The following is a 57,671-nucleotide window of genomic DNA, read 5'->3' as shown; positions in this document are numbered from 1 at the left end:
GCAGTAGCGCTTGGAGAAAAGCGCCGTCTACGGCTCTACAATGCGACGAATGCGCGATTCCTGCTGCTCAAGTTCGACAATGCCAGCATGACCGTCATCGGAACGGATGGCGGCCTGATCGAAGCGCCCGTCGCCGTCGACCAGCTGCTGCTCACGCCGGCCGAACGGGTTGAGTTGATTGTTTCCTTCGACAAGCCGGGACCGGCCAAGCTCACTATGCTCGAATATGAGCGCGGTTGGATGGGGCCGGGCAAACCGAACGAGGCCGGCATGATCCTGCTAACGGCAAACGTATCAGAAGAGGCGGTAGCTGCGATGCCACGCCTGCCGGCAAAGCTACGCTCCATCGAATCTCTTGGGAATCCGGTTGTCACGCGCCGGTTCGTACTGACGGAATCGATGGGCGGTATAGACCATGGCAGCACGTCGATGCAGGGCATGGATCACTCCAACATGTCCATGTCTTCCGATAGCATGGAGATGAAGTTCCTGATCAACGGTGCCAGCTTCGACATGAACCGCATAGACGAAGTCTCGAAAGTCGGACAAGTCGAGCTTTGGGAAGTCGTCAACGCGGCGGATATGGATCATCCGTTCCATGTGCATGGGACGCAGTTTCAGGTCGTGGAACACGAGAAGGACGGGAAGGTTACCATGCCATCCTATCGCGCGTGGAAGGATACTGTGAACATCGTGGCAGGCGAGACGGTCCGGATAATGCTGCGCCAGGATCTGCCGGGGCCGCGCATGTATCATTGCCACATCCTCGAGCACGAACAGCTCGGTATGATGGGTACGGTTGACGTTCAAGCCTAGTGTGGTCCAGCGGATGAAACAAAGGCCCGCCGCGAAGACAATCGCGGCAGACCTTTATCACTGGGGCGCGAGCGACGGCGATTTCATCGCCATCGGCGGCATCATTCGACCGTAACCGGCACCCGCAACGTTTCCGGGGTAAAGAACACGTCGGCGTGCATGTTTTCTTTGCGCAATCCGCGCGCAAAAATCACCTCCATTGCGGCTTCCACCATTGGCGCGGGTGGCAACATGGGTCTTCCAGCCGCCGCGCTCGGAAAGATCCTCCGCTACGGCCTGCGTCGCGAAATCGCGCGGATACTGTCCGCACGGTGCTTGGGACAGTACGGATGCAAAGGTGAAATTGAGATGCCGTTTTTCGACGGCGTGAAAATGCTCGACGAGATAGAAATCGCGCTCTTGGCAGTCAGCAAAATCACCACGCGCGCTTCTGCGATCTGACTGTCACTCGAGTCACATCCTTCAAAGTTATCTGTAATCGTCTGCCCTATTGTCTTGGTAGCACGAATTCCACTCGCCTGTTCAGTGCGCGCCCTTCGGGATTATCCATGCCGTTTTCAAGAGTGTTGGACGCAACCGGCTGGCTGTCACCAAAGGCTTTGACCGACAGTCTTGTCTTGTCGGCACCATGTGTCACCAGCCATTCGGCGACGGCTTGTGCACGCCGAAGGGACAGATTCTTGTTGTAACGGGCAGAGCCCTTGCCGTCGGTATGCCCCTCGATGACGACGGTACCGGCAGAAACCGATCTGACCAAACGCGCGATATCATCAAGCGTCGGTTCAGCAGCTGGCTGGATGCTGGTCTTGTCGAAATCGAACAGGATATCGCCGGTCATCGACACTCTGACGGTCTGTTTATCCTGCCATACTGAAAGACCGCTATGTTGGGCGGCAAGCCCATCAGCCTTGGCGGATAAATCCGATATAGCGCTATCTAGATCGGAAGGGAGACCCTTCAGGTCTAAAATGGTGGCTTTGAGGTCGCGGATTTCGCGATGATAGGCCAGGTCCTGTGCAAAGGACCAGTTTACACCAGCCACCATCAATGCCGCCGCAAGGCCGAACTTGTTCATTCCACGCATAATTATCGGTCGGTAATTTTGATTGCGTCGAGTGTCTCGACTCCAGGTATCGTCAATGACACTTCACTTACATCTTTTGGCGGGGCAGGAAACCTTCCGTGCCAGGAACCTGCAATTGGCGAGCCCTTCGCAGTTTTGATAACCAGAAAAGGATCTGTCAGAGGCTTGTCGTTGCTGTCCGTCAGTAAAAGGTGCTTCTTATTACCGGCAAGAATGTAGAAACTGTTTTCGTAGTCGGTCTTGCTGATCGAATCATAAATCCTTTCCAGCTTATCCGGGACAACAGGTTTGAAGCGCAACTTGACGGTCAGGATCTCGTCTTTGCGAACCGCCTCGATCACCTGCGCCTCAGCGATACCGCCATTGGTTAAGCCTACAGCCAGAGGCGTACTCGAAGCAATCGCAGTCTGGGCTGATGCGCCGTGGGTAAATTGTGTGATCGCGAACACGGTAACAAGCGCGTGGAAGATAGTAGCAATTATAGTCAGGCGCACGATATGAATCCTCTCCGTTTCAAGTCTATGGCCGTCCACATTGCGCGCGAAACGAACGGACGCATGTCCGCTTCTATGGTGGCAACGTGGGGGTTCCTCTCGTAGGTAATTCTCCCGGGGAAGACCAAAATTAAGTCGGCTGAATAAGTCATGCCGCTGAGGGCTGTCGGTCAAGATTTCTTGTAGTTTCGGTCCTCCAATGTTTCCAGTCAACCCTTGAAGTCATTTTTTCCAAAGGTAAGCAACCGGCCGTGGTGAGCCGGAGCAGATGGTTAGGTTGAATGTGGGGCCGTAAGACTTGCGGCGGCTTAACAATTGAAGATCGGGATACGAACGTGAGCGGAGGCTCGATAGGAGACATGATCGGCAAGACCCTCAACATCAAGTCCGATGTCGAGCAAATGTTTGATGGCCGCCTCGGCAACAAGCGTCGCCACTTCCACGCCGGGGCAAGCATGGGAACCCACACTAAACTCCAGATATTTTCTGTTGGGTCGGAAGATGTCGAAAACATTCGGTTCAGGATTCAGAGTCGGATCGCGACTTGCCGCTGCCAGTAAGACGATTATCGTATCGCCTTGTTGCATCTTTTGCCCGGCAATAGCCGTATCGCGTGACACAAAGCGAAGCGTACTGTGAGTGGTGGGATCGCAGCGCAGTACCTCTTGGACAACATTGGCCAACAGTGTGGGGTTCCGGTCAACTTTGGCCTGTATGGCAGTATTCCGGGAAAGGGCCAGAAGAGTATTTCCAATAACGGTGGAGCAAGCCACGCAGCCTTGAGCCATGTAACCGATACCGTTTGCGATCACCGCATTGGCATCGTAGTTACCCATTTGCTGTGCTTTGCGATGCTGTAGAGCAAGCAGGGTGCCACTGTTTTTATCCAAGGCCTCCAACATCATACGAAACACAACCAGAAGCTGGGAAGCTGCGTGGCTACCTGTCTGGATTAATTTTGCATCGAGCAGCGGGACGCCAGTCACTGCTGCGGTGGCAGCTGCACTATAGTCCCCCACCCAATGCGCCACGGCTTCAATTTTCTCACGCGGAATGCCAAGCAGCGCCCCGATAACAAATGCCGGCAGTGAAAACATGAACCGCGTCAATTGTTCCGCGTTGCGCTTTGGTTCAATCAAATCAGTCAGTTCGGTTGCCATATTTTTTGCAAGGCTTACCACTTGCCCGGTGCAGATCCCCTGAAGAGACGCTGCTACCGCGCCCCTGTCGCGACGATGATTTTCACCATCGTTCATCCGCACGAGGTAGCGAAATATCTCTGCCATAGCAGTGCCTTCTATCGAACCAGGCACAGGTTCGTAGAACGGACGGGTCCGGCAATCGTCATTCATTAAGACAGATTTGACCATGGCAGCACTTGCTGCCACCCATGCTCCGGATTGTTCCTCTCGAAACAGCGGTTTCTGGACTGCCAGGCGGGCATAATACGGATAGGGATCTGGATGACTGGGCGCAGCTCGCACATGTGATGGTTCGCTCAACTGTGTCTGCAGTTTCTCATTCACTTCGGATGGCATTTTGTTCTCCGGGTATGAGGCAAGTTTGTCATAGTACGTGTCGGTTAAAAACCGACCGTGTCGATAGTTTGCGTAAGGCATCATTTGCGGAAAAGGCTGTTGAGTTCGTTTTGACTCATTTGCTTAGCTGCGAAGTTGGTCGTTCCCGTACGACACATCTCACGCGTGCTTTGCCGGATCAGACCGAGTGTGGCTCGTGCGAGACTACCTCCCACGCTTACACGTTTGACGCCAATGTCCAAAAGCTCGAAAACATTCAGCGGGATACTTCCCCAGCCGGTAACAATATTTACCGGTCCGTTAATCTCCCTCACCAGGGTCTTGATGGTCGCTATCGTGTGTGACCCACAGGGGTATACACAATCGGCTCCTGCCTCGAGATAAAGGTTTGCCCTTCTGATCGACGTTGCAAGAGCGCCTTTCACTGAAACGAGAAAAGCGTCAGTTTTGGCATTGAGGACAAAGTTACCACCGCGAGCATCGATCATTTCGCGGGCTGCTCGTATTCTGTCCACAGACAGCTCTTCATTGTAGAGGCCGTCTTCTCGAGGATTGTTATCCTCGATATTTCCTCCAGCCAATCCTGCTTCTATCGCGAGCGAGACAGTATCGGCCACGCGCTTTGGTATTGAACCGTAACCGTCTTCCAAATCCCCGTTTACCGGAAGTGCCACGGCTTCAACGATTTGCTTGATACGGGAAAACATCTCTTTGCGCTTTAAAACTGCGTGTTGATCGCGAACATCGAAATCAGGTTTGCCTAGTGAAAATGCTATACCTGCACTGGTCGTACCAATGGCATGAATTTTCTCACTGGCCAGAACTACTGCAGAGCCGGCATCCCAGGCATTGGGCATTAGAAAACCCCGATCCAGATGATGAAGCGCCTTGAAGGCCTTGGCTTTGCTGCCCTGTGTGTTCATCAAAAAGCAACCTGTCTCTTTACAGCTCTAAGTCCTGCATACTCGGCATAAAGCCATTCGTCGAATTTGTTTTTTCTTCTGATGTAATAAGTTTTTTGAATGCCCTAGCGTGTTGGCATGCTAGGTCTGGGATCTTACACCTGTGCTTATCGAGGAGGCGGCCCATGGACGTTGAGGGTCTGAAGACCTTTTTAGCAGTTTACCGTCAGCGAAGTTTCTCAAATGCGGCCCGTGTGCTGAACAGGACGCAACCTGCCATATCCAATCGAATTCATTTATTGGAGCAGGAACTTGGCATGCCTGTTTTCGAGCGGACGACTGCTGGTATTATGTTAAGCCAAGCCGGCCGCGTCCTGTTGCCTTATGCAGAACGCGTGCTTGCAAGTGTCCAGGATGCGGATGCTGCCATGCAGTCTCTGGCGACTGAAAACGCAGGACCAGTCGCCATAGCCATTGTTGGCACTCTGGCCGGTACAAGAATAACACAAACCCTCAAACGCTTTGTTGATGCGCATCCTACTGTCGACCTTACCCTTCAAACGGCGCGCAGCACAGAAGTTAGTGAGCTGGTTCGACGCGGTGAAGCAACAATAGGCCTAAGGTATGATCGGGATCGATCTTCGGATTTGGATTACCGGATCCTTACCCATGAGAAACTGTTGGTTGCTTGCGCCCCAAACCACCCGCTGGCCAGACAATCCATCAGCTTTTTTTCGGAATTGTTGAATGAAAGGTGGATTGCGTTTCCTGAAATTCAGGGTCAGAGGGAAATCTGGGCGTCACATGTATTCAGTATTTTTTCAGTTCTTGGCCACAGCGATTTGAATTGGATGCCAGTCGATAGCCTGACAGCGCAGAAACGTTTGGTCGAAGCAGGTTTTGGACTGGCATTAATGACGGAGAGTAGCATTGCGGAAGAACGCGCAAGCGGAGCCATGAGAACCATTGACGTCAATGATTTAACGGCACGAATGCCTATTTTCTCAGTCACACGTAAAGGTGGCTTTTTAAGTGCGGGTGCCAGTAGCCTGCTTGGAATACTCTTTGCAGAATTTGCTGCAGGTAGTTTAACAGCTAATTCCTGATATGCGTTTGATCATATGCCGGGTATTCCTGAATCTTCGGTGTAATTCAGCGCGATGGACCGGGAAAAAATGATAGCCGGTGGAACCAATCCTACCTTTTTGTCGTTCACTTCCAGCTTACGTTCTATCTATCCAAGCGACGTAGTCTTGTCGTTGTTCCCATACCATTTTCGCATTGGAGTTACGCATGGAGTCTATTCCCAGATCAAGAAAAGCTCGGACTGGAGTTTCGGGATTGGACGAAATCCTCAGTGGTGGATTAAGCGAAGGACGTGTCTTTCTGCTTGAGGGTAATCCGGGCACCGGGAAAACCACCATTGCAATAAGTTTCTTGCTGGAGGGGGCTGCAAAGGGTGAACAAGGGCTTTATGTGACCCTGTCTGAGACCGAGGATGAATTGCGTGAAGGCGCTGGTTCGCACGGACTTACAATCGGCGGCAACATCAAGGTATTTGAACTGGTACCGCCAGAGAGTTTGTTGGATGCTGAACAACAGCAAAGCCTGCTTTATTCCTCGGATCTCGAACTAGGCGAAACAACGAAAGCAATTTTCGAAGAATTTGAACGCGTTCGTCCCCGTCGGGTTGTACTCGACAGTCTGTCGGAGATCCGGCTTCTGGCTCAGGGATCGCTGCGCTATCGTCGTCAAATACTGGCGATCAAGCACTATTTTTCCAGGCAAGGCGCAACAGTGTTGTTGCTTGATGACCTGACATCAGACAGTTTGGACAAGACAGTACACAGCGTCGTTCACGGCGTGATCAAACTTGAGGAACTCGCGCCCAATTACGGCTCGGAGAGACGCCGGCTGCGGGTTATCAAGTATCGTGGCCAAGCTTTTCGGGGCGGCTTCCACGACTTCGTCATTAAAACCGGTGGTGTCGTTGCTTTCCCTCGCCTTGTCGCACTGGAAAATCGCCGTGACTTTTCTCGAGATGTACTCGCCAGCGGTATCGGCCAACTTGATGATCTTCTGGGCGGGGGCTTGGAGAGAGGCTCAAGCTGTCTCGTCCTCGGTCCAGCGGGAACAGGCAAAAGTACATTTGCCCTTCAATTTGTTACCGCTGCAATCAAACGCAACGAGAAGGCAGCAATGTTCGTGTTTGACGAAGAACTTGGTCTGTTGTTCGCGCGTGCCAAGGCAATCGGAATTGACCTCCAGCGGATGCGAGACGAGGGTAATCTGCATATTGAGCAGCTTGATGCTGCGGAATTGTCGCCGGGGGAATTTGCCCATCGGGTGCGTGAACGAGTGGATAGCGCGGACGCAAAAACTGTTGTGATTGATAGTTTGAACGGGTACCAGGCGGCTATGCCGGAAGAAAATGCACTTGTTCTGCATATGCATGAGTTGTTGCAGTATCTCAATCGCCAAGGAGCGACGACTATTTTGACCGTCGCCCAACATGGTCTGGTCGGTGACATGAAGGCGCCGGTAGATGTGACTTATCTGGCGGACACAGTTGTATTGCTTCGTTATTTTGAAGCTTCGGGCCGGGTGCGCCGGGCAGTCTCGATCATTAAAAAGCGAACCGGTCACCACGAAGATACAATCAGAGAATTCCGTATTTCCAAAGATGGATTGTCGCTGGGTCAACCTCTTGATGAGTTCCAGGGCGTATTACGCGGTGTGCCCAATTTTGTTGGTAAACCCGATCCGCTTTTTGCCCCAGGAAAAAAGGATTTTGACCATTCCTGAAATCAGCAAGCAAAACGCATTCCTTTACGCTCCCATTGGCCGCGATGCACAAGTCGCTGCCTCGATCCTGAGTGAGGCGGCCGTACCCTCAATCATTTTTGGAGATCTTGAAAGCCTTTGTCTGTCGCTTGGAGACAGCGTTTCTTTCGTCTTGCTTACGGAAGAGGCAATTCGCAACGCTGATCTCAAATTGCTTGCGTCCTGGGTCCGGGAACAACCGAGTTGGTCGGATTTGCCGTTTATCGTACTTACACAACGTGGCGGGGGTCCGGAACGCAATCCTGCCGCTGCACGCTTATCAGAGATACTGCGCAATGTGACATTTTTCGAACGCCCGTTTCATGCCACGAGCTTCGTCAGCGTAGCGAAAACGGCTCTACGAGCGAGAAGCCGTCAATATGATGCACTGAGCAGAATGGAGGAACTGAGTAAGAGCGAACAACGACTGCAAACGGCATTGCGTGCCGGAAAGTTGGGTTCGTGGGAGTATGAAATTCACTCGGGCACTTTACGTGTGTCCGAAGAATGTAAGATAATCTTCGGCAAACAGCCGCACGAAACCTTTACCCTCGACGAATTCATCAGCACTGTGCATTCCAAAGACCGTCAAAGAATACAGTGGGCTATTCAGGACACCATTTTGACAGGTCGTGACTATGAAATCGAGTGTCGTACGCTCAGGCCGGACCAAAGTGTTCACTGGGTAGATATGAGGGCCCGGGTGAGCAAAGACCGAGAGGGGCGCATCTCGCAGTTGGTTGGTGTCGCCTCAGATATAACGGCCCGCAAGAATGCGGAAAAGGATCTGATTGCGCTCAATGGAACACTTGAGGACCGTGTTGCCGCACGAACCCTTGAGCTGAACAAAGCCCATCAATCTTTGCTTGAACAGGTCAAACAACGGGAGATGGCTGAAGAGCAGTTGCGCCAGGCGCAAAAAATGGAAGCCATTGGCCATCTTACTGGAGGTGTCGCGCACGATTTCAATAACTTGCTTATGGCCGTTTTGGGAAATCTCGATCTACTGCGCAAGCATTTCGGGAATGATTTGAAGGCTTCGCGGCTGATCAATGGCGCTCTTCAGGGCGCACAACGAGGCGCTGCACTTACCCAGAGATTGCTCGCTTTTGCACGAAGGCAGGATCTCAAAGTTGAATCTATTGATCTTCTTGATCTTATCAAAGGAATGAATGACCTTTTGTGGAAATCAATTGGCTCGAAAATTCATCTCAAGTTTGATTTGCCCATCAGTTTGCCCCGTGTATTGGCGGACACCAATCAAATTGAACTTGCTCTTCTCAACCTTGTGGTCAATTCGCGCGATGCGCTGGAGGAAGGCGGCGAAATCGCAATCAGCCTCAAAGCGGAACAGACACCCGCTTCTGCTGATCTGATAGAAGGTTCTTATGTCATTCTTTCTGTGACAGATAACGGTCAAGGTATGTCCAGTGAAACGTTGAAAAAGGCGATTGATCCATTTTTTTCAACCAAGGAACTTGGAAAAGGAACCGGCTTGGGCTTGTCCATGATCCATGGTTTGTCGGTGCAACTGCACGGTGCATTGCGGCTGTCCAGTTCTGAGGGTGTCGGCACGACAGCGGAATTATGGCTTCCGATTAGTCCAGACCAAACCATCAATGCCATCCCAGATGATACAGCCACTGCCGGGAGTGTGAAAATGTCAGGATTTAAGATTCTAATGGTCGACGACGACGCTTTGATCGCCATGAGTACCGTGGATATGCTTGAGGATCTCGGGCATCGAGTGCTCGAAGCTCGATCCGGAGCACAGGCGCTCGAAATCCTCGAAAAAGAACAGGATGTAGACCTTCTGATTACGGACTATTCCATGCCGAAAATGACAGGAGCGGAGCTTGCCAAAGCAGTTAGGTTGGTGAAGCCCGACTTGCCGATACTGATTGCCACCGGATATGCTGATCTCCCGCCAGGCACAGATATCGATGTGCCGAGACTTGGCAAACCGTACACGCAGTCTGATCTTGCAGATCATATTTCCCAGCTTCTGTCATAACGCCACGGTCTTTGACAGTAATGGCAAGTGGATTTTTTGATGAATGGCGGATCAAAACTGACGTTATTCCGATTGCCCTTCTATAAAGTTCGTTCGGTGGCCTTTTTCAATCATGCTGCAACATTTTCTGACAGCTTTTCAGCTTGTACAAGGTCATGGAACTTTATGAGTGTTGGCATGCTGTTCCATAAGCATGCCGCATTTCCAGAAAATTATTCATTTTTCCAGAATTTTACTTATTTTTGTATGAACCCAGGTTCCCCTTCTTCAGATTAAAATTCCGCAACTAATTGAAAAATATATCAAATTTTGAAATATCTGTCATTATCTCCCTGATATGATTGTTGTTTTCCGGACTGTAAATCTCTTTCCATCGCAATTTGCATAAAACTCTGTAACCAAAGCGAACATTTGGACGAGATTTACAACATTTGAATTGTATGACTTAACAATTGACAGGCGGCGGCGCCTGTAACGCAGATACTTCCGTTGAGAGAGAAGGTGGCAGCAATCGATTGGCTGGCGTCGAATAAGATCCGCGCTTCATCACAATTTATCCTGCGTTTGTAGCTGTTTTGCCAGGCGACAGGAGGCATTTCTCATAGTTTTTGTTTCGAGCAGGTTCGTACGTGTCTGCGATGAACGTGCAACCGGGCGCGATGTGGGACACGCGCGTCCTTTGGGTTAAGAGGGCAGGTTGTTGTATCATACCGTTGTTGAGCTTGACGTGAGTAACCAATCAGGAATGCTTTCTGATATTCCCAGGCAGATCGGTCCGCGGCGCGAAACATCTGTTGGTGGTATCGTAAATGCATCGAGAGCGGCTGGATCAATGACATTCCGCTCCAACGCAGAATTTGCCACTGTAATCCTGTCTCCGGTGGACATGGAAGCAGCCTTTTCAAGCGACCGCTTGCAAAAATTCCAAGCGCCCATCGGCATGCTGGTGGTCAATCCGTCGAATATTGAACGGACGTTGCGTTGGAACGGATTGAAGCAAAATGCTGCAATTGCCTTCAGGCCCGCGACTTATTCAGACCTGGCAGCGGCCGAACTGGAAGGGGGGCACTGGGAACTGCAGCCGCCGAAGTTCGGACACATCGATCTTTGGGCGCTACGGCTGGCACAAGTTATGGCTACCGAGGTGACGAGGCCAACACAAAATTCGCTTTATCTGGATTCCTTGCTGACGGTGTTTGGGGTCCATCTATTAAGACACTACTCCAGCGCCAAGCAACAAATGCTGTCTCCCACGGCGAGGCGTTTGTCCGTTCAGGTATCAAGACGCGTGGCCGAATACATGCAGCAAAACGTATCTGATAGCATCCCGGTCAACGAACTTGCAAAAATATCCCGCATGTCACCCAGCCATTTTATTCGGGCCTTCAAGCTGACCTTTGGTATGCCGCCGCACCAATATCTGGTGCAGATTCGATTGCAGAGGGCAGAACGGTTACTCCTGGAAACAACACTGCCAATTTCGGATATTGCGCTTCAGACTGGCTTTGTCAGTCAAAGCCACCTGACCGATACCATGAAGCGCTACAAACAAATTACTCCGGCAAAAATCAGACATTTACGGTAACCGGGATACTTCCCAGTATCGCAGTAAATGTTTAATGCCCGGAAGAATGCGCAGTCCGTACTCAGTCAATAATCAGCGCGAGTGCAATCGGCTATCATACAGCATTATGCGAATCAGTACTGATGTTTTCTGTCTTCTTGCTGCCCATCTTTGAAATAAATACAGGATCGAAACCTTGTTTTTGTTAACGCTATTGCATTTTCCCACCTTTAAACGTTCGGCAGCCCCCATTTTAAAGTGAGATTCTGGAAAAAGGGCGATTTCGTGGAATATCTTTGGCAAAAGTTGTGCCTCAATCATCCTCATGTGAGGGAGGAGTTTCAGGATACTGCTTACCGATCTTGATACAGAAAATCGATGCCATGCTAAATTATCCTGCATATTCTGATCTTTAAACTCTAAGCACATTCTCCTTACAGAAGCTCGATGCAGCTCTGAGATCAATTGAAAATGCGGGCGTCCTTCTCGGGGTAGCCAAATGGATACGGCGTTTTAACGGCGGCGTAAAAGTCACGCTGTGCAGCAAGTGGGAGCGACATGTTTTGTCATTGGTAGATACTCAGTCTGTGAATTTCCGTAAACGTTTTTGGCCGAGAGCTCACGACTATTTGGCTCGATACCTTGGGGGCGTAAAAGGAACGCAAAGAGACCAGAGGAGGGGAGCATCCGCCATATCTCAGTCCCTTCATGACGAATTCGATCGCAGAATAAAATTCGTCGCCGGGTCAGTAGAGAAGCGGCAAAATATGGATTTGCCAGAATCGCGGCGCGACCTTCTGCTTGCCACGTACGTCTTGGGGCTCACATCTCCCTTCTACGAGGACGGTCCGCCTGAGCAGCATCTCGGAGCAATCCGGATGTGTCTCGCTTCTGTAATGCCGCCCGAGCGGGTAACGCAAGCTCTTCGCGCTGCGCCCTCCGATGGTGACAACTGGTATGCGAGCGCGCTCGACCCCATCGAGGCGATCGGCTGCAAGGACGGTCACGCACTTTTTGTTCGCTACATTGGTGCTGGTGGCACCACTGCAATTCAGAACTGACATGCATTTCAAATCTGCATCTGAAATGGCGCGAGGTTCTAGAGAAGAGCCAGTCGCGGTTAATTTGAGAGGGACTGCCATATGATACTTCAGTCACGTGTTACTGCTTTTCGCAAAATCACCCGATTCACAGGGAGTTGGGTGCCAGGAGCCCCTGAAGACAATCGCTCAATGCGTCACCGGCTGATGGCTGTGTTACGCTGCGCCCACCGTGTTCTTGGGGCAAAACGCACCGGCCTGGGGCTTGGTACGCTAGGTGTCGGCGGGGTGCTCGGGGCACAGCTTGCCGTGGTGGGGATCCTGGTTCCGCAGACGGCGTTCGCGCAGGTTGTCATTGGTAACGGGGTTCTAACCAACGTGGCGAACTGCACGACTCCTTCTGCAGGGGGGCTAAGCACAGCGATCGGTTGTGGCAACACCGCCCCTGGCGCTGCCTCAACTGCCGTTGGCAATAACGCCCACGTGAATGGCAATAACGGCGTGGCGTTGGGCACCGCTATCACCGCAACGGGCGATGCTTCGATCGCCATCGGCTATTCAATGGGTGTCAATGGCCTCAACGCCATAGGTGTGGGTGTCTTCGCGAACGCGACCGGTGTCAATGCTCTTGCCGTGGGCGGCAACGCCCGCGCACTCGCGGATGGAGCATCAGCCTTTGGTGTCAACACGACTGCAAACGGGGCGAACGCGGTCGCCCTAGGCTCAACGGCCAGCGCTTCGGGTGGTGCCTCGGTGGCGATTGGATTGTCCTCCAACGCTTCGTCTTCAAACGGTGCCGCCATAGCCATGGGGGTCGGCGCTAAGGCAAACGCTGGAACGGGCGGCGGTTCTCCCGTTTCCATTGGCACGAATGCCAATGCAAGCGGCACCGCTCCTGTTGGTTTCACGTTCGAGGCCGTTGCGCTCGGCACAGCCTCAACCGCAACGGGGGCATGGTCGGCCGCAGTAGGTTCGAGCTCTTCTGCGACCGGGACCGGAGCCAGTGCGTTCGGAACCTCCGCCACAGCGTCGGCCAACCAGTCCACGGCAGTCGGAAACGGGGCAAGTGCCACCGGCGTAGGGACCGCAGCCATGGGCTATCTCGCCAACGCCACCGGCGGAAATGCGATCGCGATAGGCTCTCAGGCCAATGCCGCTGGTTTAAACTCGCAAGCGCTTGGCAATGTTGCCAAGGCTTCGGGTGACTTCTCCTTGGCATTGGGCAATCAAGTCGTGTCCAGTGGAGTAGGCTCCGTCGCGGCGGGCTCTGGAGCCTCGGCCACGGACGTCTCCACCACCGCACTCGGCAACAACGCCACGGCGACCGCCTCCAGCGCAATCGCAGTGGGACTTGGTGCCACGGCGAGTGGTGTGAATGCCAGTGCGCTCGGCAAGTCGGCCAGTGCCAGCGCGCAGGACGCTATCGCTTTTGGTACGAGTGCCAAGGCTGACTCGGCCGATGCCGTCGCCATCGGTGCCAGCGCAACTGCAAGCGGCGGCAAGGCGGTGTCGATCGGCTCCGGCAATACCGCTTACGGCGACGGTGCGGTTGCCATCGGCGATCCGAGCTATGCCAGCGGCACCGGGGCCTTTGTCGGCGGCGCGAACAACATTGCCAATTCAGACGGTACAGCGAGCGCAACGGCTGCGAATGCGGCCAATGGTGCTGTGGCTATCGGTAACTCCAACAAGGCCATCGGCCAAGGGTCGGTCGCGCTCGGCAATACCAGCAGTGCCCTCGGCGCAGGTTCCCTTGCCTTTGGCGACACGGCGGCAGCCAATAATGCCGGTGACGTCGCTCTGGGTTCAGGCTCTGTCACTGCTGTGGCGATCGGCACACCCAGCACGGTAATCAATGGCACCACCTATGCCTTCCAAGGAACCACTCCGACCTCCACTGTCAGTGTCGGCGCGGCTGGTGCCGAACGCACCATCACCAATCTGGCAGCGGGCCGGATCAGTGCGACCTCAACAGATGCGATCAACGGCTCGCAGCTCTTTGCCACCAACACCGCAGTGGACAGCCTCGGCGCGACGATCAACAACATCAACAATGGCGGCGGCATCAAATATTTCCACGCCAATTCAACGCTCGCGGATTCAACAGCGACGGGAACAGATTCGGTTGCAATCGGACCGGTATCCACCGCAACGGGCGCCAGCTCTGTATCAGTCGGCAATGGTGCTACTGCGACCAATGCCAATGATGTTGCGCTTGGCTCCGGTAGCCAGACGGCTGCTGCGATTGCCACAACCGGAATCACGATCAACGGCGTCGCCTACACGTTCGCCGGGACAACTCCAACCTCAACCGTCAGTGTCGGGGCGGTTGGTGCCGAACGTACGATCACCAATGTGGCCGCGGGCCAGATTTCAGGATCGTCGACCGATGCAATCAACGGTTCACAGCTCTTTGCGACGAACCAGTCGATCGACGCTGTATCGGGGCAGCTTACACACTATTACAGCGTGAACGACGGCGGTACCCAGCAGGCAAACTATGCCAATAATGGTGCAACGGGGATCAACTCATTGGCTGCAGGCGTCGCGGCATCATCGACTGCGGATCAGTCTCTTGCTTTGGGCTACAACACCCAGGCAACAGTACTTGGCGGCGTAGCAATCGGCGCAGGCTCGGTATCGGATCGTCCAATTGCTGCAACAACCGGTACGATTGGTACCTTTATCCCCTATAACACCACTGACCTTACCTTGCTCGGTGCTGTGTCCGTAGGAAATGCTACCGGATATCGTCAGATTACAAATGTGGCTGATGGTACTGACGCGAGCGACGCGGTGACAATCCGCCAGCTTTCTGGCGCGCTTACCTCGTTTGCAACCACAACCGGCAAGTATTTTCATGCCAATTCGACCCTTGCGGACTCATTGGCGGTGGGAACAGATTCCGTGGCAGTGGGCCCGTCCACCGTAGTGAATGGTGACAATGGTATCGGCATTGGCAACGGCGCGATTGTCCAGCAAACCGCTCCCGGGGGCATCGCCCTTGGCCAGAACGCAACCGTCAATTTCGCAGATTCAGTAGCTCTCGGTACCAATGCCCAGGCGAACGGTATCCAGTCCATGGCGCTGGGTGCCGGGGCCTCGACCACATATGCAACCAACGTTGCACTCGGAGCAGGTGCGCAGGCCACCGCACAGGCCGGGGATGTGGCGCTGGGTGCCGGGTCGACCACCTCTGCTGCGGTGGCAACCACCAGCACCACGATCAACGGTACGACCTATAACTTTGCTGGTACCACTCCAACTTCGACAGTAAGTGTCGGCAGCGCCGGTGCGGAACGCACAATCACCAATGTAGCGGCGGGGCAGATCAGCGCAACGTCGACTGACGCGATTAACGGCAGTCAACTCTATGCAACGAACCAGTCTATTGAATCACTCACAGCGGGCATTGGTAATCTTGGAGACTCTGCCGTTCAGTACGACAAGAACACGGGTGGCACCAAGTCGAACACAGTCACCCTGAAGGGCGGCGATCCAAACGCACCGGTGCTGATCAGCAATGTTGCAGCGGGTGTTGCAAATACTGATGCGGTAAATGTCCAGCAGCTAAAAAGTGGATTGAGCACGACGCTGACAGATTCCAAATCCTATACTGATCAGGTTGGTGCAACGACACTCAATACCGCAAATGCATATACCGACTCCAAGTTCGGGCAGCTCAGCAACGATATTGGTGAGATACGCAGCGAAGCCAGAAGGGCTGCTGCGATCGGCTTGGCTGCGGCATCGCTACGCTATGATGACCGTCCCGGCAAGCTCAGCGTATCGATGGGCGGTGGTTACTGGCGCAACGAGGGGGCTCTTGCCTTTGGTGCCGGCTATACCAGCGAAAACGGACGTGTTCGTGCCAATCTGTCCGGTGCTACAACGGGCGGCAGTGTCGGCGTTGGCGCGGGCGTCAGCGTCACCCTGAACTGAGGCGTCAGACGAATGGTGTGTAAAAAGCTCCCGGCAGTTTTAAAGGTCCTGGTTTGCCTGTTCATCGCAGGCAGCCCGGCCACTGCCGGAAGCTATAAAGTCAAACCGTCAGACGTATTGATTCCAGAAGGGGTGCCTGTGGGGAAATATCGCCGCATCATTCATCCCTTTGAGAACTGGACGCTCATTTGCGACGAGAACCTGAAGACCAGGCGCAAGGTCTGCAATATCAGTCAGTCTTTTACCGATGAGGCGGGAACACAGGTGTTCAGTTGGTCGCTGGCTGCAAATGTGGATGGCAAACCCTTCATGATCTTGCGGGCACCGGCAGCTGTCGGTGCCGGTAGCAAGATTTCGTTGAAGCTTGCGGGAATGGAACACGACGTGGATATCGACGTGAAGGCTTGCGATACATTGGTCTGTATTGGCTATCAGCCTGTCGGACCAATGTTGCGCCAGCAGATTGTCAAAGAGACAACAGCCCGGGTTTCATACTCTGTGAACTCAGATCAAATCATCAGCATTGACGCCCCATTCAAAGGACTTGCGGCTGCATTATCCGCGATAAAATAGCGAAAGAGATTCAATTGGCCAAGCAATCGATCAATGATCGCATTATAGCGCGTTCGCAAAGCAGCAGCGACAGTGAAGCGCCGTCCAGTTCCGGCTCTCGGTGGAGATGGCGGGCTAAATTCGTCGTTGGCATCAGCATCATTCTGATTGCTGCTGCGAGTCTGGGGCTGAAGTTTCACCCGAACCTTGGGTCGGTTTTTTTTGCAGAAGCGACTGCCCAGTCCAAAGCTTCGGCGGGAGTCACTGACAATACTCCCTTCCGCGACCATATCAGCCAGGCAGGTATCCGCACCTGTGCCAATCTTATTCCTGTGCTTGGACAAGCGCTGACATTTGGCTCGACTTATGCCGTTAACACCCAATGGAACAAGAACTCACCCGATGCGCATTCTGTACAGGCTATTACAGGCATGAGCTACAATACACCGGAGTATAAGGAGCAAGCGGCCGGTATCATCATTGCCTCTCCAATGGCTGCCGGTTGTGAAGGGACCTTTGTTCGCGTCGCCCCGTTTCAAAAGACATGCCAAGAGGTGGCAACGACCCTGCCAAAAGGAAGCGCACTTGCCGAAACCCTCTCTGGATCACCTTATTACAATCTCGCAAATAATGCCGGTCAAGCTCTGCTGATCTCATCGGGCAATACCTGTGTCGTTGTTTCCGTGGGGAGCTTGGCAGGATGATGACGGCTTATTGTGATCGCACTACAACCTCAGACAATGGAGTGTCCGCATGTATATCAACCGTATCCTCTCTATTGGACTGCTCTCAATAGGCATTGGCCTTTCTCCCAGCAGCCGCGCGGCCGATATGTCCCTACTCGAGCCCATTCCGGAGCCGATCCTCGCAGAAAAAGGGATCTGGGGTGCGATTGCCTACTCCACCACCGATAATCGACACGGTTTCTTTTGGGGAGCAGACAAGCGCGATGAAGCCGAAAGTATTGCCCTCAAACATTGCGAGAACGCAGACGGAAAGAACTGCAAGGTCGTTACGGTTTTCCGCAACCATCGCCACTGGAAAGACGATGATGGGACCGGGTTTCCTTATGAACATTGCGCTGCCTTGTCCGTAGGCAAACCTGCAGCTGGCAAAACATCCTCTTGGGGTGCCGCGTCGGACCTCACCCGCTCGAAAGCCGAAGAGAAAGCGACAAATCTCTGCGGAGGTGAGGGGCAGGAGTGCAAAATTCGTGAATGGGTCTGTACTTAACCGGTACTGAGTTTAAAAACAATGTTGTTAAAGACGGCCCCGCCGAAACTCCAAAAGCGTCAACGCAGGCAGAAGCAAGCCCTCCCCGCCCGCTGCGAACGAAAGAAGAACTATTGCCCGGTGGCAGAGTTCCGACATTCGCAAGTGGTAAATTCAATTCATGGTGGAATGGTCTTAGTCCGGCAGAACTCCGAATGCTTTGGGCGGATGACGTTGTCCGAGAGCAGATTGAGGCCCAAGTTCGTGCACCTGGAGGACTTCATGAATGGCTAATGACTGGGATGGGACCCAAAATCAAGGAAATGGGTTTCTCCATGGATGATATCAAAGCGATGACAACTCCTACCAAAGATACAACCGGACCAATTCCGGGGCGTCAGGTGAGCGTTGGAGGCATAATGCCGAAGAAGGTAAAGGATCAGGACCCGGGTCAGGTAGGATGCACAAAGCACTTCAGGACGCGATCGAGGGTGCAATAGACCTTGCGGATTTGCTACAACGGCTTGAAGCATTTTCTCACGACTGGTTAGATAACGGTCCAGACAGCTTTCCACCAGCTCTGAGAGACTTAATCATAAACAGGTGATGGATAAAAATGGCTACTCTTAACGATTGGAAAGCAAGACTCGCGGGTCGCAGCGATCTGGATAAGAGTGAGTTTGCGGACCTCATTCCACGGGATGGTGACGAGCAGTTTCTGCAGGAGGCATTTGCAACGTTGCCTAACGGGCAGATTCTGATTGAACGAATCAAAAGCTTGTTGAACCAAAATGACAATTCCGGACTGTACGTCATTCCCCGAAAAGAGAACCACCTGCCCGAGGCCGATATTACGGCAATGATGCGGGCTTATTGTGTTAACGTGGCTAATTATCTTGACCAAATCAGCAATCCGGAATTGGCGTCGCATGTACGCAACGACAAGGTTCAGGTTGTATATACCAACGATGCCTTTTATCAGGCTATTCGCGATGAGCCTTTTCCGCATTCAGAGGCGCTGTCTGAGGTTGAGTATCAGTTTATCGTCTGGATGAACAAAATCGGAAAATACATGTTTCCATTAAACGAGGCCGTACTTGGGCTGACGAAGTACCCGGCCGTAACGCGGTATTTGCTCGAAGATGTCGTAGGTTTTCCGCTTGAGCATAAGCCTTATTACGATCTGTGGAAGGCTGGCGGCGATGTCTATTTCTTCACAGACCGTATCCTGATGTTGTGTGAATATGGAAATGGCTGAGATTAGGGACCGCATAAAGCTGTGGGCATCACAACTCGGTTCTGCTCAAGGTCGCTTGCCAGGCCTGGATGCCATCCCTCGAATGTCGATCTAGCGGTCCATCCAGCATTTTTGTGCGCGTCTGCAGTAACAGATGCGCACCCGCCCTGGTTCAGTGGATTTGTTGTCTTTTAACGAAGCGATTGCTGATAACCGTGTTCACCCTCGCTTCGACAAAGGCAGAGGAGATCCGCTCGCCAGCATGATAGCGTTTGCCATAGCTGATTAAGCTGCGTTTATTGCCAGATGAAAACGGCGCGACCATGGAGCTCATTCTGGAGAATTTTCACACCAGCGATGGGAGTGCTTCTACGCCTCACCCAGGCGGAGCTTCACTTCATGTGCGGAGGGCCAGACGCCTGAATTTTGAGGAGCATTCATGGACAACAAACTGATCAGACCCAGTCAACAAGGGTCTCAGAGAGTAACATGGGATGATGTACCAAATCCTGCAGCTGACGTTGCTGCTTTCGAACGCGAAAACAATATCAAGCTTCCCGATGGCTATCGCCGCTTCATGTTGGCTTACAATGGTGGCCGCGTATATCCATGTATGTTTACCTACACCGTGCCGTTGGAAATATACCCCTCGACGGAGCCGGTGACCTTCCTCGATCCGTTATATGACTGGGCTTACGCCATGCAGCTCTGGAACGGAGATATATACCTTGGAAGCAATCCACCCAACATGTTAATCATTGGATCTGACCCTGGCGGACTTCAGGTCCTTCTTTCGTTACGGAAGGACAGTTACGGCAAAGTATTCACGTGGGTACAGTCCCAAGACAGTCGGGGAGTGGAAGGTAATGACATGATCTATCTGCAAGCAAACTCCTTTCGTGATTTTATCGCTAGTCTCTTCGATAACGCGAACAGGGACGCCTACAGTTATTGGCACAGACCTGGGCTAGCCGATCTAGAGCGCAAACTGGACATTTGAAGACATGCTATATCCAGCGGATCAATGTTCAGGTCCGGTCTGCGAATTGAAGCGCGGATTGCCAATAGGATCAACCCTGACGTTCAGAGGTAATTACCAAATTTATGAATAGATCACTCGATGGGTCGAATGGCGTGGATCTCCGGCGGATCCGTAAATTTTGCGAAGATACGAACAGAATATTCAGAACCAATAGCGATTTGTATAGTCACATGTCATAACAGTACCGGAAGTGGAAGAGCAATTCCCGATAACTCATTTCTGGTTGATTCTAATTGTATCTATTCTTTTAAACGCCCTGAAGGACCTCTTGTTGTACCCCTTTGCGCAATAAGGCACGGGGAGATCCTAATGATGATTAATAAAAATAGAATTATTGTTCGCCGTTTTTCCTTAACCAAGGACGAGCATGAGGGCAACGTAAGAAATATCTCTGCGGGATTGAGAGGAATCCTTACAATTTCTTTTGCTGCATTTGCATTTGCTGTTGCGCCCCTAACGGCAGCGGATGCTCAATCCGCTGCCGTTGAGATCGGCTATCCGACCGGTTTAAAGGCGAGTATGGCAAACAAGAAACTGGTCAAGAATAAAATTTCAACTTCACGTAAAATATCGGACGTGTCTTACCTTGGTCGTGCGCCGTATATTTGCACACCGAGCGGATTCGGACGCACGTCAAGATGTTTCGAGAGATGATATAGAATGAAGTCAGGTTCAACCTGTCGTGGCGAACCATAAAGGCCAAACGACTTCGACGGTCGTTGTTCAAAGATCCGCCTGCAATTAGCTACCTGAAATTCGGCAAGCTTTTGCGGGCGGACTTGAGTTATTCTGATGGTAACTGATCGCGCACTCGATTGTACCGGGCGGTGACATAATCACCTGGTTTCACTTTCTGATACTCGTCACCTGTCTTTGCAGGGACCGTCTTGAACGAATACCAATCACCATCCGGCTCTCGCTTTTGGAATACAACATTGCCTTTTTTTCGATGACTGAAACATGTCAACGCCGGCGCTTTCCCGGCTTTCGCATACCACACGGCCTTGAAGCAAAGCTTTCCTGGATCGGTAACAAACCAGTGCCCGTAACCATATGACCCTTTCCCTTCACCGGTCCAGGCTTTGAATTCGCGCTGCTTGACGGCGAAGTAACCAGCACCGTCCTTCCAGATCCAGGAACGGTTATTGTATAGCTTGAATAACTCTTCGCTTGCCAACGGTACGGACATTGCTGGAGGGTCCGTATTTTTACTCTGCGCGGCATTCGCGCTGATGATACATGTGCCTGTCGCACCAAAGATGCAGATTACTGATAGCGTTCGGATTATGGTCATTGCTTCCCTCCTGAAGGGTTGTCTAGCAAGTAAAACTAATTTGTTGCTTCCCTGACAACGCGCCAGTTGGGCAGGCCATATGGTTTTGGCCAAGCGTGGACTTCTTTGTCATTGAAGTAGACAACAGCCGTTAGTTTCGGAAAGTCTGCGTATCGCTTGGCGGCATTTTCAGCCCAATCATGAACGTAAGTTGAATCGCCTTCGTAACCAAGTTCCGCCACCACAATGGGTTTCCCAAAGCCTTGGACCAATCGATACTTAGGAGCAAGAGATTGTGCAAAAGTCTGTTCTTTGCCGAAATGATCTTTGTCGTATTGTTGAAGGCCAAAGACAGAAAGACCAACGACATCAACGACATCATTGCCAGGATAGTACGCCGTAAGCCGGGCCTCTCCTTTTGGTGACCACATGTATTTTGCCGACGCATTATGCTTGCGGCACACAGTAACCATACGTCGATAGGCAGCAATATAATCCTTCGGGCCCCAGTGTGACCAGGTGAACTGGTTGTCAGTCTCATCCATCTCCTGAGCCCAGCGGATAGTCACCTCGCTCTTGAGCCCAGCCGCTGTGGAGCAGACCGATGCCATGTTGCCATCGTACTTGCCAGCCAGAATGCCTTTGAGCAGTTCGTCGGGTGATAATCGCCAGTCCACTGACCAGGACCATGGTTCCACAGTGATGAGAAGCTTCCGCCCGCGTTTCTGGGCGTATTCATCAGCGACGGACAGGGATGACAAATCAACATCTTCCCAAGGAAGGAAAAGGTGTTCGATCTTTGAATTGGGATCGTTACCGAAATCGCTGTGCGGATCATAGGCACCAAACGTCACAGAATCTGGACCTATAATCGGGCGTTTGTCCATGACTTGGCCCGCAATAGGCTGTTGTGTTGTTGGAATGCCGCGAGGGGTGCTGGCTGCCAGAACTGTCCCGGTCAGTACCAAAGTTGCAAAGGAGACGGTAATCGCCGTTCGAATTTTATTATTGTTCATTGGGTTTTCCTCCTGCTAGCAACCCTTGGCGCAATGTTGCCAGCTAATTTTTTCTGAATCTCGAGATTGGATTTGATTGTCGCCAGATCCGGAGACACAAGGTTTTCTGCAACAAGTTTCTTGAACTCGTCGGTTTCAGCCGGCACGGCATGCTTGAAAACATACCAGCTTCCTGATGGATCCTTTTTCTGGTAAATGGTGCCGCGATCCAACTTGTGACTAAAGCACGTTCTGTTGGCGTGAACGCCGGAGACCGTGTGCCATTCGGCATTGAGGCATAAGTGGCCATCATTGGTGACATTCCATCGTCCTTGTGCCCACGCAGTTGTATCTCCAGCACCGGTTCTTGCCGTAAATTGTCGGCTTTTGTCGTCAAACCGCGCGGCTCCATCCGCCCAGGTCCATGACTTGTCGCGATAAAGCATATAAAGTTCCACGCCGGTCATTGGACGAGTATTCTCCGACTGTCGGATCTCTGCGCCAGCATAAGCTGTTCCCGTAAGGATGACGGCAGACAGACAGTACGATAACAGCAGCGGCACGCCGCCCAACGATCTATGTACCTTCACTTTTTTGCCAGGTAGCAACATTATTCCAATTCCCCTGTTATTCATTTTGTTTCGCTCTCCCTGAGCTGTTCTTCTTCCGGGAAGTTGACGTCTGACGGAACGGGCAGCCAATGGGGATTGAAAGTCAGCTTGCGAAGCTCTCGACCTCCAAGGCCAGCGCCGGATACTGCATATGTGGTCTCATACAGCCGCAACCTGCCCGTGCCCCATGCCAGAGATTCAAGTCCCTCTTTTCCGCGTTCTACCGATGCAATGCCCGGCAGGGCGATAAGAATGAGCAGGCTCGCTGCCATTGCCGGCCGATATGTTCGTGTTCGGAACCTGACAGTATTCTCTCGCGCGTGCTGGATCACGATTGTGAGCAAGAGAAGCGTGTAAAGCACAGCATTGATGATCGCGAAAACGTAAAAGCCGCGGGTTTCACCTGCATTTCCCACGAATAGAACCGGCAATATGGAGACAACCGACAGAAAACCATAGGGTATGAGAACGCGCACAGGCAGCGGATCCACTTCGGATACGCCTTTGGGCGTAATACGAAAATCGACATGAGATCCTGTAATCCAGTCCCGGACAGCAGCAATTGTTCCCGCCAGCGCCCACGGCCAGCGAGCGAAGAGGAAAAACATTGCCTCCCAGCTCAGAATTTTGGCATCCAAGGGCCGGAATGAGCCGCTTGCACGCCAGCGGAAAGCCAGCACGATCAACGTGACCGAGAGAGGCGCGAAATGAGCAAGAAAGTCAGGATAGGTCACTGCGACAAAGTTTTGATGGCGGATAAGTGCCAAAACCGGCATCAGAAACATGAGGGCCATAAACACAGCAAAAAGCGGATACCACAGCTGAGAAAACAGAAATTGGAACTTCAATCGCGGTGGTAGGCGCGGAACGTAGGTCGGTGAGTACTGTAGGAGCAGCATGACAAGACTGCGCGACCACTGGAACTCCTGTGTTACAAGATCGGCGAATGTGCGGGGACCGTCACCGTGTGCAATGGCATCAATCGCATGCGCACCGCGCCATCCATGAGCATTCATAATCAATGTTGTCGAATGATCTTCTGCAAGCTCAGGTCCCAACCCGCCTATCTGTCGGAGTGCAGCGGTGCGCACAGCATAGTGTGATCCGATGCACAGAGGAGCAAGACCGTGATTGTAACCGGCCTGAAGTGCGCCATGCATGCTCGCTTCGGCATAAAGCCGTCCGCGGGCGGACCAGCTCTCTGATGCATTGTGATCACATATACTTGGTGCAGACACATAGCCCACATCTGGATCAGCAAACGGACGCAGCATTTCAATGAGATAACCTGTCTCTGGGACATGATCTGCGTCGAGTTGCACTGCAAAATCGTAACGTTCATAGCCATAATAATCATAGAAAAAGGCGAGATTCCCTTCCTTGCAGCGTGTCCGGCGCGGCCAGCTTGCACGGTGGTAATCCGTCCGGTTTTTCCGTGTGGATACAAGTACACCGTGCGCTTGGCACCAGTTCAATGTTTCTGCAGATGGATCCTCGTCGGCAAGCCAGGTGTCATGTGGATACGCTTGAGCGAGCATTGCTTTCAGTGTCACCGCGACGACCGAAAAAGGCTCCGATGGCGCTTTGGTAACAACCATTGCGACGCGACTACCAATAGGCAATTGAAGAGGCCCGTGGGGCTTTTGCGCGCGATAAAACAGAATGATGAAGTAGGCCGGCAGGAAAGTTACCCAAACCAGTATGGCGGTAACCAAGGTGAATCCCCAGAAATCAACATAGTGTTCCGGCTTCAGCCACCAGGCCCAGAAATAAACAAGCATTGCCAGCCAGATTACCGCGCCGACCGCATATTCTTTGCGGTGATATCCTCTCAGGACTGGAATCTGATCGGGTCGCGTAACCACTTTGAGTATCTTCGTCATGTCTGCGCCTCCAGACCAAAGAAGGGCGCTGCAGTCCGGATGATGGTATCGAGGTCAGAGTACTCAGGCGAAAAGCCAAGTACGCGACGCGCAAAGGCCGGATCTGTATAAAGTGAAGGTGGGTCGCCGACGCGTCGCGGATGCATTTCAACAGGCACTTCGCGTTTGGTAATGCGACCGATAGCTTTCAATATCTCGGCTATCGACGAACCATGCCCGGTCCCGAGATTGACCGCGAGATTTGGACCACCGCTGACAAGGTGGTCCAATGCCAGTACATGGGCCCGGGCAAGGTCCGTCACGTGAATATAATCACGAACACAAGTTCCATCGGCAGTGTCATAATCATCACCGAATACGGAAAGGTGCGAGATTGCTCCTACGGCTGCAAGCAATGCTCTTGGTATGAGATGCGTCTCGGGGTCGTGCCATTCGCCGAGTTCACCATCCGGGTCTGCGCCACAGGCATTGAAGTAGCGTAGCGCAACATATTTCAGATGATAAGCAGCCGCATAATCCTGCAAAATCTGTTCGGCAATAAGTTTCGTCCTGCCATAAGGATTGATCGGTTGTTGTGGGGTGGCCTCGGTGATGGGAAGTGAAGAAGGAACACCGTAAGTTGCGCAACTCGATGAAAAAATGACCTTGTCGACATCCGCATGTCGACAGGCGTCCAAGAGCGATAAGGTGCCTGCGACATTGTTCCTGTAATATTTTGACGGGTTTTCGACTGACTCTCCAACATAGGCCGAGGCTGCGAAATGTACGACCGCGTCTGGCTTGTAGTGATTTAAAACGCGCAATAGACTGCTTGTGTCGAGGATATCGCCGTGTACAAACGGTCCCCAGCGCACGGAAGCGCGATTGCCCGTAACCAGACTGTCAAAGACAATTGGCTCAACCCCACTTGAATGGAGAAGCTTGGCAGTGTGGCTGCCAATATATCCAGCGCCACCTGTCACCAGAACTCGTCGCGGTGACATTACGCAATCCCCGCAAATTCATATGTCTGTTCAGTCAGCAGCCGGTCAAAGTAACAAATCGTTTTTTCCAGGCCCACGGTGAGCGGTACCATCGGCTGCCATCCCAACTGACGCTGGGCAAGCGAGATATCCGGACGACGTTGACGTGGATCGTCTGTCGGCAGCGGGTTTTGAATTGTCTTCGAACGTGAACCCGTCAGTTTGATAACCTGCTCGGCGAGCTCCAGTATCGTAAATTCAACCGGGTTTCCCAGATTCACGGGACTGGTGAATGACGGCCCGGTGGCCATGAGCTGCTGAAAGCCGTCGATGAGATCATTGACAAAACAAAAGGAACGGGTTTGCGAGCCATCACCATAGATAGTTATGTCGTGCCCTTTCAGAGCCTGCACAATAAAGTTGGAAACAACCCGGCCATCGTCAGGGCGCATATTGGGGCCGTAGGTATTGAATATTCGGGCCACCTTTATCTCGACATGGTATTTTCTGTGAAAATCAAAGAATAATGTCTCGGCACTGCGCTTGCCCTCGTCATAGCAAGACCTGGGACCAAACGAATTTACATTTCCCCAATAGCTTTCGACCTGAGGGTGCACCAAAGGATCGCCGTATATTTCTGACGTGGAGGCCTGGAAAATGCGAGCACCTGTCCGTGCGGCCAGTTCCAGCAAATTGAGTGCACCAAACACACATGTCTTCATGGTATGAACTGGATCAGCCTGATAGTGCGGCGGCGAGGCGGGGCAGGCAAGATTATAAATTTCATCGACTTCAATATCGATTGGATCAACAATGTCATGCTTAATGACGCTGAAACCCTCGAAGTTCCGCAAATGACGAATATTGCGTTCTAGCCCCGTGGAGAAATTGTCAACGCAGATTACGGTGTGTCCTGCTTTTAGAAGACGTTCGCAGAGATGTGATCCAAGAAAGCCAGCGCCTCCGGCAACGAGAATATGCAGTGACCGTTGCTTGGAGCGAATTACATGAACATCGCTGAAAAGCGAATTGATGTTCGGGCTGATGAAGTTTGGACGCACGCTTTTCATTGAAAGACCCCAAATTTGCCTATACTTCGTCGATCAAGTGCACATCATTCAATGAATGCACTCAGTTCAAAGTTTTGTTTAACGGCATGTTTATTGTTGTCTTTGTATACTTTGCTAATCATGTGTTGTCGTTGGATGCGCATCCGGAAACTTGCCATAGCGTCCATATCTGCAACTCAATATACTTCGTGATTGCGTTATCGGGATCTGTATCGGACCACGCGCATGAAGGGGAACATAGTCGAATGGACCGCCGATCCGGCCGGCCGCCCATGTTGCCTCGCATCGTCCAAATCCGGCTGCTAATGGTTGAACAGTTTGTATTATTGCCCGAGAGATGCGAGCCACTCGCCAAAGGAATGATTGCCGTGGCTTATTTCGGTGCGTGGAGCATTGTGCGCTAAATACGGTGGAACTGTTACATTTCGGGCCGCGCGGGGACTGTAACCGAATTCCTTGCTGAACGCCCGGCTGAAATGAGCCGCGGAAGTATAGCCCACGACAGCGGCAATCTCCACAATATGCTGTCGGTTGCCGGTGTTACTCAGTGCAACGTGCGCTGACAGAAGGCGGCGCTTTTGAATGTAGTGGAGAACCCCGCCGCTGGGTTCCAATAATTGATAGAGCCGTGTGCGTGAAATACCAAGCTCCCGGCATAATGTATCAGGTGTAAGATTTGGCGAGCTTAAATTACGCTGTACGAAGCGACGCACACGTTCCATCAAGGCGAGGGTGCCCTGTGGTTCAGCAACGTCAGCGTACTGTGCCATAGATGATAGGCAGGTTACAATCATATCGCGGGTTGTCTGAACGACTTGTGGAAGGTCTGCCGCAGTCAAGCTGGATAATTTCGCATCGATGCTATCTATGTATTCAATCAATAGGTTGGTATAATTTCCGGACAGTATTGTCCCGTTCTTGATCTCTTTGGCAACGGCTGTTTCCGAAAACAGTTCGCGAGGCAAATAAAATGAGGTGCTGCGCGTGTCAGTTGTTCTACCTCTGAAAGGATGGCCCAACGATCTGAGTTCCAATCTCCCCGGCATGCCTTCGAAAACGTGTCCGTCAACCTCAGTCCAGGTTTGGCCAGACCGTAACAAAACCAGATGCCAATGATCAATCAAATTGGATCGGAGTTTCAGCGGTGAGCGCGTATAGCTATGAGAAGGCGAAGATTGTTGAACTACGAGCATGTTTCCAAGATTCCAAGCCGTATGGTCGGCCGGAAAGCCCGCGTCAGATGAAAAAGCATCCGGGAGTGCAATGTCAATTAGCGGTGCTAAATAAGCTTGCCACGCAGCAAATTGGTCCCGCGGAGAGAGGTCGCGTGTAGAAAATTGCAGAGGCTCCAGGGCCGGTGGCAAAGGCGGAGATGGTTCGAGGTCATTGATCGGCTGCCGTGGCCATCTCCGTCGTTCAATCTGCATCGGTGGGCACGAGTTAATCTGCAGGTCATGCGACTTTTCAACCAGAGTTGGCGGTGAATGCCCTTTCCTTGATGAGTTCGACAATTTAACCTCCCGACATCCAATAAAGTTTTCTATCAGTTTAAAGTATATTTCTAAATTTAACCATGGCAGTTGAAAGTTAACTTCTCATTGAAAGTCAAATACCGTAAAACAAAGCCAATTATGATTAGGCATTTACCAATCGAATTGATGGTTACCGGTTTCCTTGCAAACTTTTCGTCAATGAACGGTATGGTTTCAACCTGCCTCGTTGGTAAAAGGATCATAAGGTTTTGAGGGCACAAAATAACGAATACCTCTGAACACGTCGGGACGACATAACAGATAGGTATTATTTCGATGGCAAGGAGGCTGCCCCACAGATCTCTATGGGTCTCTTCGTTGTCCAACAGGGGAACGAGAGTTGAAGGGGGAAGGGGATGATAATCCGCTACGGCCGTTCCCGGTCGACCACGCACTGCAAAGATCTGTGTGCTCGGCTACGCAAGAAGCGTTATTGGGTGTCACCGTGTTTGGACTAAGGAATACTCGATATTGGTCATGAGCATAAGCCAGCCGCCCGTCGCCAATTACAAGAACCATCGTTTTCCGCCGGAAATCATCGTCCGCGCTGTCTGGCTCTGCTATCGATTTCCACTCAACCTGCAGCAAATTGAGGAAATGTTGCTGACGTACGGAATCGCTGTTCCTATGAGACCATCGGCCGGTGGAGCTGAAAACATGATCCCGGTCATGCCCTGCGTATTTGGTGGAAACCGCCCACAACCTGTTCGCTCCAGCGGTCAACTTACTTGAAACTGTAAGGGCAGCCCTAATGCATTCCTTTTTCAAACAAGGTAACGAGCCCCTTGGAACTTTACGGTGCCCTCTGACGTATCAGCCTAAAACCTCTGTCCATAATATATTTGGCAAAATCAATCATCGGCTTTTCGACCACTGTGTAGACTGCCCAAGAAACAACAATCGTCGCAGCCAATGAAATGGTGATAGACAGAAAATCCAGCCAGTTTCCTGTCGGCGGGAAGACCAGGTAAACGATCTGGGCTGCAATCCAGTGAAAGAGATAAATTGAATAGCTGATTTGTCCAACGAACGAAAGGGTTGGTGATTGCGGGCGTCGGCTGGCAACTGACAAGACAAAAACTGCCGCTGCAAGAAGATAGGCGACAAGGACCGGCATGACGGACAAACCGACAAATCCGTCACCCCGGGACAGTGAAAAGTCTGCGACAGCAGCAATTGCCACCATCTGCAAACAAAAGAGAAAGGCAATTGCCCAGAACGCATTCTTTATCTTTTCTGTAACTGCCAACCGCACCAGCAATCCGCAGAACAAGAACGATAAATGCATCCCCAAATACTGGACCGGAACATTGATGCCGAAATGTGTACGGAGTAGAACCGGTACCACGGTCGAAAAGACAAGAAACAAGCTGAAGAAGAAAATTGTACGGAAGTTAAACACCAGCCGCATCCAAAACAACATAGCTATGAGAAAGTAGAACAGGAGTTCCACAAACAGTGTCCAATAAATATTGGATAGCCACTGTTTTCCAAAAACCACGGGCACCATCGTCAGATTGGCAAGGACACTCGAGAGCTCAGCCGGGTTTCCCTGACTCCAGAATAAAATGACAAGTGCCGCAATAGCCATCCACATAGCCGGATACAGCCGAAAAAACCGTGAAACGGCAAAGCGAACGAGTGGCGTTTCACCTTTGATACTGAAGGGGACAACAAAGCCGCTGATGAAAAAAAACAGAACGACACCAAAGCGGCCAAGGTCGATATTCTCGACGATGGCCAAAACCGGTTGGTACAACGGTTTGGCACTGTCGCTGTGGCGCAGCATGTCCCCGAACCAGTGCTGAAAGAATACTGAAAGCGCAGCAATGGCGCGAAGTCCGTCAATATTTGATAACCGCTTCGCTTCCATCAATCTGTCTTTTTATCGTTAGAGAAAATCATTCATGGCGATTGCATCCTGTCCAACTCCCCCGTGACCAGGATATGGCATACCACCGTGTTTCGCCAATGACCTCTGAATGTTGCGAATGCAACAACTGCACCCTTTCAGTTGCACTTGGCAGGATCGGCTGCTCACATAGCTTCAAATCAAACCATATGTGCAAAAGCAAGCATCAAATTTAGTACTGGAGATAGAAACTCTATGTTTCGCTTCACACAAAGTGTAAGACAGAACAGCATCTAATGGAAGCATATTACAGATTTGGTGTGTGATTTGACCGCAATTGAAAGCAGCACCAGCCGTGTCAAAGATAGCAGCTCCAGTGCTTTCCTCTTCGTCGCTCTTTTCTTGTTTTTCTGGATCACGACCAATCCCTTTTCACTTTTGGGGGCCGCGTCGACGGACGGGCCACTCGCAGACAATTCCAATTTTATCAATCAGATTGTTACTCTGGCTTTGACCGGGGGACTACTGATTTTTGCTTTCAACAATCCGGCGCGCGCCGCGATCTTTCGTCCACGTTTTTTGCTGGCGATGATCTTTATCTGGTATCTCTTCGCTTCGATGCTGTCAGCGCATCCAGACCTTGCGATCAAGCGGGTGATCCTGGCGCTGTTGACCTGCCTCAATGCCAGTATTTTCCTTCACCTGCCCCGGTCGGACAAACATTTTGCAACGTTGCTCGGCATGGCCATGCTCTTCACATTGGCGGTGGCTTATTACGGTGTTTTCTTTCTTCCAAGCCTCGGCATTCATCAGGCATCCGATGCTTTCGAGCCTATGCTCGCGGGCTATTGGAAAGGGCATTTTGCTCATAAGAACGTGGCAGCTGGCATCATGGTTATGGCTGTTTTTTTTGGGCTTTTCCTTTGCAACAGTGAAAGGCGCGTGCTCGGCATACTGATTATTGTATTGTCGGTTTTCTTCCTGTCCAAGACCGGAGGAAAGACATCCACGGCAGCACTGCCTGCGATCCTCGTTGTGGCGTGGGTTTTTGAAAACTGGAAATGGACGCGCATACCGATTGCGATTGGAGGAAGTCTCGCTATCAATCTCTTCACGGTCGGTTCGGCGGTTTTCGAACCCATCCGATCTCTCCTCAAGGGATTCGGAATCGACACAACGTTCACCAACCGAACCGACATCTGGAATTTCGCGTTTTCCGCAATCGCTGAAAAGCCTTTTACCGGCTATGGTCTTCAGGCCTTTTGGCAGACGTCGGAGGTTATATACAGCGGCGGCAAAATGGAAACATGGGCAGTGAATGCCACCAGTGCGCATAACGCTTATCTGGATACGCTTCTTTCTGCGGGCATACCAGGGCTTATCCTGACCGTAATCTGGCTGATCATACTGCCGCTCCATTACGTGTCGAAAGCTGACACATCAGGGAATAATCCTCACATGACCCGGTTGTTTGTCCGCCTTTGGTTGTACGGCATCATCACCGCCTGCGTTGAGAGCATGTTCTTCCAAAGCGGTAGTCCTCTTTGGTTTGCCTTTCTGTTTTCTGTTTTTGGCTTGCGGCTGCAAGGGCAGGCTCGCCTGATCTCGGGCTGAAATCAAAGAGGGCGTCACCACAGCATATTTCGACAAGGACCTTCAAAGCTACCGGTAGACCTTCGGCACAGAAGAGCTGGGTTGATTGGCTTGGTCTGCCCCCTGAAAAGTGATCCTTAGCTGGTATGGCCCAGCGCCGCACCGCGTCGTCCCGCATTATTTTTACCGAAGGCATTCACGACCGGTTCGTCGCTGAGGCAACCGAACGTCTCAAGGGTGCCCGCGGGGCAAATACGCCGTTGAATTCTATACGACCGTGAAGACGGCCTATATGCTGGCCTGAAATGACTGTGCGACGATTCCTTGAGAGGCCGCTTCTGCCGCCTCTATCAGGTTGTAGGTGGCTTCGGCAAAAGGCAGGTCCAGTGGCCCTCATCACCGAGCTTTATGATAATGGCGAACAGAATTTTTTGTACCTCGATTACAGCGCGCGTCGGTGGATGGTTGACCGGTGTATCGAGAACGAGACGGCGGGTAAGACCTGGGCGCGTCAGAGCAATAGCGGATAAAGTTCCGCTTTCCTGCTCCGCATGGACCGCACCACGCCCAAGGATCGTTAGCCCGAGACCGGCACGGATTGCTGCCTTCGTGCTTGCCACACCTTCGATTTCGCGCACGATATTAAGTTCGCGGCCGAGCATCAAAGCCTGTCGTTCAAGCAGAATGCGAATCCCGTGGCGCCGTGTGGGCAGGATCAACGGCAGGCCAAGTGCTTCTTCAACCGTCAACGCTGCATCGGGTGCGAATTGCCCGAAGGGACCGACGACGTAGAGCATCTCTTCGAAAAGAGGCGATGATGTTGGTTTGGCGACACCGTCCAGAGTGACAGCAAGGTCGTGGATACGCGTATCTACCGCTGCCCGAAGCGTCTGGCTGTCGCCCTCGCTGATCGTGAGACGGATCTTTGGAAATCGCTGAGAACATTCTTCAATCACGGGAATAGACAGCGTCGGGCAAATCGAACTGAGAATGCCCAGAGAAACGGAGCCCGTTGGATACTCTGCTTGCTCTTTTGTCGCTGCTTCAGCCTGTTCTAGAGCACGAAGGATGGCTTGGGCATGGGACAGCAGCGTCTGTCCCGCCTCGGTAGCGACCACCCCGCGGGGCATCCGATTCAAAAGCCGTACATCCAACTGCTCTTCAAGTGCTCGCATATGCAAGCTAAGCGCCGGCTGCGCGACGCCGAGTTCATTGGAAGCGCGTGTGAAAGACCCCAGTTCGGCAATCTTGGCAAAATAGCGCAATTTCAACAGATCAAGTGTCATCCGGGTGTTCAATGCTTTCTATATCGAATCGATATGTATCCTATCTCCAATATATATTTGTTTGAATATCTCCTTCTGATTAAAACGTCCTGACAGCGAGAGGGTGCGCTGTGGAGGAGGAACAAAATGAACGTGAAGCTATTTCTGGCTGCCGCGGTTTTTAACGGGGCGGCCATTCTTTCAACCATGGTCTCTGCCGAACAGCTCGATGACATCAAATCGGCGGGAACGCTGAACTGCGGTGTGCTGACAAACTCTCCGCCCCTCGGTTTTCAAGATCCCAAGACGCGTGAGCCCGCTGGGTATGAGATCGAGCTTTGTAACATGTTCGCCAAGTATATTGGGGTAAAGCCCCTGCTTATTCCGGTCTCGCCACAGACCAGGATGGCCGAGCTGACGCAAGGTCGCGTCGATATTTTGGCATCGCTTCTCAGCTACAGCAAGGAGCGCGCGGAGCAGGTTGATTTCAGTGGTGCCTATATTGCCGAAGATTTCAACTTTGTTGTTCTGGACAGTTCCAATATCAAGACAGTCGATGATCTGTCGGCGCAGCGCATAGGTCTGGTGAAGGGATCAGTTCTGATTCCTTTGACAGAAAAGAGACTTCCAGACGCTCGTGTCCTTTCGTTCGAGACGAGTGCCGCGTCGTTCCTCGCCCTCCAGCAAGGCAAGGTCAAAGCAACAGTGTACCGCTATTCCGAAGGCAGGGCTGTTCAGCGGAATGCCGGCGACAAGATCAAGGGGCTGCGCTTCCTCGACGAACCATTACTGTCGATGCCGTCTGGTTTTGCCTTCCGCAAGGGCTCACCCGTGCTCGTGAAGACGGCCGACGAGTTCCTGGCGAGTATCGAGAAAAGCGGGGAGGGGCAGAAATTGTACGACAAGTGGCTTGGCAAGGACTCGGATCTGAAGGCGACGCGAAAGTTCGATTTTGGCAAACCGCAGTCGACTTGGTTTGCGAACTGATCCCGAGACCAGAGTGAGCTAGCATCATGGGTTACCAGCTCGATTTTAGTAAAATCCTGCAGGGTGAGTATCTGGATCTCATCCTGCAGGGCATTCAGACGACAATGGTTCTATTCGTCCTGTCGTGGTTTTTTGGGCTGTTGCTCGCGATCGTCCTCACTGTCGTTCGGGCCGTTGAGTTCCGGCCAACACAATTACTTGTCGCTGCTTTCGTGGAATATCACCGGAATGTTCCGGTGCTGATCCAGTTGTTTGTCTGGTACTTCGGGTTTGCCGTCGTGCTGCCCGATGCCGTTAATGAATATCTGAACGATATCGGGGCGGAGATTGGCTATGCAATCGTGGCGTTGGCGCTCAACAAGGCTGCGTATATGTCCGAAGATTTCCGTAGCGGTATGCGCTCGATCCATCCCGCGCAGATGGAGGCGGCCCGTTCGATCGGCTTGACCTATCTGGGCGCGATGCGCTGGGTCATTCTGCCACAGGCCTGGCGCTTGGCGCTTCCAGCGCTGCTCGGTCAAACGTTGATCCTCTTTAAAGGCACAAGTCTTGCTGCCGGTATAGGCGTTGCGGAACTGAGTTATCAGGCACGCTATATCGAAGAGCAATCCTTCCGGATTTTCGAGGCCTACGGGATAGCGACGGCAATCTACATGCTGATTTCATTTGTGATCATGTGGCTCACCTCGGTCCTATCCGACCGGTTCCGGTTGAGGGTGAAATAATGCTGGAAATCATCCGGGACTATGGTCTCATGCTACTGATTGGCGAATATCCGCATGGGAAGCTGGGCGGTCTTGCCCTGACGCTGATCATCTCAATCGTGAGCCTTGCCGTCACCTTTCCTTGTGCCGTTCTGATCGCGCTGGCACGAACCGCCCAGTCGCGTCCGCTTAAGGCTGTGGCCAGCGGCTTCGTGCATTGTGTGCGCGCCATTCCACTGTTGATGTTGATCTTCTGGGCGTATTTTGCGCTGCCGATGGTTATCGGCTTTCCAATCGACGCAACCTATACGCTGATCATTGCGATCGTTATCTATCAAACCGCCTATCTTGGGGAGATCATCGCGGCAGGTATTAAGGGACTACCCAATGGGCAGACCGAAGCGGCCAAAGCTCTTGGGCTCAGTTATATCCCCACAACTTTCCGTGTGATCCTGCCGCAGGCGATTTTCAATGTCATTCCCGGCATCGTCAATCAGTTGACGACCATCATCAAGGAATCGTCGCTAGGATCGATCATCGCCGTGTCGGAACTTTCCTATGTAATGCTGCAGGTCAACTCGAACGAGGTGACCAAGCCGCTTCAGATCTTCGGGATTTTGGCCGCCACATATTTCATCCTCTGCTTTGCGCTGAGTCAGGCGACAAACTGGCTGGAAAGGCGGATCGCGAACCGGCGAACGGGACGCGTGATCGTGGAGGCGGTGGCATGATCGAATTTCAAGCCGTTTCCAAGTGGTTTGGATCCCTTAAGGTCATCAAGGAGATTTCTGCGACCGTCGATAAGGGAACGACGATTGTACTGTGCGGGCCCTCAGGGTCGGGAAAATCGACGCTGGTGCGAACGGTGAACCGGCTGGAGCCAATCCAGGAGGGTACTATCACTGTAGGCGGCATGGATATCAACGCCAAGTCGGTCAACGTGAATACACTGAGAACCGGCATTGGCTTTGTCTTTCAGCAGTTCAACCTGTTTCCCCATCTGACCGTCGTAGACAATGTAATGCTGCCCTTGCGCCGGATCCACCAGCAATCGCGCAAGGAAGCCCTGCCTGCAGCGCTGCTGATGCTCGAACGCGTGGGACTGGCGGACAAGGCGAACGCACTTCCTGCCGACATTTCCGGTGGTCAGTCGCAACGTGTCGCAATCGCCCGGTCCCTGATGCTGAAGCCGGAGGTGCTTATCCTCGACGAGCCAACCAGTGCGCTCGATCCAGAGATGGTCAGTGAAGTGCTCAGGCTGCTTCGTCAGCTTTCCGGAGAGGGCCTCACCATGATGTGCGTGACCCACGAAATGGGCTTCGCTCGTGAGGTATCCGACCGCGTCTGGTTCCTGAAGAATGGTAAGTTGACCTTTAACGCCCAGCCCGAGCTGTTCTTCTCCTCCGAGACCCACCCGGACGTGCGGGGATTCCTTTCGGCCATCCAGAAAAACCACTAGAACCACACCACACAGAGGCTATCATGATCCATATCAAGCAAATACCCGAACGCCCGAGCTCAGCAGCTGTCGAGGCCATTGCTAAATTCTCGCCTGCAACATTGCACGAGGCGCAAGGGCGCAGGGGCGCTCTTTCTTCGCGACTAAAGCCGGTCGACTATCGGATGAAGTTGTGTGGCCCGGCCTTCACGGTGAAGTGTGCGCCGCGCGACAACATCATGCTCCAGCTTGCCATCAACTACGCTATGCCAGGTGATATCATTGTAGTGTCCGCCGGCGACTATGAAGAAGCCGGATCCTTTGGAGATGTTCTTGCAAATGCCTGCCTTGCCAAGGGTATCGGCGGTCTGGTGACCGACACCGGCGTTCGGGACACTCTGCAGCTTCGTGGCCTCGGCCTTCCGGTCTTTTCCCTGAGTGTCTGTATCAAGGGGACGGTCAAGGAAACGCTTGCAGCCGTGAATGATCCGATCACGATCGGTGATGAACTGGTCTACCCGGGCGACATTATTGTTGGCGACGCTGACGGGCTTGTCGTTGTTCGAAGCGATGAAGCCTTTGCCGTGGCCAAACTCGCCCAGGCGCGCGAGGATGCTGAAGCTGGATATATTGCCGCTTACAGAGCTGGAAAGTCTGTCATCGAGGTCAGCAATCTCGATCCGGTTCTCAAAGCCAAAGGCCTCGTGGTCGATCTTTAGTCGGTTATCCCTTTAGGCGATATCTCCATGGGCAGAGTGCCACGACAATTGCGGTGACCACCGCGATCAGGAAGTCACCCTTGCTGAATGTCTCAATTGCTTTTCCCAACGGGACGTAAAATGCTGTCTTATACCCGCGAGGGCAGGGCAGACGAACATATGCCTATTGGGATGTGTCACTTAGAGCGGCGCAGCTCCCTTCGGCCGCCTGTCAGTCCATTGCGGCGGCGCGCCTATTTTGTCAGCAATTATTCCGGCTATGCCAGGACTTCGGCCAAACGCGTCGCACGCGACGTATTTTGGTTTGCCGCCTAGCCAGGATTTCATCCGTTGGCCCGAGGGCAATTTGATATTCAGCCCTTTTGACTCTTTTCCGCTGATGAGAATCTGGGAGAACTCATTGCCGAACTTTGATGCCAGACTATATGCATCTCCGACCTCCGAGACCCGAGGGGTATTCTGAATTGAATTCGCACCGCGCGCCCACAATATTGCTGCTCGCTGGACACCGGTGTTGTCGACGGCTTCCGCTTCAACTGCCAGTCCTCCGAGGCCCACGGGAAGACGCGGAACGCTTACGGGCAGGACGGCACTGGAACCCAAGGTTACAGCCGTGGCTACTCCCGCCATCGTCTTGTTCGTTGGTACAATATCGGTGACAACAGATCGGATGTTCAAATCGGCAGACAAGTCGGACGAGATGATTTGATACTTGTCACTGAGTGAGACGCAAAGTGCCCGGTCCACTGCGTTTGAAACCAATGTCCGATCGGCTTCTGTTTTGATGCGGGATGCCGCACTGAATGCGAAGGTTGTAGGCTCAATACTGACTGTCTTCGCCGTTATCAGGCTTTGCCCATCTACATACGTACGTGACTTCGAGAGGCTGCCTTTGGAAGCACCGAGGTTGCTGTAAGAAGATAGCGTTCCTCCTTCCTTTAAGGGCACGGAAGCGCAGCCACTCAATGCAAGCACCAGCGGCATTGCCAATTGCAGAGCTTTCATATGAGACATCTGCAATCAACCGACGCACAGGGTTGCAGAGTGGAAGAAAAATGTGACGCGCATGTTTTTTTGGCTCCGCCATAGTTGATACGCGACGGACATTGGCGAACGGAGAATTACCGCAGCATTACGGGATTTCATAAATCACAATGAAACTAAGCCTTGGCAATTTTACCAAAATGCCCGCCAGAACTGGAGGGCATGATGACTATGAGGTGTCAGCGTCAGATCAGAGTTCTATGGTCACTTGTGTGCCAGGCGAGGCATTCCCGATCGTAACGTGGCCGTGATGGTTCGCTACAATCTGCTTTACAAGGCTCAATCCCAGGCCCGCTCCGGTGCTTCGAGGCGTAATCCGGTAGAATGGTTCAAAGACAAGTTGTTGATGCTCAACCGGTATGCCCGGACCTTCATCAGCTACGGTAATATCGCCCCCTGCTGAAACTGTGACATGGATCATGCCTCGGTTCTCTCCGTGATCGACCGCGTTGCGAAACAAGTTGCTGATTGCTCTGGATAGATCAGAAGGATTGCCGAAACGCTCAACATATTCAGTCTCGCTCTGAAAAGAGACGGTATACCCGGCTGCAATAGCCAGGGGTGCGAGGTCGGCGACAACGTTGCTGGCAATCTCTACCAGATTAATATTCTGGTGCAATTCGGCTCCTTGGGTATTACGTTCAAAATCAAGGAGTTGCTCAGCGGTGTCATTCAGCCGTGCGACGTCATCAAGCAATCGCACGCGATGTTGTCCAGCCTGCAATCCTTCAATCCTTGCCTGAATGATGGCGATTGGCGTGCGAAGCTCGTGCGCCGCGTCAAGCAGGAAGCGCTGGCGCTTGTGAAACTCATCATCGAGACGTCCGAGCAGACCATTGAACGCCGTGACAAGAGGAACAATCTCTTTCGGAATTTCGCTGACCGGAAGGCGTGCATGAAAGCTTTGCGCTTCAATTTCAGATGCTTCTTTGGCGACTTTTCTCACTCCTGACAGGGTTCGCTGCACGATCCGGGGCACAGCGAGAAAGACTGCAGGCAAAGCCAGGGCCAAAAGCGGTAGATAAATTGGGTAAATTTCTTTCAAAAGCACAAGAAAAGGCCAGCCTTTGCCAGCGACACCGCCGATGAGGATGCTTACTTTGCCGACCCTCGTATTCACGGGTTCAATGGATGCGATCTCATTGGTGCCGGCGGCTCCCCGTATGTCCGCATCTCGAAAGAAATGCACATAAGGTGCGAGAGCAGAATAGGGAGTGGGGACAGCTCCATAGGTGATATAAGCCCCATCAACGGTTGCAGCTACATACCATAAATCACTGTATTGGGCCTTGAAGGAATTGAGGTTCGGTGTATCGCGTATCACAAACCGGCCCTGCGCGTCCCGTGTAACGGCGTCCCTTATCAAATGGCTGATATTTTTTTCAATGGCCAAATTGGGTGTGAGAACCGTAAGGCCGTAAATACACAGGCCCATGATGACAATGGTAATGATGAAAAAGAGCACCAGGCTCAACTGCCAACTCAGCTTCCACCAAAGGGAGATACTCGTGTCTTTCATCACGTTTCTTTCAGAAGAAAGCCGATGCCCCGTATGTTATGAATAGTAACGTCAGCTCTGGCATCCGTCAGCCGCTTGCGGAGTCTGAAAATATGTACATCCAGTGCGTTGGATTGAATCTCATCCTGATAATTATAGACGGCGGCTTCCAATGTTGACCGACGCACGGTTTTTTCCCGATTTTTGGCAAGGGCAAGAAGAAGCAGAAGTTCACGCCTTGGCAGATCAAAGGGAAGCGAGTGAACCGAAACGCTGAGATGAAGCGGGTCGATGACCAACGCACCCAAGCTAATTGCAGGTTCTGCTAGATTTACCGCTCGTCGCAGGATAGCGCGCATCCGGGCTATCAACTCTTCAACGAGGAAGGGCTTTCCAATATAGTCGTCGGCGCCCAGATTGAGGCCTTCGATGCGTTCCAATGCCTGATTGTGGGCGGTCAGAACGATAATTGGCGTATCGGCACCTGTGCGTCTCAGCCATTGGATAAAAGTCAATCCCTCGCCATCGGGCAGTCTACGGTCCAACAAGATCGTATCGTAATCATGCTGGCGTGTCAGTTCAATCGCGTCAGCCATACGCGTCGTATGGTCGACAAGTATTCCTTGTTTACCCAACGTCACCGATAACGCTGCAGCCAATTCCTTCTCGTCTTCAATGAGTAAGACTCGCATCAACGATGCCCTTTTTATTGCAGGTCAGTCGCAACAGAGACATGTGATAAGCCGGTAGTGCGCCGCGGTTCCAGGCTCAGCCCCAAGGCTCGAATTTATCTCAAAAAAAGGATCATCATTGGTCCTGCCCACAGGAATCCCAGAATTATGGTTGTTTGAAGAATTCTGCGGAGGAAATGATAAAAATAGAAACCGCGAAGAGACATGGATTTTTGTCCTCAAGATAATAATAATCATCCCAGACTGGAGCCGCGTGAATTACGGGAGCATTACGTTTGCCAAGGTGGAAAAGAGCAATATAGGTTTACAAAACTCGATGCTGTAAGTGCGTGACCACGAGTTGGCACTTGGTCAATCGGGAGCAGGGCCACTGAAATACATCAGGTCTGCACGGCGATTCGCAACCATGGATTACCACGATGTCCTACGCGCATGGCATGGTGGGAATGACGATCAAACTGCGCGAGCTGCAAGAGCGTTTTGATATGATCAGGCAACAGTCAAATCGCGCATGGCTGCTTCTGCTGCACATGATGAATGGCGCTGCAATCGCAGTCAGATCTACAATCCAACCAATCGATTAATCAATGCTTTCTTCTCGTCTGTGATGCCATTGCTGTATGACAGCCAATATCCATTGCGGCTTTTCAGGGAAAGATCAAAGGCAGGGGTCAGTGTTCCAAGAGCGATTGCTCGATCTGTAAGTCCCTTCCACCCCAGCGCTATTCCCTGTCCGGCAATAGCCGCATCAAGAACGAGACTGTAGGTATTCATCGAAAGTCCAATTGTTTTTAATGGGTGGTCAAGCCCTGCTGTGTCGAACCAATTTTGCCACGTGAACCAGCGGCTGTTTCCGGGGTTATCGAGATGCAGCAGCGTGGCGGCAGCCAACTCGAATAAGGTGAAGAATGGACCGTTTTTCTCCAGGAATCCCGGCGAACAAACTGGCGTCACGTCTTCAACGAACAGCTGTTCGGCGTCGTGAGAGACATCATCTCTTGATCCGAAAATGACGGATACGTCTATATCGGTATCAGGCAGCGATTGGCGTTCGGATGAGGCGATGATGCGAACATCAAGATCAGGAAACTGATTACGGAAATTTGCTATACGGGGCATCAACTGGAATGTGGCGAAACCATAATCCGTAAATATGTGGATTGTGGAAACGGGTTTGCGGTGAGCAAGCTTGTTCAAAGCAACATCGATCGGGATGATTGCGCTGCAAGCAGCGTCATACAGGAGCTGTCCTTCCGGCGTCATTGCCACTCCCTTTGACAGGCGCTTGAACAGCGGGATGCCGATGCTCTCTTCCATCTGACGAATTTGGTAACTTATCGCAGGTTGCGTCATTCCCAATTCGGTGGCGGCTCGAGTTAAATTTTTTAATCTTCCGACCGTTTCTAAAACACGAATACTGCCCAGATTATAAAACATGCCTGTCATAAGTAACCTTTATCACTTCGATCAAATTTATCGGGATTTAACGTTGTTAAATTTGATGCTTCTATCGGCGTCAGTCAAATACAGTGATAAATTATTTCGCGATCTGAATGCGTCTGTTACCAAAGATCAGGAAAACACATGTCCAAATTCAAACCTTTAATGTTCGCTTTGGCGGCCGCCCTGTTCACCCAGGGTTCGGCAATTGCAGCCGACTCTCCAGGTTGCGCAACAGTAAAGCTCTCCGACCCTGGCTGGACTGACATCACATCCACAAATTCTATTGCGACCGTGCTGCTTGAAGGCCTTGGATACAAGGCCGACGTCAAAAGCTTGTCGGTTCCGATTGGATATGAAGCACTGAAAAACAAAGAAACGGATGTGTTTCTTGGGAATTGGATGCCGGCTCAGCAGAAGTTTCGGGATGATCTCGACAAAGCCAGCGCTGTGGAAGTGATCGTGAAAAATCTGGTTGGCGCAAAGTTTACGCTCGCCGTTCCGAACTATGTCGCAGTTGAAGGCGTGAAGAGCTTTGCGGATCTCTCGAAACATGCGGATCAATTCGAAAGCAAAATTTATGGCATTGAACCGGGTGCGCCTGCAAATCAGAATATTGAGAAAATTATTGGAGACGAAAAGTTTTCTCTGAGTGGCTGGAAGTTGGTTGAATCGGGCGAACAGGCAATGCTTGCGCAGGTCGATAGGGCAAATCGCGGGAAGAAGTGGATCGCTTTTCTGGCATGGGCCCCGCACCCAATGAACACGAAATTCGATTTAACGTATCTGGATGGGGGTGACGCCTACTTTGGTCCTAATTATGGCGGCGCAGAAGTCTACACCTTGGCCCGCAAAGGCTGGTCCGGTGAATGTCCAAACGCGGCAAAGTTTTTCACGAATCTCGTTTTTGATCTTAGCGCCGAGAATGCCCTCATGGGAAAGATTCTGGATGACGGGCAGGAGGGAACGGCCGCTGCGAAGGAATGGATCAAAGGGCATCCCGATCAACTCAACGTCTGGCTCAAAGATGTGACGACGTTCGATGGTGCACCGGGTATTGACGCCGTTCGCGCGTCGCTCAAACTCTAGGGCACAGGCGCGTATCACTGGCATTTTCGAACAGGACCAAGGTTGTAGGCCATCTATTTGTGAATGTTTTGTACGCCTCAAAGCGATTCTTGGTGCCGGTCGCCCATGGGCCGATAACATCCGCACCATAGCTGACCAACATATATGTCATTCCAAGCATGCACTACTGCGAGGCACGCGTCAGATGGTTCGAATATCGCCGTATTTTCCGCTGTCGTTCTTGTTGGTTTGAGCGCGTTGACATTAGGAAATTTGTGCACCTGCCATGGAATAGAGCCGGTCTATGGAAGGCAGGCATTGTGCGCCCTTGCGATTGAGAAAATCCTGAAAAGCATGCATGGCCGGCGACAATGTCCTGTCTGTTCGCACAACGGAAAACCATTGGCGGCGAATGGGCATGCCAGCCACATCCAGTATCACCAGCTTGCCGACCTCCAGTTCGAGTGCAATTGTGTGCGCCGAAATGAAAGCTATGCCAAGTCCCGCCATGACAGCCTGTTTGATTGTTTCGTTCGAGGACATTTCGGTGCCAAGGTCATCAATACGTCCCGGCAGTTCGCTCAGAAAAATCTCCAAAGAAATGCGGGTTCCGGACCCAGGTTCGCGGATCAGAAAATCTTCCTGCGCGATGCGCTCTTTCGTTATGTCGCGGCATTTGGCCAGCGGGTGATCCGGCGCGGCGATCATCACCAGCGGATGATCGCCAAAAACCGCTGAACGTAGAGGGACGTCTTTTGGCGGCCGGCCCATCAAGGCAAGATCTACGGCATGGTTTTTCAAACTGTCAATTATTTCTGCTCGATTTCCGATTGCCAGTTTGACGACAATATCGGGATGTTCCTTCGCAAAAATCGCCATGAGTTGTGGAGCAAAGTACTTGGCTGTCGAGACCACGCCCAAGGATAGGGTGCCAACCCGCAAACCCTTGATTGCATCAATCTCATCGCGAAGGAGGCGTAGCCTTTCTTCGATCATCTGTGCGGCATCTAGAAACGCAAGACCGGCAGCGGTGGGGCGCAGCCCCTCATTGGTACGATCAAAAAGAATAATACTGGCATCTTCCTCAGCCAGCTTAAGCTGAATGGTCACAGCAGGAGGGGTCAGTCCCAAATCATTGGCAGCAGCGACAATTGTCCCATGCCGTTTGATTGCCTGTATCGCCCGTAACTGTTTGAGATTCAGATTGCGCATACTGCGAGATTAATAAATTTTATCTAATACGTAAATATATTAAATTTTACTTAGTTATCTATCAATGATCCCTTAGCACTGAAGTCTGACGGAGAAGACGATCAGGCATGGGAGGACGACCATGACCATGGCGACATTGGACGCCTTTCTTGGATCTTATGCGGAACATAACGATCCCTTGCGTGCATCGGTTGCCGCCGTTCTGCGCCAACTTGCTTTGACTGCAGTCAAGATACGCAGCGTCGTCAATCAGGGAACACTCGGAAAGGCTTTTGCCGGGAGGACTGGCCATAGGAATGCCGATGGCGATCCGCAAAAGGGGCTGGACGTGTTTGCTGACGACATGTTTCTCGAAGCGGCGCGGCAGGCTCCTGTTGCCCTCTACGGTTCTGAAGAGCTGTTGCATCCGGCGCTGTTGAATCCTCTTGCACCGCTGGCACTGGCTATTGATCCGCTCGATGGCTCGTCGAATATCGACACGAATGTTTCGATTGGAACTATCTTTTCCATTCTCCCAGTGGCCGGCGATCCGAACAGCGAGCCTGGCGCATCGTTTTTTCAAAAGGGCGATTGCCAGCTCGCTGCCGGTTTTTTCATCTACGGCCCGCAACTCGCTCTTGTCATGACGCTCGGCAGTGGCACGCACATTTTCGTCTTTTCAAGTCGGCTTGGAACCTTCGTGCAAGCTTACAACAGCATCGTGATAGCAGCTCATTCGCATGAGTTTGCCATCAACGCGGCCAATTATCGGCACTGGGACGAGGCAGTGCAGCTTTATGTCGATGATTGCCTGAAGGGCAGCGAGGGCCCGCGCGAACGTGATTTCAACATGCGATGGATCGCATCGCTGGTTGCCGAGACGTATCGCATTCTCATTCGTAGCGGAGTGTTTCTCTATCCCGGTGACAAGCGCAAAGGTTATGGCGATGGCCGTATACGGTTGATCTACGAGGCGAATCCCATCGCTTTTCTCGTCGAGCAAGCAGGTGGAGGCGCGACAGATACAGCAAACCGGATTCTCGGTCTGACGCCTCAGACCATGCATCAGCGGGTTCCGTTCGTTTTTGGTTCGGCTCGGGAGGTAGCCCGGATTGGCCGCTATCATACCGAACCCAGCAATATTGGCGAACGCGCACCGCTCTTCAGCAACCGTGGCCTGTTCAGGGCCTGAGGGGAGGTCAATCATGTCGGCAAAGCATCCGATCATCTCCATCACCGGCTCGTCAGGTGCAGGCACAACATCAGTGAAGCGGATTTTCGAACAGATTTTCCGTCGCGAGAACATTGACGCTGCATTCATCGAGGGTGACGCATTTCACAAATATGACCGCAACGCCATGAAGGCGAAGGTTGCGGAAGAGGAAAGCAAGGGCAATCCCAACTTCACGCATTTCAATGCTGATGCCAATGAGTTGTACGAGCTCGACGCGACATTTGAGGAATATGGGCGCAAGGGGACAGGCAAGACCCGTACCTACATTCATGACGACGAGGAAGCCGAGCTTTACGGCACACCGGCGGGCACCTTCACCGAATGGCGGGAATTCCCGCCGAGTACATTGCTTTTCTATGAAGGACTGCACGGCTGCGCGGTGACCGAAGGTGTCAATCTTGCCCGTCACGCAGATCTGAAGATCGGCGTTGTCCCCGTCATCAACCTCGAATGGATCCAGAAGATCCATCGCGACCGCTCGACGCGCGGTTACTCCACCGAGGCAGTGATGGATGTCATACTGCGCCGCATGCCGGATTATGTCCGCTACATCACGCCGCAATTCACGTTGACGGACATCAATTTCCAGCGCGTGCCGATTGTCGATACGTCCAACCCTTTCATTGCCCGGTGGATACCCACGCCGGACGAGTCAATGCTGGTCATCCGCTTTGCCAGACCTCGCGGGATCGATTTCCCCTATCTGCTCTCGATGATCAACAATTCCTTCATGTCGCGGGCAAATTCGATTGTCGTGCCTGGCAACAAGCTGGATCTCGCCATGCAACTCATCCTGACGCCGCTGATCATGCAGTTGATCGAACGCAAAAACCGTGCCTCGTGAGGAGAAGACGATGAATACTCAAGCGCTGCTGCAAGAAAAAATCGATGCCGACACCGTTTTAGAACGCGATATGGCGAACGCGATCCGCGCACTGGTCATGGACAGCGTTCAGAAAGCAAATTCCGGTCATCCCGGCATGCCAATGGGCATGGCCGATGTCGCCACGGTTCTTTTTAACCGGTTCATCAAACTCGACCCCTTGCATCCGCAGTGGCCTGACCGCGACCGGTTTATTCTGTCAGCCGGGCATGGCTCGATGTTGCAATACGCCCTGCATTATCTGCTCGGCTATCCGGACATGCCGATCGAGGAACTACAACGCTTTCGCCAGCTGGGCGCAAAGACGGCCGGTCATCCCGAATATGGTCATGCGCAGGGCATCGAAATGACAACCGGCCCGCTTGGACAAGGCATCGCCACAGCAGTGGGTATGGCGCTGGCAGAGCGGCTTCTCACCGAGCGGTTTGGCGAGAATATCGTTGATCACCATACCTATGTAATTGCTGGAGATGGATGTCTGCAGGAGGGCATCAGTCATGAGGCAATCGATCTTGCCGGTCATCTGAGATTATCGAAACTTATCGTGTTTTGGGACAATAATTCCATCTCCATCGATGGTCCAACATCGCTATCGACCTCAATGGATCAGATGGCACGGTTCAAGGCTGCCGGTTTTGACGTGCAGGAAATTGACGGTCACGATTGCGATGAAATTGCGCAGGCAATCGCCAATGCCAGGGTGTCCGACCGGCCATCCCTGATTTCGTGTCGGACAATTATCGGAAAGGGTGCGCCAAACCTGCAGGGAACAGAAAAGACCCATGGTGCACCGCTGGGTGATGTAGAGATTGCCGCTGCACGGCAAGCCATCGATTGGCTGCATCAGCCGTTCCATGTTCCCGAAGAGGTCATCAAGACATGGCGTAACGTTGCACGGCGCGGCGCCGATGCGCGGCGTGAATGGTGCGTGCGGATGGCGGCATCCCCACTTGGGGGTGATCTGAAGGAAGCGATCCTGAAGCAATTGCCTGAGAAACTATTTGAGGAGCTCTCGGCCTTTCGCCGGGAGCACGTCGAGAAGGCAACCAAGGTTGCCACCCGCAAGGCTTCGGAAATGGTGCTTGGTGTCATCAACAACGGCACAAGCTTGACCATTGGCGGCTCTGCCGATCTGACCCACTCGAACCTGACCGTTACGCCTGGAATGCGTGACGTTTCGGCGAAGAATTTCTCTGGCCGCTATATTCATTATGGCATCCGTGAGCATGGCATGGCTGCGGCGATGAACGGTCTTGCCCTGCATGGCGGCTTTATTCCCTATGGCGGCACGTTCCTGGCATTTGCCGATTACGCACGGGGAGCCATGCGCCTTTCCGCCCTCATGGGACAGCAGGTCATCTACGTCATGACACATGACTCGATTGGTCTTGGCGAAGATGGTCCAACGCACCAGCCAGTCGAACATCTTGCCATGCTGCGCGCCACGCCGGGTATCAATGTATTCCGGCCAGCGGATATTATCGAGACCGCAGAATGCTGGGAACTGGCATTAAAATACAGTGACCGGCCGAGCGTCATCGTCCTGTCCCGCCAAAATCTTGCGATGCTGCGTCATGCTTATACTGAGGAAAACCGGTCAACGCGCGGCGCTTACGTCCTGCGTGAAACAGCCGAGCCCCGCGCCGTGACATTGCTGGCGACAGGCTCGGAGGTCGAGATTGCCTGCACTGCTGCCGATATTCTGCGAGCACAATACAAGATTGCAGCGGCTGTTGTTTCCATGCCGTCTTGGGAATTGTTCGAAGCGCAAACGTCGGGCTATCGGCGATCTGTTCTGGCCGCTGCGCCACGCATCGGTATCGAGGCTGCCGCCCGTCTGGGCTGGGACCGCTGGATCGGGGACAAGGGTGCTTTCATTGGCATGCAGGGATTTGGCGCCAGCGCCCCGGCACCGGACCTCTACCGTCATTTCGGCATCACACCCGAAAACATTGTTGCCACTGCGCGTAAACTTATCAGCGAGAAGGAGTATTGACGATGGCCCGTATTACACTGCGACAATTGCTCGATCATGCGGCCGAGCACGGCTATGGCGTCCCTGCTTTCAACATCAACAATATGGAGCAGGGACTCGCCGTGATGGAAGCTGCGGCGGCCTGTGAGGCACCCGTTATTCTGCAGGCATCACGTGGTGCGCGATCCTACGCCAAGGACATCATGCTGGCGCGGATGATCGATGCTTTAGTCGAGATGTATCCAACCATTCCCGTTTGCATGCACCAGGACCACGGCAATGACGAGGCCACCTGCATGACTGCCGTTCGGCATGGGTTTACCTCGGTGATGATGGACGGATCGCTCGAAGCGGATGCGGCCACGCCAGCCTCCTACGAATACAATGTTGGGATTACCAAACGAGTTACATCGATAGCCCACTGGCTTGGTGTCTCTGTGGAAGGCGAGCTTGGCGTGCTTGGCTCACTGGAAAGTGGCGAAGCAGAAGCCGAGGACGGGCACGGTGCAAGCGGAATTCTGAGCCATGATCAGTTGCTGACCGATCCGGATCAGGCGGTTGATTTTGTCCTGCGTACCAAGGTTGACGCCCTCGCAATTGCCTGCGGCACGTCGCATGGCGCCTACAAGTTCACGCGCGCACCGGACGGTGACATTCTGGCTATGGGTGTGATTGAGGAAATTCATCGCAAACTGCCGAACACGCATCTGGTCATGCATGGATCGTCGTCGGTTCCGCAACCCTTGCAGGACATCATCAACCGGTTTGGCGGCGACATGCCGCAAACCTATGGCGTGCCCGTGGAAGAAATAGAACGGGGTATTCGCCATGGTGTGCGTAAGGTGAATATTGATACGGACTGCCGGATGGCGATGAGCGGACAGTTCCGCAAGATAGCCGTCGAAAATCCGGCCGAGTTTGATCCACGCAAATTTTTGAAACCCGCCATGGATGCCATGCGCGATCTCTGCCGGGACCGGTTCGAACGGTTTGGTACGGCAGGCCATGCTTTCAAAATCAAAGTCGTCGGTCTCGATGACATGGCCAAACGCTATGCCGCCGGCAAGCTCGATCCACAAATCTCCGCAGCACAGGCTGCTTAAGTTTTGAATGAAATGGAAAGGACCTTCTCATGTCAAACAAGTCAGAAACGGTCACAGGAAAGGATCGCTACAGGTCCGGTGTCATGGAATACAAGAAGATGGGTTATTGGGAGCCCGATTATGAACCGAAAGACACTGATATTATCGCACTTTTTCGCATTACACCGCAGGATGGTGTTGACCCGATCGAGGCGGCGGCTGCCGTTGCAGGTGAATCGTCAACTGCAACCTGGACCGTTGTGTGGACAGATCGGCTCACAGCAACCGAAAAGTATCGCGCCAAGGCTTATCGCGTTGATCCGGTTCCCAATGGGGAAGGCCAATATTTCGCTTACATTGCCTACGATCTGGATCTGTTTGAACCGGGTTCCATCTCCAATCTGACGGCGTCGATCATCGGCAATGTCTTCGGATTCAAGCCGCTTAAAGCACTGCGGCTGGAGGATATGCGCCTGCCTGTCGCCTACGTCAAAACCTTCCAGGGTCCGCCGACAGGGATCGTCGTTGAACGCGAACGCCTCGATAAGTTCGGTCGCCCGCTGCTTGGCGCGACCGTAAAGCCGAAGCTTGGACTGTCCGGTCGCAATTATGGGCGTGTTGTGTATGAGGCACTGAAAGGCGGCCTGGATTTCACCAAGGATGATGAGAACATCAACTCTCAACCCTTCATGCATTGGCGCGAACGGTTCCTCTACTGCATGGAGGCGGTGAACAAGGCACAGGCTGCCACGGGCGAAATCAAGGGTAGTTACCTCAACGTTACGGCAGCGACGATGGAGGATATATACGAACGCGCCGATTTTGCCAAAGAACTCGGGTCCAACATCGTCATGATTGACTTGGTGATCGGCTATACGGCTATTCAATCAATGGCCAAGTGGGCGCGTCGCAATGACATGATACTGCATCTGCATCGCGCTGGCCATTCCACCTATACGCGGCAGAAGTCACACGGCGTCTCGTTCCGTGTCATTGCCAAATGGATGCGCCTTGCGGGGGTAGATCATATTCATGCCGGCACGGTGGTTGGCAAGCTCGAAGGTGATCCGGCAACCACGCGGGGCTACTATGATATTTGCCGTGAAGACTTCAACCCGATGCGGCTCGAGAACGGCGTGTTCTTCGACCAGCACTGGGCTTCTCTCAACAAGATGATGCCGGTGGCGTCGGGCGGTATTCATGCCGGCCAGATGCATCAGCTTCTCGATCTTCTGGGCGAAGATGTGGTTCTGCAGTTCGGGGGCGGCACTATCGGCCATCCGCTCGGTATCGCGGCCGGAGCTACTGCCAACCGCGTTGCACTCGAATGTATGGTTCTTGCACGCAATGAAGGCCGGGACATCCTGCGCGAAGGGCCGGAAATTCTGCGGATGGCGGCGCGCAGTTGCCAGCCTCTGCAGCAGGCGCTCGAAGTCTGGAAGGATGTTTCCTTCAACTATACCTCAACCGACTCGCCGGATTTCGTTCCAACGGCAACAGCAGCTGAATAGGAGAAGAGATATGCGTATTACCCAGGGGGCATTCTCGTTTCTGCCCGACCTCACCGACGGGCAGATCGCCAAGCAAGCGCAATATTGCATCGACAATGGCTGGGCGGTCAGTCTCGAATTCACCGATGACCCGCATCCCCGCAATACATACTGGGACATGTGGGGACATCCCATGTTCGACAATCCGGATGCGGCGGCATTGATCATGGAATTGAAGGAATGTCGCAAGGTTTATGGCGACAGCTACATTCGAATGGTCGCCTTTGACAATTCCCACGGCTGGGAATCGGTCAAACTCTCGTTCCTCGTCAACAGACCTGCAGAGGAACCGGGCTTCCATCTCGCGCGTCAGGAAGGTGAAGGTCGCGTCGTCCGCTATACGACAAGATCCTATGCAACCGACAAGCCCGCGGGGCAGCGTTATGGCTGACGCCAGCATCATGCAGCTGGAGAATGGCGGCGAGAACATTCCCGCTGCCATCGACCTGCGCGCCGAATATGTCGAATCCGGCGTCAAGGACGTGCTGGACGAACTTGATCGAGATCTGATCGGCCTGAAGCCGGTCAAACTGCGGATCAAGGAGACAGCCGCCTTGCTTTTGGTGGAGCGGGCGCGGCGGCGAATGGGTTTGGCCCACGAGACGCCGACCCTGCATATGAGCTTCAGTGGTAATCCGGGGACCGGAAAAACCACCGTGGCTTTGCGCATGGCGGATCTCCTGCACCGTCTTGGCTATATCCGCAAAGGTCATCTCGTCTCGGTCACACGTGACGATCTGGTCGGTCAATATATTGGTCACACGGCACCAAAGACGAAAGAAATATTGAAGAAAGCCATGGGCGGCGTGTTGTTCATCGACGAAGCCTATTATCTGCACCGGCAGGAGAACGAGCGCGATTACGGCCAGGAAGCCATCGAGATATTGCTTCAGGTTATGGAAAACCAGCGCGACGATCTCGTGGTGATCCTGGCAGGTTATGCCGACCGCATGGACAAGTTTTTCGAGAGCAATCCCGGTTTCCGCTCACGCATTGCGCACCATATCGATTTTCCGGATTACAGCTCCGGCGAGTTGCTCAGTATTGCCGAAACCATGCTGACGAAACAGAACTACAGCTTCGACACGGAGGGCCGCACCATCATGGCTGATTATATCGAGCGGCGTCGTCAACAGCCGCATTTCGCCAATGCCCGTTCCATCCGCAATGCACTGGACCGGGCGCGCTTGCGGCAGGCAAACCGGCTGTTTGAAGCATCCAACGGACCAACCGATGCCGTAACTCTGTCAACGATTACGGCCGCCGATATCAGGAACAGCCGTGTATTTGCAATGTCTGGTATGGAGGATCAAAAGCCATGAACCAGAAGACACTCATAGCGCCGTCCGTTCTTTCTGCGGATTTTTCCAGACTGGGTGAAGAGGTGGAAGATGTCATTGAGGCTGGAGCTGACTGGATACATCTTGACGTGATGGATGGGCATTTTGTTCCCAATATTACCTTCGGTCCTCAAGTCATAAAAGCGATCCGTGGCCGAACCGGAGCGGTGTTCGATTGCCATCTTATGATCGCACCGGCGGATGCCTATCTGGGCGCTTTTGCCGATGCCGGATGTGATTTCATAACAGTTCATGCGGAAGCAGGACCACATCTGGACCGTTCGCTGCAAACCATTCGTAATCTCGGCAAGAAAGCGGGCGTATCGCTTAACCCGTCTACGCCGGAAACTGTAATCGAGTACGTGCTGGATCGGCTCGATCTTGTGCTTTTGATGACTGTCAATCCAGGATTTGGCGGTCAGGCATTCATTCCGTCGGTTGTTGAGAAAACACGGCGTTTGAAGGCTCTGATCGGTAGCCGTCCGATTCATATCGAAATCGACGGAGGTGTAACGCCGGAAACGGCCCCGCTGGTGGCGGCTGCCGGAGCTGACATTCTTGTCGCTGGTTCTGCTATTTTCAAGGGAAACAGCAAGGCGGCCTATGCTGATAATATTGCTGCCATCCGCAGCGCTGCCGACAATGCCCGGCACCGGAAGGCGGCGTGACAGGAGAGGACGAAGATGGCAGCGATACCACCTCTGTGTGATTTCGGCTGGAGAGCTGTAGATGCAAGCGTGATGGGCACGGATGGCCAACAACATTCCATTTTGGCTCAGGCGGGAGCCCGCGGACTTGTCATCGCCTTCATCTGCAATCATTGTCCCTATGTAAAAGCAGTCATTCAGCGCATCATGCGTGATGCAAAGGATCTCAAAGAGCTGGGCGTTGGCTTCGTTGCTATCAATGCCAATGATGCAGCGTCATATCCCGCCGATTCCTATGGGAACATGCAGATTTTCTCGCAGGAAAATGCTTTCCCCTTTCACTATTTGCATGACACAGACCAGACAGTTGCACGAGAATATGGTGCAGTTTGCACACCTGACTTTTTCGGATTCAACGCAAATTCCGAATTGCAATATCGTGGACGGCTGGATGGATCGCGCAAGCAGGAAGGGATAACTGATCTGCGACGGGATCTGTTCGAGGCGATGCGGCAGGTTGCACTTTCAGGACAAGGACCACGCGAACAGGTCGCTTCGGTTGGTTGCTCGATAAAATGGCGCGAGAACGCCTGAAGGAGCAATGCCGCCAGCTGTCAGACTGGCGGCAAAACTGTTATTTCGAGTATTGTTTGAGATAGGCCTCAAGGTTGGAAATATCCGTGTCATCTTTCAGGCCGGGAAAGGCCATCTTCGTGCCTGGCACCTTGGCCTTTGGATCGTGCAGATAATCACGTAATGTGGCAGTGTCCCATATCAGACCGCCTGCGCCTGCGGCCTTCATCGCCGGTGAGTAGCTGAATCCCGGGTGTGTGCCGGCAGTTCTCCCAAGTAGACCATTAAGAGATGGTCCGACCTTGTTCTTGTCCGTGTCTGCCACATGGCAGACCATACATTTCTTGAAAACTGTCGCTCCCGCCGTGACATCACCCGCATCCTGAGCACGGGCTCCAATAACTGACAGAACTGCAACTGACATACCCATCAGCAGTACAGAATATCGCATGGCATTTCCTCATTTTCGCCAAGGGTGCCCTAGACGAAGACTGGTGCCAATTTCCATGCATTGGCACCACCATTTTAGCCTGATCTTTTTGTTCAACGAATGGCTGATCATAGCATTCCGAAACGTTACCCGTGACATTGCATAAGTCAATCGCCATGCAGCAGAAATAACGCCGCAGTATCACGATTGCGTTTTCCTTTGAGGGCATGATTGACGGCGGCGGGCGGGAGCCGTAATTTGCCAAGGATATTTCTCATCGGGCACCTTGGGAAATCCGACGAACGCCTTCTGGTTCCGTCAATTCGCCTCGCATGATCGGGGGAATTGCGGGATGGGAGTGGGATGAGAGGTGCCGAATGGATGTTGTCGAACTCATCTTAACAGTCTGTCTTGTGTCCAACCCGTCAAATTGCCGGGAGGAACGTCTGCATTTTGAGAACAAGGGAAATCTTCTCAATTGCATGTTCCTGGCACCGGCCGAAATTGCCAAATGGACGGAAGAGCATCCGAAACATCGCGTCGCTCGCTGGAAATGCACCTATCCCACAAATGAGCTGACGTTGTGACAGATAAGCTTCAATATTTTCTGCGCATCTTCTGCTTGTTGCTCGCACTGCTTGCCGGCAACGCACAAGAAAGCCAGGCTGCGGAAACCGTGCGTGTCGGTGTCCTCAAATTCGGTACGGTGAACTGGGAGCTCGACACGATCAAACACCACAAGCTCGATGAGAAATATGATGTGAATGTGGACGTTCATTTCTTCGCCAGTGAGGACGCGACCAATGTCGCGATGATGGCGGGGGATGTGGATATAATCGTCTCGGATTGGCTTTGGGTATCGCGTCAGCGGACGTCAGGTGAAGACTTGGCTTTCGCGCCATATTCCACCTCGGTGGGTGCGCTCATGGTTCGCGACGGGTCACCAGTCAAAAGTCTTGCCGATCTGAAGGGCAAGAAAATCGGCGTTGCAGGCGGGCCTCTCGACAAGAGCTGGCTACTCCTTCAGGGGCTTGCCAAACGTCAGTCGCTCGATCTGGCTGAGCAGAACGAAATTGTCTATGGTGCCCCGCCATTGCTGGCCGAAAAAGCGCAGCAGAACGAGCTTGATGCTGTTCTGAATTTCTGGAATTTCTGCGCGAGATTGGAAGCTGACGGCTTTCATCGGGTGATCAGTACGAGCGATGCCGCAAAGGCTCTTGGCGCTACCGGCACCGTGTCGGCTCTGGGCTACATATTCCATGATAGCTGGGCAAATGCCCATCCCAAGGCTATTGCCGGATTCATAAAGGCTAGTGGTGATGCGAAAGTGCTTCTCGGCGGTTCCGATGCGGAATGGCTAAGGCTTGCGCCAGTGATAAAAGCGGAAGGCCGTGAACTCGCGATTTTGCGTGAACGGTATCGCGAAGGTATCCCTTCACGACCCATCAATGACGAGCAAGCGGACGCGGAAAAGCTCTATGCGGTTCTTGCGGAACTCGGCGGCCCACGACTTGTTGGGCCGGCAGCAACACTGGCTTCCGGTACGTTCTGGAGGGCGAGATAGATGGCAGCCGTTTCCACTGAGCAGCAGGGCACAGTAAAGACGATGCTTTTACCGCAATCGCGACGGTGGACCTCGCCTATCGTGGTATTGCTGTCTTTCGCGGCACTCATATTCGTCTGGCATATTGGCGCTGCGATATGGCCAAGTCGATCCTTTCCTGCCCCGCTGCTTGTCCTGCAAAAATTTGTAAGCGAAACCGCGAACGGCGATTTACCCTATCATTTGGCGATCACCCTGTGTCGCGTCGTGGCCTCGTTCTTCCTTGCGATGGTTATCGGATCAGTGATCGGTGTTTTTCTGGGCAGTCATCGACGTGCTGATCAGTTTTTCAACCCTTGGCTCATTCTTTTCCTGAATGTCCCGGCGCTCGTCATCATCGTCCTGGCCTATATCTGGTTTGGCCTGAACGAGGCGGCGGCGATTGGTGCTGTTGCCTTGAACAAAATTCCCAATGTAGTCGTGACGATGCGAGAAGGAACGCGTGCGCTCGACCCGCGCTATGCCGAGATGGCGCATGTTTACCGTTTCAGCGCACTCCATCGTTTGCGGCATGTCCTGTTACCGCAGTTGCAACCTTATATCGCAGCAACTGCGCGTTCTGGCATTTCACTGATTTGGAAGATTGTTCTTGTTGTCGAGCTCATGGGGCGATCCAATGGTATCGGATTCCAGATTAATCTGTTTTTTCAACTCTTCGATGTTGCCGCAATTCTCGCCTATACGCTGGCGTTCGTTGCGGTAATGCTTTTCATCGAACTTGTGGTGGTACAGCCTCTTGAACACACATCAACGCGTTGGCGTCGTCGACCGGCTTGAAGTTGATATCCAGGAAAAATCGTTTCGTTCATCGAACGGCGAAGCGATTGATGTGCTGTGTGATTTGCATTTCGACGTAGAACAGAACCAGTTTGCCTGCATTCTGGGCCCCTCTGGATGCGGCAAGACGACTACATTGCGCATTTTACTTGGGCTTGAGAGTAATTATCGGGGGACGGTTCAGTTGCCTGGATCGGTAGAACCTCGCATCGGTGCGGTGTTTCAGGAGCCTACGCTGCTGCCCTGGCGTTCGGTAGAACAAAACGTGCGGCTGGCACTGCCGAAGCATTTAAAAAACACGAACCTCGACGGTTTGTTCAGCATTCTGGGATTAGCCAGGATGCGGGCATTCTATCCTGGCGAACTGTCTCTTGGTCTTGCGCGGCGGGTGGCGATTGCGCGAGCGCTGGCAATCGAACCGGACATTCTGCTGCTTGACGAGCCCTTCGTTTCGCTGGACGAGGCAACAGCACAACAGCTTCGCCATCTGCTCATGTCCGTTTGGTCAGAGCACCCGACGACAGCACTTATGGTGACTCACAATCTGCAGGAGGCAATCATGCTGTCGGACCGGATTATTGTATTCTCGGATCGGCCGGCGCGCGTCATTGGAACCTTCGATATCAGGGTTCCACGACAGAGCCGCAATGCGCAGGTCAAAGCGGATCTGCTGCGTTCGTTCAATGCAAAGTTCGCGGGCAGGGGTATCTGACCATGAGTCACGCGACCCGGCGCAATATCCTTAAAACAGGCATATTTTTTGCCTGTTGCGGCGTGCCACATACGCGTGCGGCGCTGGCCTGGTCGATGTCCGCTGATCCGTTACCGGTGAAACAGGTCGCTGACGGTGTATTTGCCTTTGCCGGCGCACCAGCGATGATGACCCGTCAGAATGAAGGCGAGATTTGCAATGTCGGTTTCATTATTGGCGATGACTCGGTTGCCGTCATCGACAGTGGAGGAAGCGTGGTTGAAGGCAAGGCTTTAATCGGGGCCATTCGGGCCAAAACCGACAGACCTGTCCGCTATCTGATCAACACCCATATGCACCCGGATCACCTGTTCGGCAATGCTGCTTTCAAGTCTAGCGGCGCCACCGTTGTTGGCCATCATAATTTGCCGCGCGCATTGGAAAGCCGTGGCACATATTACCTGCAAAGTTACAGAGAGGCCATGGGCGATGATTTGATGGCGGATATCAGGATCGTTCCGCCAACCAAGCTCATAACCGATGAGGAAGACCTCGATATTGGTAATCGCAAGCTTACCTTGAGAGCATGGAAGGCAGCACACACCGATAATGATCTTTCGGTTTTTGATCACAAAACCGGTGTCCTTTTTACGGGAGATCTATGCTTTATCGACCATCTGCCAACGATAGACGGTTCGCTGCTCGGATGGATTGCGCAATTGGATATCCTGAATGGGATCAAGGCGAAATTTGCGGTACCGGGACATGGAGCGGTGCCCTCACCATGGCCACAGGCATTGGAAGCAGAG

General features: G+C 52.7%; 53 protein-coding genes and 2 pseudogenes (2 of these 55 cut by a window edge). 35 read left to right on the top strand and 20 right to left on the bottom strand.

Annotation, left to right across the window (positions count from 1 at the left end):
• Nucleotides 1-816, top strand: the 3' portion of a protein-coding gene (locus FHW16_RS25385; RefSeq protein ID WP_432652087.1) for a multicopper oxidase family protein. 3 nt of this gene lie to the left of the window's left edge; 816 of the gene's 819 nt are visible here — the last part of the coding sequence; its start codon lies off the left edge, out of view; its stop codon occupies nucleotides 814-816.
• Between the two features lie 159 nt (nucleotides 817-975).
• Nucleotides 976-1,257, top strand: a complete 282-nt coding sequence (locus FHW16_RS25380) for a hypothetical protein (RefSeq protein WP_182552054.1) — start codon at nucleotides 976-978, stop codon at nucleotides 1,255-1,257.
• A 46-nt stretch (nucleotides 1,258-1,303) separates the two neighbouring features.
• Here FHW16_RS25380 and FHW16_RS25375 read toward each other — a convergent pair whose 3' ends face one another.
• From FHW16_RS25375 to FHW16_RS25360, 4 genes are all read right to left on the bottom strand, one after another.
• Nucleotides 1,304-1,891 (bottom strand): OmpA family protein, encoded by a 588-nt coding sequence (locus FHW16_RS25375; RefSeq protein ID WP_246711951.1) that lies wholly within the window; start codon nucleotides 1,889-1,891, stop codon nucleotides 1,304-1,306.
• Between the two features lie 11 nt (nucleotides 1,892-1,902).
• Entirely contained in the window at nucleotides 1,903-2,394 is a 492-nt protein-coding gene (locus FHW16_RS25370; protein WP_210278274.1) for a hypothetical protein, read from the bottom strand.
• Nucleotides 2,395-2,702: 308 nt separating this feature from the next.
• The gene (locus tag FHW16_RS25365) at nucleotides 2,703-3,932 is read right to left on the bottom strand and encodes a cytochrome P450 (protein WP_182552052.1); all 1,230 of its coding nucleotides are present in this window, start codon (nucleotides 3,930-3,932) and stop codon (nucleotides 2,703-2,705) included.
• An 80-nt stretch (nucleotides 3,933-4,012) separates the two neighbouring features.
• On the bottom strand, nucleotides 4,013-4,855 hold the full coding sequence (locus tag FHW16_RS25360; RefSeq protein WP_182552051.1) for an isocitrate lyase/PEP mutase family protein: 843 nt from the start codon (nucleotides 4,853-4,855) through the stop codon (nucleotides 4,013-4,015).
• Nucleotides 4,856-5,019: 164 nt separating this feature from the next.
• Between FHW16_RS25360 and FHW16_RS25355 the strand changes: the two genes are divergently transcribed.
• The 10 genes from FHW16_RS25355 to FHW16_RS25310 all read left to right on the top strand — a co-directional run bounded on the left by FHW16_RS25355 (nucleotide 5,020) and on the right by FHW16_RS25310 (nucleotide 19,239).
• Nucleotides 5,020-5,940, top strand: a complete 921-nt coding sequence (locus tag FHW16_RS25355) for a LysR family transcriptional regulator (protein ID WP_182552050.1) — start codon at nucleotides 5,020-5,022, stop codon at nucleotides 5,938-5,940.
• A gap of 187 nt (nucleotides 5,941-6,127) precedes the next feature.
• A complete protein-coding gene (locus FHW16_RS25350; RefSeq protein ID WP_182552049.1) occupies nucleotides 6,128-7,639 on the top strand; it encodes an ATPase domain-containing protein in 1,512 nt (503 codons plus the stop codon).
• The gene (locus tag FHW16_RS25345) at nucleotides 7,623-9,671 is read left to right on the top strand and encodes an ATP-binding protein (RefSeq protein ID WP_432652089.1); all 2,049 of its coding nucleotides are present in this window, start codon (nucleotides 7,623-7,625) and stop codon (nucleotides 9,669-9,671) included. Before FHW16_RS25350 ends, FHW16_RS25345 begins: the two co-directional genes overlap by 17 nt.
• Nucleotides 9,672-10,371: 700 nt before the next feature.
• A complete protein-coding gene (locus tag FHW16_RS25340) occupies nucleotides 10,372-11,256 on the top strand; it encodes a helix-turn-helix domain-containing protein (RefSeq protein ID WP_246711949.1) in 885 nt (294 codons plus the stop codon).
• A gap of 746 nt (nucleotides 11,257-12,002) precedes the next feature.
• Complete coding sequence (locus FHW16_RS25335) at nucleotides 12,003-12,296, top strand: hypothetical protein (RefSeq protein ID WP_182552047.1); 294 nt, start codon at nucleotides 12,003-12,005, stop codon at nucleotides 12,294-12,296.
• Nucleotides 12,297-12,482: 186 nt separating this feature from the next.
• On the top strand, nucleotides 12,483-16,217 hold the full coding sequence (locus FHW16_RS25330) for a YadA-like family protein (RefSeq protein WP_246711948.1): 3,735 nt from the start codon (nucleotides 12,483-12,485) through the stop codon (nucleotides 16,215-16,217).
• A gap of 138 nt (nucleotides 16,218-16,355) precedes the next feature.
• Nucleotides 16,356-16,790 carry an invasion associated locus B family protein gene (locus FHW16_RS25325; protein WP_348643934.1) on the top strand — a complete coding sequence of 145 codons (435 nt, stop codon included), beginning with the start codon at nucleotides 16,356-16,358 and terminating at the stop codon, nucleotides 16,788-16,790.
• Between the two features lie 14 nt (nucleotides 16,791-16,804).
• Entirely contained in the window at nucleotides 16,805-17,473 is a 669-nt protein-coding gene (locus FHW16_RS25320) for a hypothetical protein (protein WP_182552044.1), read from the top strand.
• Nucleotides 17,474-17,522: 49 nt separating this feature from the next.
• Nucleotides 17,523-18,002, top strand: a complete 480-nt coding sequence (locus tag FHW16_RS25315) for a DUF4189 domain-containing protein (RefSeq protein WP_182552043.1) — start codon at nucleotides 17,523-17,525, stop codon at nucleotides 18,000-18,002.
• Nucleotides 18,003-18,597: 595 nt separating this feature from the next.
• Nucleotides 18,598-19,239 carry a hypothetical protein gene (locus FHW16_RS25310; RefSeq protein WP_182552042.1) on the top strand — a complete coding sequence of 214 codons (642 nt, stop codon included), beginning with the start codon at nucleotides 18,598-18,600 and terminating at the stop codon, nucleotides 19,237-19,239.
• 2 nt (nucleotides 19,240-19,241) lie between these two features.
• Here FHW16_RS25310 and FHW16_RS25305 read toward each other — a convergent pair.
• Nucleotides 19,242-19,519 (bottom strand): annotated as a pseudogene (locus FHW16_RS25305) (hypothetical protein); the annotation flags it as partial.
• A gap of 138 nt (nucleotides 19,520-19,657) precedes the next feature.
• On the opposite strand from FHW16_RS25305, the gene FHW16_RS25300 reads away from it, so the two are divergent.
• Nucleotides 19,658-20,218, top strand: coding sequence for an SMI1/KNR4 family protein (locus tag FHW16_RS25300; RefSeq protein ID WP_182552041.1), 561 nt, complete (start codon nucleotides 19,658-19,660; stop codon nucleotides 20,216-20,218).
• 351 nt (nucleotides 20,219-20,569) lie between these two features.
• Nucleotides 20,570-20,914: a hypothetical protein gene (locus FHW16_RS25295; RefSeq protein ID WP_182552082.1), complete on the top strand. Its 345-nt coding sequence runs from the start codon at nucleotides 20,570-20,572 to the stop codon at nucleotides 20,912-20,914.
• 130 nt (nucleotides 20,915-21,044) lie between these two features.
• Here the strand turns inward: FHW16_RS25295 and FHW16_RS25290 are convergent, their stop codons facing one another.
• The 7 genes from FHW16_RS25290 to FHW16_RS25260 form a co-directional block, all read right to left on the bottom strand.
• A complete protein-coding gene (locus tag FHW16_RS25290; RefSeq protein ID WP_182552040.1) occupies nucleotides 21,045-21,554 on the bottom strand; it encodes a DUF995 domain-containing protein in 510 nt (169 codons plus the stop codon).
• 35 nt (nucleotides 21,555-21,589) lie between these two features.
• Nucleotides 21,590-22,549 (bottom strand): glycoside hydrolase family 26 protein, encoded by a 960-nt coding sequence (locus FHW16_RS25285; RefSeq protein WP_182552039.1) that lies wholly within the window; start codon nucleotides 22,547-22,549, stop codon nucleotides 21,590-21,592.
• A complete protein-coding gene (locus tag FHW16_RS25280) occupies nucleotides 22,546-23,163 on the bottom strand; it encodes a DUF995 domain-containing protein (RefSeq protein WP_182552038.1) in 618 nt (205 codons plus the stop codon). The genes FHW16_RS25285 and FHW16_RS25280 overlap by 4 nt, the downstream gene beginning before the upstream one ends.
• Complete coding sequence (locus FHW16_RS25275) at nucleotides 23,160-25,022, bottom strand: glycosyltransferase family 2 protein (protein ID WP_182552037.1); 1,863 nt, start codon at nucleotides 25,020-25,022, stop codon at nucleotides 23,160-23,162. The genes FHW16_RS25280 and FHW16_RS25275 overlap by 4 nt, the downstream gene beginning before the upstream one ends.
• On the bottom strand, nucleotides 25,019-26,005 hold the full coding sequence (gene galE / locus FHW16_RS25270; protein ID WP_182552036.1) for a UDP-glucose 4-epimerase GalE: 987 nt from the start codon (nucleotides 26,003-26,005) through the stop codon (nucleotides 25,019-25,021). Before galE ends, FHW16_RS25275 begins: the two co-directional genes overlap by 4 nt.
• The gene (locus FHW16_RS25265; RefSeq protein ID WP_182552035.1) at nucleotides 26,005-27,054 is read right to left on the bottom strand and encodes a UDP-glucuronic acid decarboxylase family protein; all 1,050 of its coding nucleotides are present in this window, start codon (nucleotides 27,052-27,054) and stop codon (nucleotides 26,005-26,007) included. Before FHW16_RS25265 ends, galE begins: the two co-directional genes overlap by 1 nt.
• Nucleotides 27,055-27,377: 323 nt before the next feature.
• Entirely contained in the window at nucleotides 27,378-28,481 is a 1,104-nt protein-coding gene (locus FHW16_RS25260) for a helix-turn-helix domain-containing protein (RefSeq protein ID WP_182552078.1), read from the bottom strand.
• A 582-nt stretch (nucleotides 28,482-29,063) separates the two neighbouring features.
• On the opposite strand from FHW16_RS25260, the pseudogene FHW16_RS25255 reads away from it, so the two are divergent.
• Nucleotides 29,064-29,233 (top strand): annotated as a pseudogene (locus FHW16_RS25255) (IS6 family transposase); the annotation flags it as partial.
• Nucleotides 29,234-29,379: 146 nt separating this feature from the next.
• Here the strand turns inward: FHW16_RS25255 and FHW16_RS25250 are convergent.
• Nucleotides 29,380-30,459 carry an acyltransferase family protein gene (locus FHW16_RS25250; protein WP_182552034.1) on the bottom strand — a complete coding sequence of 360 codons (1,080 nt, stop codon included), beginning with the start codon at nucleotides 30,457-30,459 and terminating at the stop codon, nucleotides 29,380-29,382.
• Nucleotides 30,460-30,756: 297 nt separating this feature from the next.
• On the opposite strand from FHW16_RS25250, the gene FHW16_RS25245 reads away from it, so the two are divergent.
• Nucleotides 30,757-32,052, top strand: a complete 1,296-nt coding sequence (locus FHW16_RS25245; protein ID WP_432652086.1) for an O-antigen ligase family protein — start codon at nucleotides 30,757-30,759, stop codon at nucleotides 32,050-32,052.
• Between the two features lie 329 nt (nucleotides 32,053-32,381).
• Here the strand turns inward: FHW16_RS25245 and FHW16_RS25240 are convergent, their stop codons facing one another.
• Nucleotides 32,382-33,317 carry a LysR family transcriptional regulator gene (locus FHW16_RS25240; RefSeq protein WP_182552033.1) on the bottom strand — a complete coding sequence of 312 codons (936 nt, stop codon included), beginning with the start codon at nucleotides 33,315-33,317 and terminating at the stop codon, nucleotides 32,382-32,384.
• Nucleotides 33,318-33,443: 126 nt separating this feature from the next.
• Between FHW16_RS25240 and FHW16_RS25235 the strand changes: the two genes are divergently transcribed.
• Genes FHW16_RS25235 through FHW16_RS25215 form a run of 5 tightly spaced genes read left to right on the top strand, consistent with a single transcriptional unit; the run spans nucleotide 33,444 to nucleotide 37,144 of the window.
• Nucleotides 33,444-34,283 carry a transporter substrate-binding domain-containing protein gene (locus tag FHW16_RS25235; protein WP_182552032.1) on the top strand — a complete coding sequence of 280 codons (840 nt, stop codon included), beginning with the start codon at nucleotides 33,444-33,446 and terminating at the stop codon, nucleotides 34,281-34,283.
• Nucleotides 34,284-34,309: 26 nt separating this feature from the next.
• Nucleotides 34,310-35,008 carry an amino acid ABC transporter permease gene (locus tag FHW16_RS25230; RefSeq protein ID WP_182552031.1) on the top strand — a complete coding sequence of 233 codons (699 nt, stop codon included), beginning with the start codon at nucleotides 34,310-34,312 and terminating at the stop codon, nucleotides 35,006-35,008.
• Entirely contained in the window at nucleotides 35,008-35,718 is a 711-nt protein-coding gene (locus FHW16_RS25225; protein WP_182552030.1) for an amino acid ABC transporter permease, read from the top strand. The genes FHW16_RS25230 and FHW16_RS25225 overlap by 1 nt, the downstream gene beginning before the upstream one ends.
• The gene (locus tag FHW16_RS25220; RefSeq protein WP_182552029.1) at nucleotides 35,715-36,446 is read left to right on the top strand and encodes an amino acid ABC transporter ATP-binding protein; all 732 of its coding nucleotides are present in this window, start codon (nucleotides 35,715-35,717) and stop codon (nucleotides 36,444-36,446) included. The genes FHW16_RS25225 and FHW16_RS25220 overlap by 4 nt, the downstream gene beginning before the upstream one ends.
• Nucleotides 36,447-36,469: 23 nt before the next feature.
• Nucleotides 36,470-37,144 (top strand): 4-carboxy-4-hydroxy-2-oxoadipate aldolase/oxaloacetate decarboxylase, encoded by a 675-nt coding sequence (locus FHW16_RS25215; RefSeq protein ID WP_182552028.1) that lies wholly within the window; start codon nucleotides 36,470-36,472, stop codon nucleotides 37,142-37,144.
• A gap of 180 nt (nucleotides 37,145-37,324) precedes the next feature.
• Here the strand turns inward: FHW16_RS25215 and FHW16_RS25210 are convergent, their stop codons facing one another.
• From FHW16_RS25210 to FHW16_RS25195, 4 genes are all read right to left on the bottom strand, one after another.
• Entirely contained in the window at nucleotides 37,325-38,149 is an 825-nt protein-coding gene (locus tag FHW16_RS25210) for a DUF3313 domain-containing protein (RefSeq protein ID WP_246711946.1), read from the bottom strand.
• 229 nt (nucleotides 38,150-38,378) lie between these two features.
• Complete coding sequence (locus FHW16_RS25205) at nucleotides 38,379-39,707, bottom strand: sensor histidine kinase (RefSeq protein ID WP_182552026.1); 1,329 nt, start codon at nucleotides 39,705-39,707, stop codon at nucleotides 38,379-38,381.
• Nucleotides 39,707-40,378 (bottom strand): response regulator transcription factor, encoded by a 672-nt coding sequence (locus FHW16_RS25200; protein ID WP_182552025.1) that lies wholly within the window; start codon nucleotides 40,376-40,378, stop codon nucleotides 39,707-39,709. The genes FHW16_RS25205 and FHW16_RS25200 overlap by 1 nt, the downstream gene beginning before the upstream one ends.
• 561 nt (nucleotides 40,379-40,939) lie before the next feature.
• On the bottom strand, nucleotides 40,940-41,824 hold the full coding sequence (locus FHW16_RS25195; RefSeq protein WP_182552024.1) for a LysR substrate-binding domain-containing protein: 885 nt from the start codon (nucleotides 41,822-41,824) through the stop codon (nucleotides 40,940-40,942).
• 159 nt (nucleotides 41,825-41,983) lie between these two features.
• Here FHW16_RS25195 and choX point away from each other — a divergent pair, with 159 nt between their 5' ends.
• The gene (choX, locus tag FHW16_RS25190; RefSeq protein ID WP_432652088.1) at nucleotides 41,984-42,907 is read left to right on the top strand and encodes a choline ABC transporter substrate-binding protein; all 924 of its coding nucleotides are present in this window, start codon (nucleotides 41,984-41,986) and stop codon (nucleotides 42,905-42,907) included.
• Nucleotides 42,908-43,150: 243 nt separating this feature from the next.
• On the opposite strand, the gene FHW16_RS25185 is transcribed toward choX, so the two are convergent.
• Nucleotides 43,151-44,098 carry a LysR family transcriptional regulator gene (locus tag FHW16_RS25185; protein ID WP_182552022.1) on the bottom strand — a complete coding sequence of 316 codons (948 nt, stop codon included), beginning with the start codon at nucleotides 44,096-44,098 and terminating at the stop codon, nucleotides 43,151-43,153.
• A gap of 121 nt (nucleotides 44,099-44,219) precedes the next feature.
• On the opposite strand from FHW16_RS25185, the gene FHW16_RS25180 reads away from it, so the two are divergent.
• From FHW16_RS25180 to FHW16_RS25140, 9 genes are read left to right on the top strand one after another with little or no spacing between them, the layout of a single operon-like run.
• The gene (locus tag FHW16_RS25180; protein ID WP_182552021.1) at nucleotides 44,220-45,269 is read left to right on the top strand and encodes a class 1 fructose-bisphosphatase; all 1,050 of its coding nucleotides are present in this window, start codon (nucleotides 44,220-44,222) and stop codon (nucleotides 45,267-45,269) included.
• 13 nt (nucleotides 45,270-45,282) lie between these two features.
• A complete protein-coding gene (locus FHW16_RS25175; protein ID WP_182552020.1) occupies nucleotides 45,283-46,155 on the top strand; it encodes a phosphoribulokinase in 873 nt (290 codons plus the stop codon).
• Between the two features lie 10 nt (nucleotides 46,156-46,165).
• On the top strand, nucleotides 46,166-48,190 hold the full coding sequence (gene tkt, locus FHW16_RS25170) for a transketolase (RefSeq protein WP_182552019.1): 2,025 nt from the start codon (nucleotides 46,166-46,168) through the stop codon (nucleotides 48,188-48,190).
• A gap of 2 nt (nucleotides 48,191-48,192) precedes the next feature.
• Nucleotides 48,193-49,272, top strand: coding sequence for a class II fructose-bisphosphate aldolase (gene fba / locus FHW16_RS25165; RefSeq protein WP_182552018.1), 1,080 nt, complete (start codon nucleotides 48,193-48,195; stop codon nucleotides 49,270-49,272).
• Nucleotides 49,273-49,301: 29 nt separating this feature from the next.
• Nucleotides 49,302-50,762 (top strand): form I ribulose bisphosphate carboxylase large subunit, encoded by a 1,461-nt coding sequence (locus tag FHW16_RS25160; RefSeq protein WP_182552017.1) that lies wholly within the window; start codon nucleotides 49,302-49,304, stop codon nucleotides 50,760-50,762.
• 10 nt (nucleotides 50,763-50,772) lie between these two features.
• On the top strand, nucleotides 50,773-51,192 hold the full coding sequence (locus FHW16_RS25155) for a ribulose bisphosphate carboxylase small subunit (RefSeq protein WP_182552016.1): 420 nt from the start codon (nucleotides 50,773-50,775) through the stop codon (nucleotides 51,190-51,192).
• Nucleotides 51,185-52,123, top strand: coding sequence for a CbbX protein (cbbX, locus tag FHW16_RS25150; RefSeq protein ID WP_246711945.1), 939 nt, complete (start codon nucleotides 51,185-51,187; stop codon nucleotides 52,121-52,123). The genes FHW16_RS25155 and cbbX overlap by 8 nt, the downstream gene beginning before the upstream one ends.
• Nucleotides 52,120-52,809 carry a ribulose-phosphate 3-epimerase gene (gene rpe, locus FHW16_RS25145; RefSeq protein ID WP_182552015.1) on the top strand — a complete coding sequence of 230 codons (690 nt, stop codon included), beginning with the start codon at nucleotides 52,120-52,122 and terminating at the stop codon, nucleotides 52,807-52,809. Before cbbX ends, rpe begins: the two co-directional genes overlap by 4 nt.
• Nucleotides 52,810-52,824: 15 nt before the next feature.
• Nucleotides 52,825-53,382, top strand: a complete 558-nt coding sequence (locus FHW16_RS25140) for a thioredoxin family protein (RefSeq protein WP_182552014.1) — start codon at nucleotides 52,825-52,827, stop codon at nucleotides 53,380-53,382.
• 40 nt (nucleotides 53,383-53,422) lie between these two features.
• Here the strand turns inward: FHW16_RS25140 and FHW16_RS25135 are convergent, their stop codons facing one another.
• Nucleotides 53,423-53,812, bottom strand: a complete 390-nt coding sequence (locus FHW16_RS25135) for a c-type cytochrome (protein ID WP_182552013.1) — start codon at nucleotides 53,810-53,812, stop codon at nucleotides 53,423-53,425.
• Between the two features lie 562 nt (nucleotides 53,813-54,374).
• Here FHW16_RS25135 and FHW16_RS25130 point away from each other — a divergent pair.
• The 4 genes in view from FHW16_RS25130 to FHW16_RS25115 are tightly spaced (at most 2 nt apart) and all read left to right on the top strand, a layout consistent with a single transcriptional unit that may run on beyond the window.
• Nucleotides 54,375-55,355, top strand: coding sequence for an ABC transporter substrate-binding protein (locus tag FHW16_RS25130; protein WP_182552012.1), 981 nt, complete (start codon nucleotides 54,375-54,377; stop codon nucleotides 55,353-55,355).
• The gene (locus FHW16_RS25125; RefSeq protein ID WP_246711944.1) at nucleotides 55,356-56,171 is read left to right on the top strand and encodes an ABC transporter permease; all 816 of its coding nucleotides are present in this window, start codon (nucleotides 55,356-55,358) and stop codon (nucleotides 56,169-56,171) included.
• Nucleotides 56,131-56,883, top strand: a complete 753-nt coding sequence (locus tag FHW16_RS25120) for an ABC transporter ATP-binding protein (protein WP_182552011.1) — start codon at nucleotides 56,131-56,133, stop codon at nucleotides 56,881-56,883. The genes FHW16_RS25125 and FHW16_RS25120 overlap by 41 nt, the downstream gene beginning before the upstream one ends.
• A gap of 2 nt (nucleotides 56,884-56,885) precedes the next feature.
• Nucleotides 56,886-57,671, top strand: the 5' portion of a protein-coding gene (locus tag FHW16_RS25115) for a quinoprotein relay system zinc metallohydrolase 2 (protein ID WP_182552010.1). It continues 174 nt past the right edge of the window; the window shows 786 of its 960 coding nt (coding positions 1-786); its start codon is at nucleotides 56,886-56,888; its stop codon lies off the right edge, out of view.

The sequence above is a fragment of the Phyllobacterium myrsinacearum genome, assembly GCF_014138285.1.
GTDB classification, from domain to species: domain Bacteria; phylum Pseudomonadota; class Alphaproteobacteria; order Rhizobiales; family Rhizobiaceae; genus Phyllobacterium; species Phyllobacterium myrsinacearum_A.
Note: the sequence above shows the minus strand (reverse complement) of the source record. Positions and strands in the feature narration are given on the sequence as shown.

Coding starts and splice junctions, on each gene's coding strand:
- FHW16_RS25135 (WP_182552013.1), bottom strand. CDS start 53,812: ATGCGATATTCTGTACTGCTGATGGGTATGTCAGTTGCAGTTCTGTCA.
- FHW16_RS25240 (WP_182552033.1), bottom strand. CDS start 33,317: ATGACACTTGATCTGTTGAAATTGCGCTATTTTGCCAAGATTGCCGAA.
- FHW16_RS25360 (WP_182552051.1), bottom strand. CDS start 4,855: ATGAACACACAGGGCAGCAAAGCCAAGGCCTTCAAGGCGCTTCATCAT.
- rpe (WP_182552015.1), top strand. CDS start 52,120: ATGAACCAGAAGACACTCATAGCGCCGTCCGTTCTTTCTGCGGATTTT.
- FHW16_RS25290 (WP_182552040.1), bottom strand. CDS start 21,554: ATGACCATAATCCGAACGCTATCAGTAATCTGCATCTTTGGTGCGACA.
- FHW16_RS25180 (WP_182552021.1), top strand. CDS start 44,220: ATGACCATGGCGACATTGGACGCCTTTCTTGGATCTTATGCGGAACAT.
- FHW16_RS25280 (WP_182552038.1), bottom strand. CDS start 23,163: ATGAATAACAGGGGAATTGGAATAATGTTGCTACCTGGCAAAAAAGTG.
- FHW16_RS25175 (WP_182552020.1), top strand. CDS start 45,283: ATGTCGGCAAAGCATCCGATCATCTCCATCACCGGCTCGTCAGGTGCA.
- FHW16_RS25185 (WP_182552022.1), bottom strand. CDS start 44,098: ATGCGCAATCTGAATCTCAAACAGTTACGGGCGATACAGGCAATCAAA.
- FHW16_RS25330 (WP_246711948.1), top strand. CDS start 12,483: ATGGCTGTGTTACGCTGCGCCCACCGTGTTCTTGGGGCAAAACGCACC.
- FHW16_RS25310 (WP_182552042.1), top strand. CDS start 18,598: ATGGCTACTCTTAACGATTGGAAAGCAAGACTCGCGGGTCGCAGCGAT.
- choX (WP_432652088.1), top strand. CDS start 41,984: ATGTTCGCTTTGGCGGCCGCCCTGTTCACCCAGGGTTCGGCAATTGCA.
- FHW16_RS25355 (WP_182552050.1), top strand. CDS start 5,020: ATGGACGTTGAGGGTCTGAAGACCTTTTTAGCAGTTTACCGTCAGCGA.
- FHW16_RS25205 (WP_182552026.1), bottom strand. CDS start 39,707: ATGAAAGACACGAGTATCTCCCTTTGGTGGAAGCTGAGTTGGCAGTTG.
- FHW16_RS25140 (WP_182552014.1), top strand. CDS start 52,825: ATGGCAGCGATACCACCTCTGTGTGATTTCGGCTGGAGAGCTGTAGAT.
- FHW16_RS25225 (WP_182552030.1), top strand. CDS start 35,008: ATGCTGGAAATCATCCGGGACTATGGTCTCATGCTACTGATTGGCGAA.
- FHW16_RS25160 (WP_182552017.1), top strand. CDS start 49,302: ATGTCAAACAAGTCAGAAACGGTCACAGGAAAGGATCGCTACAGGTCC.
- tkt (WP_182552019.1), top strand. CDS start 46,166: ATGAATACTCAAGCGCTGCTGCAAGAAAAAATCGATGCCGACACCGTT.
- FHW16_RS25285 (WP_182552039.1), bottom strand. CDS start 22,549: ATGAACAATAATAAAATTCGAACGGCGATTACCGTCTCCTTTGCAACT.
- FHW16_RS25295 (WP_182552082.1), top strand. CDS start 20,570: ATGATGATTAATAAAAATAGAATTATTGTTCGCCGTTTTTCCTTAACC.
- FHW16_RS25220 (WP_182552029.1), top strand. CDS start 35,715: ATGATCGAATTTCAAGCCGTTTCCAAGTGGTTTGGATCCCTTAAGGTC.
- FHW16_RS25315 (WP_182552043.1), top strand. CDS start 17,523: ATGTATATCAACCGTATCCTCTCTATTGGACTGCTCTCAATAGGCATT.
- FHW16_RS25265 (WP_182552035.1), bottom strand. CDS start 27,054: ATGAAAAGCGTGCGTCCAAACTTCATCAGCCCGAACATCAATTCGCTT.
- FHW16_RS25200 (WP_182552025.1), bottom strand. CDS start 40,378: ATGCGAGTCTTACTCATTGAAGACGAGAAGGAATTGGCTGCAGCGTTA.
- FHW16_RS25210 (WP_246711946.1), bottom strand. CDS start 38,149: ATGAAAGCTCTGCAATTGGCAATGCCGCTGGTGCTTGCATTGAGTGGC.
- FHW16_RS25195 (WP_182552024.1), bottom strand. CDS start 41,824: ATGACAGGCATGTTTTATAATCTGGGCAGTATTCGTGTTTTAGAAACG.
- FHW16_RS25350 (WP_182552049.1), top strand. CDS start 6,128: ATGGAGTCTATTCCCAGATCAAGAAAAGCTCGGACTGGAGTTTCGGGA.
- FHW16_RS25250 (WP_182552034.1), bottom strand. CDS start 30,459: ATGGAAGCGAAGCGGTTATCAAATATTGACGGACTTCGCGCCATTGCT.
- galE (WP_182552036.1), bottom strand. CDS start 26,005: ATGTCACCGCGACGAGTTCTGGTGACAGGTGGCGCTGGATATATTGGC.
- FHW16_RS25260 (WP_182552078.1), bottom strand. CDS start 28,481: ATGCAGATTGAACGACGGAGATGGCCACGGCAGCCGATCAATGACCTC.
- FHW16_RS25215 (WP_182552028.1), top strand. CDS start 36,470: ATGATCCATATCAAGCAAATACCCGAACGCCCGAGCTCAGCAGCTGTC.
- FHW16_RS25380 (WP_182552054.1), top strand. CDS start 976: ATGTTTTCTTTGCGCAATCCGCGCGCAAAAATCACCTCCATTGCGGCT.
- FHW16_RS25230 (WP_182552031.1), top strand. CDS start 34,310: ATGGGTTACCAGCTCGATTTTAGTAAAATCCTGCAGGGTGAGTATCTG.
- FHW16_RS25125 (WP_246711944.1), top strand. CDS start 55,356: ATGGCAGCCGTTTCCACTGAGCAGCAGGGCACAGTAAAGACGATGCTT.
- FHW16_RS25300 (WP_182552041.1), top strand. CDS start 19,658: ATGGACAACAAACTGATCAGACCCAGTCAACAAGGGTCTCAGAGAGTA.
- FHW16_RS25335 (WP_182552047.1), top strand. CDS start 12,003: ATGGATTTGCCAGAATCGCGGCGCGACCTTCTGCTTGCCACGTACGTC.
- FHW16_RS25365 (WP_182552052.1), bottom strand. CDS start 3,932: ATGCCATCCGAAGTGAATGAGAAACTGCAGACACAGTTGAGCGAACCA.
- FHW16_RS25375 (WP_246711951.1), bottom strand. CDS start 1,891: ATGAACAAGTTCGGCCTTGCGGCGGCATTGATGGTGGCTGGTGTAAAC.
- cbbX (WP_246711945.1), top strand. CDS start 51,185: ATGGCTGACGCCAGCATCATGCAGCTGGAGAATGGCGGCGAGAACATT.
- FHW16_RS25275 (WP_182552037.1), bottom strand. CDS start 25,022: ATGACGAAGATACTCAAAGTGGTTACGCGACCCGATCAGATTCCAGTC.
- FHW16_RS25155 (WP_182552016.1), top strand. CDS start 50,773: ATGCGTATTACCCAGGGGGCATTCTCGTTTCTGCCCGACCTCACCGAC.
- fba (WP_182552018.1), top strand. CDS start 48,193: ATGGCCCGTATTACACTGCGACAATTGCTCGATCATGCGGCCGAGCAC.
- FHW16_RS25235 (WP_182552032.1), top strand. CDS start 33,444: ATGAACGTGAAGCTATTTCTGGCTGCCGCGGTTTTTAACGGGGCGGCC.